Origin of the sequence: uncultured Endozoicomonas sp. (assembly GCF_947495845.1) — a bacterium.
GTDB lineage: Bacteria > Pseudomonadota > Gammaproteobacteria > Pseudomonadales > Endozoicomonadaceae > Endozoicomonas.
The window spans coordinates 57,672-115,334 of record NZ_CANMAO010000012.1; the positions used below are offsets into that span (position 1 = coordinate 57,672).

The 57,663-nt window shown below is 46.5% G+C and carries 51 protein-coding genes (1 of these 51 cut by a window edge); 30 read left to right on the plus strand and 21 right to left on the minus strand.

Going from position 1 to position 57,663, the window contains the following annotated elements:
* The 3 genes from Q1B11_RS10030 to Q1B11_RS10040 form a co-directional block, all read left to right on the plus strand.
* Positions 1-1,435 carry the 3' portion of a hypothetical protein gene (locus tag Q1B11_RS10030; RefSeq protein ID WP_299731570.1) on the plus strand. 1,067 nt of this gene lie to the left of the window's left edge, so 1,435 of the gene's 2,502 nt are visible here — the last part of the coding sequence; the start codon falls outside the window, past its left edge; it ends in the stop codon at positions 1,433-1,435.
* 55 nt (positions 1,436-1,490) lie between these two features.
* On the plus strand, positions 1,491-2,867 hold the full coding sequence (gene mnmE, locus Q1B11_RS10035; RefSeq protein WP_299731573.1) for a tRNA uridine-5-carboxymethylaminomethyl(34) synthesis GTPase MnmE: 1,377 nt from the start codon (positions 1,491-1,493) through the stop codon (positions 2,865-2,867).
* A 91-nt stretch (positions 2,868-2,958) separates the two neighbouring features.
* Complete coding sequence (locus Q1B11_RS10040; protein WP_299731576.1) at positions 2,959-4,665, plus strand: phospho-sugar mutase; 1,707 nt, start codon at positions 2,959-2,961, stop codon at positions 4,663-4,665.
* Here the strand turns inward: Q1B11_RS10040 and Q1B11_RS10045 are convergent.
* From Q1B11_RS10045 to Q1B11_RS10055, 3 genes are read right to left on the minus strand one after another with little or no spacing between them, the layout of a single operon-like run.
* Positions 4,589-5,806: an ABC transporter ATP-binding protein gene (locus Q1B11_RS10045; RefSeq protein ID WP_299731579.1), complete on the minus strand. Its 1,218-nt coding sequence runs from the start codon at positions 5,804-5,806 to the stop codon at positions 4,589-4,591. The genes Q1B11_RS10040 and Q1B11_RS10045 overlap by 77 nt on opposite strands.
* Positions 5,803-7,440, minus strand: a complete 1,638-nt coding sequence (locus tag Q1B11_RS10050; protein WP_299731582.1) for an iron ABC transporter permease — start codon at positions 7,438-7,440, stop codon at positions 5,803-5,805. The genes Q1B11_RS10045 and Q1B11_RS10050 overlap by 4 nt, the downstream gene beginning before the upstream one ends.
* Positions 7,441-7,458: 18 nt before the next feature.
* Positions 7,459-8,469: a Fe(3+) ABC transporter substrate-binding protein gene (locus tag Q1B11_RS10055; protein WP_299731585.1), complete on the minus strand. Its 1,011-nt coding sequence runs from the start codon at positions 8,467-8,469 to the stop codon at positions 7,459-7,461.
* 658 nt (positions 8,470-9,127) lie between these two features.
* Between Q1B11_RS10055 and msrB the strand changes: the two genes are divergently transcribed.
* Entirely contained in the window at positions 9,128-10,258 is a 1,131-nt protein-coding gene (gene msrB / locus Q1B11_RS10060) for a peptide-methionine (R)-S-oxide reductase MsrB (protein ID WP_299731588.1), read from the plus strand.
* A 198-nt stretch (positions 10,259-10,456) separates the two neighbouring features.
* A complete protein-coding gene (gene mnmG, locus Q1B11_RS10065; protein ID WP_299731591.1) occupies positions 10,457-12,337 on the plus strand; it encodes a tRNA uridine-5-carboxymethylaminomethyl(34) synthesis enzyme MnmG in 1,881 nt (626 codons plus the stop codon).
* 147 nt (positions 12,338-12,484) lie between these two features.
* On the opposite strand, the gene Q1B11_RS10070 is transcribed toward mnmG, so the two are convergent.
* From Q1B11_RS10070 to Q1B11_RS10080, 3 genes are all read right to left on the minus strand, one after another.
* Positions 12,485-13,078 (minus strand): YhgN family NAAT transporter, encoded by a 594-nt coding sequence (locus tag Q1B11_RS10070; protein ID WP_067582114.1) that lies wholly within the window; start codon positions 13,076-13,078, stop codon positions 12,485-12,487.
* 85 nt (positions 13,079-13,163) lie between these two features.
* Positions 13,164-13,502 carry a hypothetical protein gene (locus tag Q1B11_RS10075; RefSeq protein ID WP_299731594.1) on the minus strand — a complete coding sequence of 113 codons (339 nt, stop codon included), beginning with the start codon at positions 13,500-13,502 and terminating at the stop codon, positions 13,164-13,166.
* A gap of 124 nt (positions 13,503-13,626) precedes the next feature.
* Positions 13,627-14,160 carry a gamma carbonic anhydrase family protein gene (locus Q1B11_RS10080; protein ID WP_299731596.1) on the minus strand — a complete coding sequence of 178 codons (534 nt, stop codon included), beginning with the start codon at positions 14,158-14,160 and terminating at the stop codon, positions 13,627-13,629.
* Between the two features lie 111 nt (positions 14,161-14,271).
* Between Q1B11_RS10080 and prlC the strand changes: the two genes are divergently transcribed.
* A complete protein-coding gene (prlC, locus tag Q1B11_RS10085; RefSeq protein WP_299731599.1) occupies positions 14,272-16,317 on the plus strand; it encodes an oligopeptidase A in 2,046 nt (681 codons plus the stop codon).
* Between the two features lie 90 nt (positions 16,318-16,407).
* Positions 16,408-16,671 (plus strand): YheV family putative zinc ribbon protein, encoded by a 264-nt coding sequence (locus Q1B11_RS10090; protein ID WP_299731602.1) that lies wholly within the window; start codon positions 16,408-16,410, stop codon positions 16,669-16,671.
* A 17-nt stretch (positions 16,672-16,688) separates the two neighbouring features.
* Here the strand turns inward: Q1B11_RS10090 and Q1B11_RS10095 are convergent, their stop codons facing one another.
* Entirely contained in the window at positions 16,689-17,339 is a 651-nt protein-coding gene (locus tag Q1B11_RS10095; RefSeq protein WP_299731605.1) for a hypothetical protein, read from the minus strand.
* Between the two features lie 984 nt (positions 17,340-18,323).
* Here Q1B11_RS10095 and coxB point away from each other — a divergent pair.
* From coxB to Q1B11_RS10115, 4 genes are read left to right on the plus strand one after another with little or no spacing between them, the layout of a single operon-like run.
* On the plus strand, positions 18,324-19,511 hold the full coding sequence (gene coxB, locus Q1B11_RS10100; protein ID WP_299731608.1) for a cytochrome c oxidase subunit II: 1,188 nt from the start codon (positions 18,324-18,326) through the stop codon (positions 19,509-19,511).
* A gap of 11 nt (positions 19,512-19,522) precedes the next feature.
* Positions 19,523-21,112 carry a cytochrome c oxidase subunit I gene (ctaD, locus tag Q1B11_RS10105; protein WP_299731611.1) on the plus strand — a complete coding sequence of 530 codons (1,590 nt, stop codon included), beginning with the start codon at positions 19,523-19,525 and terminating at the stop codon, positions 21,110-21,112.
* A 16-nt stretch (positions 21,113-21,128) separates the two neighbouring features.
* Positions 21,129-21,704, plus strand: coding sequence for a cytochrome c oxidase assembly protein (locus Q1B11_RS10110; RefSeq protein ID WP_299731614.1), 576 nt, complete (start codon positions 21,129-21,131; stop codon positions 21,702-21,704).
* A gap of 42 nt (positions 21,705-21,746) precedes the next feature.
* Complete coding sequence (locus tag Q1B11_RS10115; RefSeq protein WP_067582126.1) at positions 21,747-22,640, plus strand: cytochrome c oxidase subunit 3; 894 nt, start codon at positions 21,747-21,749, stop codon at positions 22,638-22,640.
* On the opposite strand, the gene Q1B11_RS10120 is transcribed toward Q1B11_RS10115, so the two are convergent.
* Positions 22,641-22,856 (minus strand): DUF2909 domain-containing protein, encoded by a 216-nt coding sequence (locus tag Q1B11_RS10120; RefSeq protein WP_067515811.1) that lies wholly within the window; start codon positions 22,854-22,856, stop codon positions 22,641-22,643.
* Positions 22,857-23,014: 158 nt separating this feature from the next.
* On the opposite strand from Q1B11_RS10120, the gene Q1B11_RS10125 reads away from it, so the two are divergent.
* The 5 genes from Q1B11_RS10125 (at position 23,015) to Q1B11_RS10145 (ending at position 27,278) form a co-directional block, all read left to right on the plus strand.
* Positions 23,015-23,716 carry an SURF1 family protein gene (locus Q1B11_RS10125; protein ID WP_299731630.1) on the plus strand — a complete coding sequence of 234 codons (702 nt, stop codon included), beginning with the start codon at positions 23,015-23,017 and terminating at the stop codon, positions 23,714-23,716.
* A gap of 15 nt (positions 23,717-23,731) precedes the next feature.
* On the plus strand, positions 23,732-24,355 hold the full coding sequence (locus Q1B11_RS10130; protein WP_299731633.1) for a hypothetical protein: 624 nt from the start codon (positions 23,732-23,734) through the stop codon (positions 24,353-24,355).
* 87 nt (positions 24,356-24,442) lie between these two features.
* Entirely contained in the window at positions 24,443-25,534 is a 1,092-nt protein-coding gene (locus tag Q1B11_RS10135) for a COX15/CtaA family protein (protein ID WP_299731636.1), read from the plus strand.
* Positions 25,531-26,433 (plus strand): heme o synthase, encoded by a 903-nt coding sequence (cyoE, locus tag Q1B11_RS10140; RefSeq protein ID WP_299731639.1) that lies wholly within the window; start codon positions 25,531-25,533, stop codon positions 26,431-26,433. Before Q1B11_RS10135 ends, cyoE begins: the two co-directional genes overlap by 4 nt.
* Positions 26,434-26,651: 218 nt before the next feature.
* On the plus strand, positions 26,652-27,278 hold the full coding sequence (locus tag Q1B11_RS10145) for an SCO family protein (protein ID WP_299731642.1): 627 nt from the start codon (positions 26,652-26,654) through the stop codon (positions 27,276-27,278).
* A 40-nt stretch (positions 27,279-27,318) separates the two neighbouring features.
* Here Q1B11_RS10145 and Q1B11_RS10150 read toward each other — a convergent pair whose 3' ends face one another.
* The 4 genes from Q1B11_RS10150 to Q1B11_RS10165 all read right to left on the minus strand — a co-directional run bounded on the left by Q1B11_RS10150 (position 27,319) and on the right by Q1B11_RS10165 (position 30,971).
* Positions 27,319-28,767, minus strand: coding sequence for a hypothetical protein (locus Q1B11_RS10150; RefSeq protein WP_299731645.1), 1,449 nt, complete (start codon positions 28,765-28,767; stop codon positions 27,319-27,321).
* Between the two features lie 145 nt (positions 28,768-28,912).
* Entirely contained in the window at positions 28,913-29,695 is a 783-nt protein-coding gene (znuB, locus tag Q1B11_RS10155) for a zinc ABC transporter permease subunit ZnuB (RefSeq protein ID WP_299731648.1), read from the minus strand.
* On the minus strand, positions 29,688-30,467 hold the full coding sequence (znuC, locus tag Q1B11_RS10160; RefSeq protein ID WP_299731651.1) for a zinc ABC transporter ATP-binding protein ZnuC: 780 nt from the start codon (positions 30,465-30,467) through the stop codon (positions 29,688-29,690). Before znuC ends, znuB begins: the two co-directional genes overlap by 8 nt.
* Before the next feature lie 27 nt (positions 30,468-30,494).
* The gene (locus tag Q1B11_RS10165; protein WP_299731653.1) at positions 30,495-30,971 is read right to left on the minus strand and encodes a transcriptional repressor; all 477 of its coding nucleotides are present in this window, start codon (positions 30,969-30,971) and stop codon (positions 30,495-30,497) included.
* A gap of 235 nt (positions 30,972-31,206) precedes the next feature.
* Between Q1B11_RS10165 and Q1B11_RS10170 the strand changes: the two genes are divergently transcribed.
* Both Q1B11_RS10170 and Q1B11_RS10175 read left to right on the plus strand, forming a co-directional pair.
* Positions 31,207-31,821: a type I secretion C-terminal target domain-containing protein gene (locus tag Q1B11_RS10170; protein ID WP_299731656.1), complete on the plus strand. Its 615-nt coding sequence runs from the start codon at positions 31,207-31,209 to the stop codon at positions 31,819-31,821.
* On the plus strand, positions 31,766-33,670 hold the full coding sequence (locus Q1B11_RS10175; RefSeq protein ID WP_299731659.1) for a type I secretion C-terminal target domain-containing protein: 1,905 nt from the start codon (positions 31,766-31,768) through the stop codon (positions 33,668-33,670). The genes Q1B11_RS10170 and Q1B11_RS10175 overlap by 56 nt, the downstream gene beginning before the upstream one ends.
* Here Q1B11_RS10175 and Q1B11_RS10180 read toward each other — a convergent pair whose 3' ends face one another.
* Together Q1B11_RS10180 and Q1B11_RS10185 are read right to left on the minus strand one after the other, a co-directional pair.
* A complete protein-coding gene (locus Q1B11_RS10180) occupies positions 33,671-34,654 on the minus strand; it encodes a homoserine kinase (protein WP_299731662.1) in 984 nt (327 codons plus the stop codon).
* Between the two features lie 201 nt (positions 34,655-34,855).
* The gene (locus Q1B11_RS10185; RefSeq protein ID WP_299731665.1) at positions 34,856-35,269 is read right to left on the minus strand and encodes a DUF2782 domain-containing protein; all 414 of its coding nucleotides are present in this window, start codon (positions 35,267-35,269) and stop codon (positions 34,856-34,858) included.
* A 267-nt stretch (positions 35,270-35,536) separates the two neighbouring features.
* Between Q1B11_RS10185 and polA the strand changes: the two genes are divergently transcribed.
* From polA to Q1B11_RS10215, 6 genes are all read left to right on the plus strand, one after another.
* The gene (gene polA / locus Q1B11_RS10190) at positions 35,537-38,287 is read left to right on the plus strand and encodes a DNA polymerase I (RefSeq protein ID WP_299731668.1); all 2,751 of its coding nucleotides are present in this window, start codon (positions 35,537-35,539) and stop codon (positions 38,285-38,287) included.
* Positions 38,288-38,577: 290 nt separating this feature from the next.
* Positions 38,578-39,063, plus strand: coding sequence for a hypothetical protein (locus Q1B11_RS10195; protein WP_299731671.1), 486 nt, complete (start codon positions 38,578-38,580; stop codon positions 39,061-39,063).
* A gap of 335 nt (positions 39,064-39,398) precedes the next feature.
* Positions 39,399-39,635 (plus strand): 50S ribosomal protein L28, encoded by a 237-nt coding sequence (gene rpmB / locus Q1B11_RS10200; protein WP_299731674.1) that lies wholly within the window; start codon positions 39,399-39,401, stop codon positions 39,633-39,635.
* A 19-nt stretch (positions 39,636-39,654) separates the two neighbouring features.
* A complete protein-coding gene (rpmG, locus tag Q1B11_RS10205) occupies positions 39,655-39,822 on the plus strand; it encodes a 50S ribosomal protein L33 (protein WP_299731677.1) in 168 nt (55 codons plus the stop codon).
* A 234-nt stretch (positions 39,823-40,056) separates the two neighbouring features.
* Entirely contained in the window at positions 40,057-41,391 is a 1,335-nt protein-coding gene (yegQ, locus tag Q1B11_RS10210; protein ID WP_299731680.1) for a tRNA 5-hydroxyuridine modification protein YegQ, read from the plus strand.
* An 82-nt stretch (positions 41,392-41,473) separates the two neighbouring features.
* On the plus strand, positions 41,474-42,139 hold the full coding sequence (locus tag Q1B11_RS10215; RefSeq protein WP_067582167.1) for a hypothetical protein: 666 nt from the start codon (positions 41,474-41,476) through the stop codon (positions 42,137-42,139).
* Positions 42,140-42,152: 13 nt separating this feature from the next.
* Here Q1B11_RS10215 and Q1B11_RS10220 read toward each other — a convergent pair whose 3' ends face one another.
* A complete protein-coding gene (locus Q1B11_RS10220) occupies positions 42,153-42,575 on the minus strand; it encodes an H-NS family nucleoid-associated regulatory protein (RefSeq protein WP_299731685.1) in 423 nt (140 codons plus the stop codon).
* Between the two features lie 237 nt (positions 42,576-42,812).
* Between Q1B11_RS10220 and Q1B11_RS10225 the strand changes: the two genes are divergently transcribed.
* Positions 42,813-44,672 carry a Na/Pi symporter gene (locus Q1B11_RS10225; RefSeq protein WP_299731688.1) on the plus strand — a complete coding sequence of 620 codons (1,860 nt, stop codon included), beginning with the start codon at positions 42,813-42,815 and terminating at the stop codon, positions 44,670-44,672.
* Here the strand turns inward: Q1B11_RS10225 and ppx are convergent.
* On the minus strand, positions 44,667-46,172 hold the full coding sequence (gene ppx / locus Q1B11_RS10230; protein WP_299731691.1) for an exopolyphosphatase: 1,506 nt from the start codon (positions 46,170-46,172) through the stop codon (positions 44,667-44,669). The two genes, Q1B11_RS10225 and ppx, sit on opposite strands and share 6 nt — an antisense overlap.
* A gap of 634 nt (positions 46,173-46,806) precedes the next feature.
* Between ppx and trxA the strand changes: the two genes are divergently transcribed.
* The 5 genes from trxA (at position 46,807) to Q1B11_RS10255 (ending at position 52,165) form a co-directional block, all read left to right on the plus strand.
* On the plus strand, positions 46,807-47,130 hold the full coding sequence (gene trxA, locus Q1B11_RS10235) for a thioredoxin TrxA (RefSeq protein ID WP_067515786.1): 324 nt from the start codon (positions 46,807-46,809) through the stop codon (positions 47,128-47,130).
* A 343-nt stretch (positions 47,131-47,473) separates the two neighbouring features.
* On the plus strand, positions 47,474-48,733 hold the full coding sequence (gene rho, locus Q1B11_RS10240) for a transcription termination factor Rho (protein ID WP_067515785.1): 1,260 nt from the start codon (positions 47,474-47,476) through the stop codon (positions 48,731-48,733).
* 341 nt (positions 48,734-49,074) lie between these two features.
* On the plus strand, positions 49,075-50,541 hold the full coding sequence (gene ubiD, locus Q1B11_RS10245; protein ID WP_299731700.1) for a 4-hydroxy-3-polyprenylbenzoate decarboxylase: 1,467 nt from the start codon (positions 49,075-49,077) through the stop codon (positions 50,539-50,541).
* Positions 50,542-50,600: 59 nt separating this feature from the next.
* Positions 50,601-51,341, plus strand: coding sequence for an NAD(P)H-flavin reductase (locus Q1B11_RS10250; protein ID WP_299731703.1), 741 nt, complete (start codon positions 50,601-50,603; stop codon positions 51,339-51,341).
* Between the two features lie 176 nt (positions 51,342-51,517).
* Complete coding sequence (locus tag Q1B11_RS10255; protein WP_299731706.1) at positions 51,518-52,165, plus strand: TetR/AcrR family transcriptional regulator; 648 nt, start codon at positions 51,518-51,520, stop codon at positions 52,163-52,165.
* 83 nt (positions 52,166-52,248) lie between these two features.
* Here the strand turns inward: Q1B11_RS10255 and parC are convergent, their stop codons facing one another.
* The 5 genes from parC to Q1B11_RS10280 form a co-directional block, all read right to left on the minus strand.
* Entirely contained in the window at positions 52,249-54,504 is a 2,256-nt protein-coding gene (gene parC, locus Q1B11_RS10260) for a DNA topoisomerase IV subunit A (RefSeq protein WP_299731709.1), read from the minus strand.
* 70 nt (positions 54,505-54,574) lie between these two features.
* Positions 54,575-55,279: an endonuclease gene (locus tag Q1B11_RS10265; RefSeq protein WP_299731712.1), complete on the minus strand. Its 705-nt coding sequence runs from the start codon at positions 55,277-55,279 to the stop codon at positions 54,575-54,577.
* Positions 55,280-55,367: 88 nt separating this feature from the next.
* Positions 55,368-55,574 (minus strand): hypothetical protein, encoded by a 207-nt coding sequence (locus Q1B11_RS10270; protein ID WP_157673441.1) that lies wholly within the window; start codon positions 55,572-55,574, stop codon positions 55,368-55,370.
* Between the two features lie 105 nt (positions 55,575-55,679).
* Positions 55,680-56,963 carry a UbiH/UbiF/VisC/COQ6 family ubiquinone biosynthesis hydroxylase gene (locus Q1B11_RS10275; protein WP_299731718.1) on the minus strand — a complete coding sequence of 428 codons (1,284 nt, stop codon included), beginning with the start codon at positions 56,961-56,963 and terminating at the stop codon, positions 55,680-55,682.
* Positions 56,964-57,168: 205 nt separating this feature from the next.
* Positions 57,169-57,447, minus strand: a complete 279-nt coding sequence (locus Q1B11_RS10280) for a hypothetical protein (RefSeq protein ID WP_067515777.1) — start codon at positions 57,445-57,447, stop codon at positions 57,169-57,171.
* Positions 57,448-57,663 lie beyond the last annotated feature (216 nt).

The following is a 57,663-nucleotide window of genomic DNA, read 5'->3' on the forward strand; positions in this document are numbered from 1 at the left end:
GAAGTCTCATATTGATGGCAGTTCAATGGATTACCGGGTTGCGAAAAGTGAGACTCTTAGTGAGATTGCATTTAAGCTATCGTCACGATATTCAGAGTATGGTCATTGGAAAAATCTGATGGCACACCTTGTGGCACTGAATCCAGGTGAGTTTATTAATGATGATATCAATCGGTTAAAAGCAGATATCCAACTTCGGCTTCCATCAAAAGAGCAGCGACAAAAAGCTCTGGCAATGTCGCAGACTGTGTTAGGGCTGATATCAGATAGTCATTACAAAGTTCTTCCGGGGGATTCATTAAGTGCAATTGCCATTAAGTTGGCCAGAAAAAATGGCGGTTCTGCCGTTGAAATAATGAGGGGAATAGTAAAACTAAATCCAAATGCATTCGCAGGTAAAGATATCAACAGGCTTATGGCGGGTACGGTACTGACTCTGCCAGCCAATAAAAAACGGGTGGTTAAGGTAAAGAAGGAATCATTACCTCAACAACTAGGTATCGCACAAAACCGTTTGCCATCCCTGGTACCTGTGGCAAAAGATCAAGTTACATCGAAGCCCATCAGAACGAAGAGTATTTATCATCAGGTTGCTTACGGTGAGAGCGTTAGCAGGATCGCCATGAAACTGGCAAAAGAGCATCCGGAGTATGGAAGTTGGCAGGCGATAGCAAAACAGTTGGTCGCGATGAACCCTGAGGCGTTTATTAATAGCGATCCAAGTCTATTAATTGCGGGTGCCGTACTTTCTTTACCGGCCGCTGGAAATATTGAAATCGAAGCTGAGGTGATGGAACTACCCGGGTATACGAACAAAGCGCCTAAGCCATTGAATGTAGAAGCTAAGCGAGCCGTTAAAAAAATACTCTCAGCACCGGTCAACAAAAGTGCTGGTCGTCATAGAACTTACAGGGTCACCGATGGTGACAATCTAAGTTTGATTTCTTACAAGCTATTGGACAAGTATCCCCATATCAGCAGTTTGCGAGTGATGGCTGATGAATTAATTCGTATGAACCCTGGCGTACTATCAGAGCGTAATCAGAAATATATACCTGCAGGTACAGTGCTGATTCTTCCTGTCCCCAGCGACAAAGTACACGATCTGGATAAGGCTATGCATCAACTGGAAATCGATGCCAGGACGCGAAAGGCATCATCCAGGGAAAACCAAAGTATCAATAAAACTCAGGGGCACTGGACTGTCAGTGAGCAAGAGCTACTCAAAGAAGTGTTCTATGTCGTTCCTAAGGGGTACACCATCAGCATGGTCGCCATTCAACTGCATCAGGATTATCCACAGTATGAGAGCTGGCCGGAATTAATGAATGACCTTTATGATCTGAACCCAGGCGCATTTTTGAATAACGACATTAATCAGCTAAGAAGCAATGCCGAATTGAAGTTACCAATCGGTGCGGTTTCTGTGTACTAGATCGCCAATCCTTCATAGACTATGCCATCAACTACGCAGTAACTGATGGCTTGATATGTCTGATCTCAGCAATTTACACCAGGATACAATTGTTGCCCAGGCCACTGCGCCGGGGCGCGGTGGTGTTGGCATTATTAGGGTATCCGGACCGGATGCTTTACGAGTTGCCAGAGAAGTGCTGAAACTGGAACCAAAACCCCGCTTTGCTCACTACTGTCCATTTCATGATAAAGATGATGTGATTCTGGATGAAGGCATTGCCCTTTACTTCCCAAACCCGAACTCCTTTACCGGCGAAGATGTGCTTGAGCTTCAAGGGCATGGCGGTCCGGTCATTCTGGATATGCTTCAAAAGCGGATCATGTCTCTGGGGATTCGGCAGGCCAATCCTGGTGAGTTCTCAGAAAGAGCATTCCTGAACGACAAGCTTGATCTTGCTCAGGCAGAAGCCATTGCTGACCTGATCGAGAGCACGTCCGAGCAAGCTGCCCGTTCGGCGTTGCGCTCTTTGCAGGGTGTGTTTTCAAATCGAGTTAATGGGCTGGTTGAATCGTTGATTGAATTGAGAATCTATGTCGAAGCCGCTATTGATTTTCCGGAAGAAGAAATTGATTTCCTCAACGATGGTAAAGTCACCGGTGAGTTGCAAAGCATTACTCAGCAGCTTCAAGATGTGATTCGTGAAGCGAGTCAAGGCGCCATTCTGCGTGACGGAATGACGGTCGTTATTGCTGGTCGCCCAAACGCCGGTAAATCCAGTTTGATGAACGTGCTCGCCGGTCGGGAAACAGCCATCGTTACCGACATCGCCGGAACCACCCGGGATGTTTTGAAAGAACAAATCCATATCGATGGCATGCCGCTGCATGTGATTGATACCGCCGGGCTCCGTGAAACCGATGATCTGGTGGAACAGATTGGAGTGGAGCGAGCATTCAAAGCCATAGAAGAAGCGGACCGTGTATTACTGATGGTGGATGGTTCTTCAACCAGCGCAACAGATGCTCACGACATCTGGCCGGAGTTTGCAGATCGCCTGCCTATTCAGGAAAAGCTCACCGTTATACGCAATAAAATTGATCTCACCGGAGAGCAGCCCGGATTAGCGAAAGAGAATGGTGTCCCGGTATTGAGAATCTGCGCAAATAATCATCAGGGGGTTGATGCTCTGCGCGAGCACCTGAAAGCCTGCATGGGGTTTGAAGGCGCAATGGAAAGTAATTTCTCCGCGCGCCGCCGTCATTTGGAAGCACTGCGTAAGGCAGGCGAGTACATCGAGAATGGTAGACAACAGCTGGAGCATATGGGCGCCGGCGAATTATTGGCTGAGGATCTGCGACTTGCACAAAAAGTGCTTGGTGAAATCACCGGTACTTTTACCAGCGATGATTTGCTTGGCAGAATTTTCTCGTCTTTCTGTATTGGGAAGTGACGTTCAACAAACCTGTTAAAATACAGGTGTCGACTGTTTAGTCTTTTTTCTGCTTATCACTCATCACTACGATTGTCATAGGAGCTCCTTCATGAACGAATACGTATCGAAGTGGTTGTCACGGGACCCTGATCCGGCCACCCGTAAAGAGCTTCAAACGCTGATAGATTCGAATAATGAAAAGGAGCTAAGCAGTCGATTTACCGGGCGGCTTGAGTTTGGCACAGCAGGCCTGCGAGGCGTTGTTGGCGCAGGTTCAAACCGGATGAACCGTTTGGTTATTCAGGAGACCGCTACAGGTTTGGGGCGTTACCTGCTTGATCAAATAGAAAATACATCTAAAAAAGGTGTGATTATCGGCTACGACGGTCGTCCGGATTCACGACAGTTTGCCCATGATACCGCGGGCGTGCTCACCGCTTTGGGCATCAAGGTTTATCTCACAGAAAAAGTAGCAGCAACACCATTGGTGGCTTTTGGTATTAACCATCTGAAAACGGCTGCCGGTGTTGTCGTCACCGCCAGTCATAATCCACCTCAATACAATGGTTTTAAGGTTTATTGGAGTAACGGTGCTCAGATTATTCCGCCTCATGATTCAGGTATTGCCAGGGAAATAGATAAGGCCGCTGAAGCAGAGCTTAACTTGAAAGATCTGAATCAAGCGGAACAAGAAGGCCTGCTGGTATGGCTTGGAAAGGATTATTACGAAACGTATCGCAAAACGATCGGGCAAAGCCCGCTACTGAATAATCGCACTAAGCCAAATGACATTAGCCTTGCCTACACCGCCATGCACGGCGTAGGTGCTGAGATGGCTGAAGACCTATTGCAAGACAATGGGTTTAATCAAGTATTCAGTGTAGCCGCGCAGAGAGAGCCTGACGGCACATTCCCAACCGTTAACTTTCCCAACCCGGAAGAACCTGGCGCAATGGATATGGTGATGGCAGAAGCCAAAGCCCATAACGCTGTGCTGGCCTGTGCCAATGATCCGGACGCTGATCGTTTTGCGGTGGCCGTTCGCAAACCGGACGACAGTTATCAAATGCTAACCGGTGATCAGGTAGGTGCTCTGTTTGGCGATTACCTGCTGCGATTGGCTGGAGCTAAAAATAAGCTGGTTGGTTGCACCATTGTTTCTTCCAGCTTATTGGGAAAAATTGCCAGCAGCATGGGCGCTGAATACTTCCAGACATTGACGGGCTTTAAATGGCTGACGAATGTGGCGATGTCCATGGAAACCAGTGAACGACAGTTTCTGTTTGCCTATGAAGAAGCCCTTGGCTACACCATTGGCAGTCAGGTGTGGGATAAAGACGGTCTTTCTGCCCTTGTTGCTTTTGCGCAATTAACTGCTGAGTTAAATAGCCAGGGGAAAACCGTTTGGGATCAATTGGAAACCCTATACAGAAAACACGGTCTGCACCTGAACGCTCAGCGCAGCATTGCTCTTGATCCAGCCGCGCCACCGATTGGTGACACATTACGATCTGCACAGCCTGAAATGATTGCCGGACAAAAGGTGATGATTATTGAGGATTTCAAATCTTCAAGAAGAAAGCACGCCGATGGTCGTGAAGAAGTGATTCAGTTACCCGTGAGTGATGTGCTGATTTATCACCTTGAATCCGGCAACCGAGTGGTGGTCAGGCCATCCGGTACCGAGCCAAAATTGAAATGTTATTACGAAGTGGTTGAACCCTTTGACGCGGACGATGCTATGGAGCAGGTTCAACAACGGGCAGATGCGCACATGCATCATTTGATTGAAGCCCATCAGGCGTCGCTGGTGTAGTGATTGTGAGCGCCTGACCATCCGCATCAAACAACACCAGCTCGTGAGGAATAATATTCACATGAGCTGGCGCCCCTTCACTGAACACCATGGAACCTTCAGCACCCAGTGATGAATGTTCTGCCACCAGCTGATATTTACCCTGACAGCAATCCAACTGAATCTCACTGCGTATGGTTTTTCCCATGAATTGCTGGCGGGAGACAGTTGCCTGTGGATAACTTTTGTCTGTGTTGTGCACAGGTTTAATTTCAACCATCTGTGGCCTGACAAATAACTCCAGGCTGGCCGGTGAATTCGTTGATAGTGGTCGTGTAGATTTCAACAGACCAATGGGTGTTTCGACGTGATACTCATCTTTTATCGACACGGGTAACACATTACCTGCGCCCATAAAGTCAGCAATAAATCGGTTATCCGGATGATGATAAACGTCGGATGCCGTTCCATACTGCATAATTCTTCCCTGCCCCATCACTGCGACTTTGTCCGCAAAGGCAAAACCCTCTTCTCGGCTGTGGGTAACAAACAGGCCAGCGACTTTCTGCTGTTTTAAAATATCTCGAATCTCACGAATCAGGTGCTGGCGAACCTGGCTGTCGATATTAGAAAAAGGCTCATCTAATAACAGAATGGAGGGTTTGTTGGCCAGCGCCCGGGCAATAGCTACACGCTGTTGCTGACCACCGGACAACTCATGGGGGTAACGCTTTTCAAGATTGAACAGATTAACCAGTTCAAGCATTTCCCGAACGCGGTGTTTTACCGTTGTCGAATCGGATTTGCTGAGGCCAAAAGCAATGTTTTCAAAAACAGTCAGATGAGGAAACAGGGCATAATCCTGAAAAATCATGCCAATGCCCCGCTGTTCCGGAGGCGTCACTTTTCGGGCTGAACTGACTTCATGGTCATGAATATTGATGGTGCCGGCAACAGGTTGAATAATGCCGGCAATGGCTTTCAATAAAGTGGACTTACCGCAGCCGCTTCTGCCCAGCAAGCAGACAATTTCACCATCTTCAATGGCTACGTTTAAATCTGACAACACCAGATCGCTGCTTCTTAATGCGTCTTTTGGCTTCTTGCGCTGACTGTTATAAGAGCAGGCAAGGTCAGTGATTTCTAAAGCGTTCAAACTCATGACTGCTCTTGCCTTTCCAGTGATCGATTGAGCATTATCAGGGGCACTAATCCTACCAGAACCAACACTAGTGCGGCAGGTGCCGCATACTCAAGTTGTTCATCTGATACGTATTGGAATACCCACGTAGCCAGTGTTTCAAAATTAAAAGGTCTCAACAAAAGGGTTGCCGGCAGCTCTTTCATACTTTCGATAAAGACCAGCAACAAACCCGCCAGCAAGCCTTTTCTAATCAGCGGAATATGAATGCGCTTAACCATGCCCTGTGGATGACAGCCAAGAGTTCGGCTGGCCATATCCAGAGAAGGAGACACTCGGCCAAGGCTGGATTCCACACTACCGACAGCAACAGCGGAAAAGCGAACCACATAGGCAAAAATAATAGTGAGCGCCGAGCCGCTGAAGATTAAGCCAACCGGTGATAGCCCCCACTGAATCAGTAATTCATTAATCCAATTATCTGTCAGCGCCAGAGGAATCAGCACACCAATAGCCAGCACATTGCCCGGTAATGCATAACCTGTGGATACCAGACGCCCTGGGATTTTTGCAAATGTATCGTTCTTCAGGCGCTGATAAATACACAAAAATAACGCAACAAAACAAGCGACAGCGGCTGCAGAACCAGAAACCATAAGACTATTAAGACCGTACTGAAAAAGCTCGGCGTTCCAGGATGACTCGAAATAGCGAATCAGGTAGTTCACCAGAATCAGGGATGGCAATAGAAAACCAAGAATAACCAGCATCCAGCACCAGCCCAGAGCCAGCCATTTGGTTTTGCCGGTTAATGCAATGTGTTCTTTTTGCTCTTGTCCGGTATTTTTCTGATACAGCTGTAAACGGCGACGGCTGTATTTTTCTGTACTGATCAGCAACATCACCACCAATAACATCATGGCAGAAATTTTCGCGGCAGCATTCAGGCTGCCATACCCAAGCCAAGTGTCGTATACCGCGGTTGTGAGGGTGGGAACGGAGAAATAACTGACAGTGGCGAAATCACCTAAGGCTTCCATCCCCATCAACGCAAGACCAGTAATAATGGCTGGTCTTGCCATCGGCAGTGAAACACGAAAGAAACTGTTTAGCGGAGAGCACCCAAGCAGTCGACTGGCCAACACCTGACTTTGTGATTGCTCCAGAAAAGCGGTTCTCGCCAATAAATAAAGGTAGGGATAGAGCACCAGGGCAAGAATAACAATGGCGCCACCAAGGCTGCGGATTTCAGGAAAATAATAGTCGGCAGCGGATTCCCAGCCTGTGATCGTTCGTAACAACTGTTGAACCGGGCCAGCAAACTCCAGTAAGTCCGTATAAATAAAAGCAATAACATAAGAGGGCATCGCCAGCGGCAAAATCAAGAGCCACTGCAACTGTGCTTTACCCGGTAGATTGGTATTTGCCATAACCCAGGCCGCGGGAATGGCAAGAATGGCGCCAAGGATGCTGACACCAAGAATCAGCAGAATGCTGTTAATAATGTAGGTGGGGAGTACCGTGTTCCAGAGGTGGTCAAAAAGCTCACCGGATGGCGCAAGCGCTTCCACCACCAAAGCGACGACAGGCGAAAACAACAAAAGGGCTAGCAGCCAACTGCCAGCCCTCCAGTAGAAAGGTAACTGATGATTCATATAATCAAAAATCAGCCATTATAGATCGAACTTCACCTCATCCAGAAGACGCTGAGCCGTGGTACGGTTGGCGGCAATGTCTGCAATCGGTAATGGATCCGCTTTGAATTCTCCCCAGGACGCAACGGTTTCAGATACGGCGACTTTTGGATTTACCGGGTATTCCATATTGTCTTTCGCGTAGATGGATTGAGCTTCTTCGCTGGACAGATATTCCATCAGCTTCTGTGCATTTGCTTTGTTCGGCGCATATTTGGCCATTACCATGCCACTGATATTGATGTGCGAACCATCGGTTTTCTGATTAGGGAAGTTCAGATAAACGGCATCTGCCCAGGCTTTCTGATCATCTCGCTGCATCATCTTGCCAAAGTAATAGCTGTTCCCCAGGGACACATCACAAACCCCTTCTTTGATCGCTTTTACCTGAGCACGATCATTACCCTGTGGGCGACGAGCCAAGTTGGCTTTTACACCTTCCAGCCACTGCTTGGTTTCAGCTTCGCCTTTATGAGCAACCATGGAAGCGACAAGACCAAGGTTGTATGGATGCTTACCGCTGCGGGTACAGATTTTGCCTTTATATTGAGCACTGGCCAGATCTTCATAATTGATATCAACCGGCTGATCACTGCGCTTGGAGCTGTAGATATTGCGTACGCGCTTGGTGAGTGAGTACCACTGGTGATCCGGGTCTCTCAGGTTAGCTGGAATATTCTCATCAATAACGTTGCTCTCAACGGGCTGAACCAACTTGCGGTCTACCAGATCAAACAGGCTGATCATGTCGGAAGTCAAAACCACATCGGCGGGGCTGAACTTTCCTTCTCTCTGGATGCGCTCTTCCAGACCTTTCTTTGCAAACACCACGTTCACCTTAACGTCGTTCTCTTCTTCGAACTTTTTCAGCATCGGCTCGATGAGGAAAGGCTGACGGTAGGAGTAAACGTTAACCTCTTCTGCCGCCTGAGCAATCAGAGGCGAGCAAGAGAGAGCAACGGCGGAGGCAATAGAGAGAAGCTTTTTCATGTGCACCTGCAAACAATAATTATTATCGTTTGCGGATTGTACTTAAATTTTCTTATCTAACAACCCCCTGTCTTTTATTCCTGTGGATAGTATTCAGTTCACAGGAAAGACTACTTCCTTTGAAAGACTTGAGTTTATTGGTCTCCAGCATACTTAAAATAGTGAATCTGGAAATGTGGACATCAACACATACAAACTATTAACAAGGTATGGAGGAAGTTCTTAATAAGTTGAGGCTGTGGATAAGACCTGATTTATCCACAGCCTGCCTACATGATAAGTAGAGCTTCTTACCATGAAAAGAACAGGGTTGTTCAATATGTATTTAATTGTTTTTAAAGGTTTTTTTGAGGTTTTGCACAGATTTTATCAACACTAATAATTATATCTAATATAAAAAACACTAGAAAACAGCTATCGCTGTTATTACTGTAATTCAGGCCGAAACTTGAAGGGGACTGTATTCGAAATGCAGATGTTCATTGGAAGGTTTCAGGCGGGGTAAAGGGATTCAGGAAAAAGCACACCCTCTGTTACACCATTAAAACCCTGAAAGGTTGGTGTAAAAATTATGTGATTTTCGTAGGAACGCTTGTAACGTTTAAAGAATCAATCCGTTTAATAGCAAAGATAACTTAAGCGTTAATGCGGGGTGCTTATGAAAACAAGTTCAAAACTGGTGGCCAGACTGGCAGCTCTCTTGCTGTTGGCAACATCCATCTTCAGTTATGCGGATAACGCTTCAGAAACCAAAGCGGCTACGACAGAAATCGCCACTCTGGCCGGTGGCTGCTTCTGGTGTACTGAGTCGGATCTGGAGAAACTGAATGGCGTTATTGATGTGGTCTCGGGTTACTCTGGTGGGCAGCTGGAAAACCCGTCTTATGATCAGGTGTCTTCAGGAAAGTCAGGACATATTGAAGTTATCAATGTCGTTTATGATCCAGCTGTTGTGAGCTATGAGCAGGTACTGGATCAGTTCTTTCGACATATTGACCCAACGGATGATAAAGGCTCTTTTGTTGACCGGGGGCCACAGTATCGACCGGCCATCTTCTTTCGGAGTGAAGAACAGAAGCTGGTAGCGCAAAGCTTTATGGAAGAGATTGAAGCGTTGGGCGTCTTTAAAAAGCCGTTGAAGACTGAGTTGATTCCATTCAAAAAATTCTGGCCTGCAGAGGATTACCATCAGGATTATTACCAGCGAAATAAAGTTCGCTATACCTATTACCGCTACGCCTCTGGCCGGGATAAATATCTGGATGGAATTTTCGGCTCTGATCGAAAAGAAAATTCGGTAACGCTGAGGGAGATGATCGATGCCCGCAGTAAACAAGCGACTGAAAAGACCTATACCAAACCCTCTGACGAAGTGATCCGCAAACAACTCACAGAGCAGCAATACTATGTCACTCAGGAAGACGGCACCGAGAAGGCCTTTCAGAATGAATACTGGGACAACAAGGCTGAAGGTATTTATGTGGATATCGTAACGGGAGAACCTCTGTTTTCGTCTACGGATAAATACAAATCCGGTACAGGATGGCCAAGTTTTTCTAAACCGATCAACGATGCCTTTGTGACCGAGCAGACCGACTTCAAACTGATTTTCCCGAGAACGGAAGTTCGCAGTAAATACGGGGACTCTCATCTTGGTCATGTATTTGATGATGGCCCAGACCCAACCGGGCTGCGCTATTGTATGAACTCCGCTGCCATGCGTTTTGTACCCAAGGCGGATATGGAAAAAGAGGGATATGGCGCGTATCTCTACTTGTTCGAGCAGTAAATACAAAACAAAAATTTACCAACGATCGTATCAATACGGTGGTCAGTACTTGCACTACCGATAGAGGGCGGTTCTATGAGGGGACTGTCCGAGTCGTTATTCTAATCAACCGTAGTGATCACAGGGTCACAGAGTGATTTTTCCTGTGTATAATTGCCAGCCTTTACCCTTTTAACTCACAGGTGACCGACGTTGGCAGTGGATTTCCCAAATCAATTTGATGTGATTGTTATCGGTGGTGGTCATGCCGGTACTGAAGCCGCGTTGGCTTCAGCGCGTATGGGCGTGAAAACGCTATTACTGACCCATAACATCGAAACTCTGGGGATGATGTCCTGTAATCCGGCCATTGGCGGGATTGGTAAAAGTCATCTGGTGAAAGAGGTGGATGCTCTGGGCGGGGCTATGGCGATAGCCACAGATCTCGCAGGTATCCAGTTCAGAATTCTTAATGCCCGTAAAGGGCCGGCGGTTCGTGCAACCCGGGCTCAGGCTGATCGTGCGCTGTATAAAGCGGCCATACGCAACATTCTGGAAAATCAGGAAAATCTCTGGATTTTCCAACAGTCTGCAGATGATCTGGTGATGGATGACAACACTAACGAGGTTCGTGGTGTTGTCACCAACATGGGGGTGCGTTTCCTGGCGCCTAACGTGGTACTGACAGCAGGCACTTTCCTTGGCGGCCGTATCCATATTGGCTTAGAAAACCACAGCGGTGGCCGCGCCGGCGATCCACCTTCCATTGCCCTGGCTAACCGGTTAAGAGAATTGCCGCTGGATGTTCAGCGTCTCAAAACGGGAACCCCTGCGCGCATAGATGCCCGAAGCGTGGATTTCTCGGTAATGGAAGAACAGGCAGGCGATACGCCATTGCCGGTGATGTCTTACATGGGATCTGTTGAACAGCATCCTGAGCAGGTGTCCTGCTATATCACCCACACCAATGAGCAAACCCATGACATTATTCGTGGCGGGCTTGATCGTTCGCCAATGTTTACCGGTGTTATCGAAGGGGTTGGACCACGTTACTGCCCATCCATTGAAGACAAAATTACCCGGTTTGCGGATAAGAACTCCCATCAGGTGTTTCTGGAGCCAGAAGGGTTATCCACAAACGAACTCTACCCAAATGGCATCTCCACCAGTTTGCCATTTGATGTGCAGATCAATTTAATTCAATCCATTCGTGGTTTGGAAAATGCGCACATTACACGACCAGGTTATGCCATTGAGTATGATTATTTTGACCCTCGTGGTTTGAAATACTCGCTGGAAACGAAAAGCATTGGCGGTTTGTTCTTTGCTGGTCAGATAAACGGAACCACCGGTTACGAAGAAGCGGCAGCTCAAGGTTTGCTGGCCGGAATGAACGCAGCACTGCGCGCTCAGGAAAAAGAAGCCTGGTGCCCTCGCCGTGACGAAGCGTACATTGGCGTGCTGGTGGATGATCTGATCACCAACGGCACCAGCGAACCCTATCGTATGTTTACCAGTCGTGCGGAGTATCGTCTGATCCTTCGTGAAGACAATGCCGACCTTCGTCTCACCGAAAAAGGCCGTGAATTTGGTCTGGTTGATGATAAGCGTTGGGCAGCATTCACTGAAAAGAAAGAGCGCATTGAGAAGGAATCTGAGCGTCTCAGAGCCTCTTTTGTCCACCCGGGTAGCGAAGCAGCCAAAAAACTGGAAAACAAGCTCAGTAAGCCAATAAGCCGTGAATACAGCCTGTTGGAACTGCTTCGTCGGCCAGAACTGACTTATGAAGATGTTTCCGGACTTGTGGGTGAAGCAGAGAGCCATGAGCAAGTAGCGGAGCAAGTGGAAATCCAGACCAAGTATCAGGGCTATATTGATCGCCAGACGGAAGAAATAGACAGAATGCGACGTTATGAAAATACCCGCATTCCTGACGCCATGGATTACACAAAGATCGAAGGGCTTTCTAACGAGCTGAAGCAGAAGCTGAGTGAAACACGACCAGAGACGTTAGGTCGAGCTTCTCGAATTCAGGGAATGACACCTGCGGCCGTTTCGTTGTTGCTGGTTTACATGAAGAAACGTTCAATGGCGGCGTGATTTTTGTTAATGGGTAGGGAGATGTTTTTTGCTCCCTACTCTTACGAGAAGTTCTCAGATTTATATTTATATTTTTATTGTTGTCTTTTAAATGCTATTTCTGGATTTAAATACCAAAACGCAATCAAATTAATGGCCTTTCTTTATTTAATGAGTAAGATATTTCGCAATACCATCCATAAACATTTGAACAGAAAGCATAACTAGAACCATTCCCATTAACCGTTCAATAGCGAAAATCCCTCTGCCGCCAAGAAGCTTCATGAGTTTTCCGGAACACATTAAAATCGCCGCACTTATGGCCCAAGCGATAAATACAGCCAGAGAAAGATCAAGCTGGTGCCCGGGATTTTGGCTCGAAACCAACATCAGTGCCGCCAGAATGGAGGGGCCTGCAATCAGGGGAATCGCCAGAGGCACGATAAAGGGCTCACCTTCAGGGGTGCTTCCCATAATCCCACCACCACGACTGGACGGAAAAATCATTCGAATAGCGATGATGAATAGAATAATAGCCCCGGCAATACTGACGGATTCCTGCTTGAGGTTCAGGGACAGTAATAGATATTTACCGGCGAAGAGGAACAAAAGCAGGATCAGCAAAGCAATCAAGAGTTCTCTGATCAGTACTTTGAAGCGCCTTTCTTCTGGCACACTTTTTAGAATGGAAATAAAGACCGGCATATTTCCAAGTGGATCCATGATCAGGAAAAGCAAAATAACAGTTGAATAAATATCCATGATGTGGCGGCTGGTTCATGTTGAATAAGAAAGGCTTATAACATACAACCAGCACCCAAAGAAGGGTGCTGGTTGTATGTTGGCGTTAAATAACGTTCTTGCCAACGAGTATGGACGCCAGTTTATTAATCTGTACCGGATCCTGACTTTTTTGCAGGGGACTTTGCTCTGATGAACCAAAATCACCGGTAGACTCAAAGTCCAAACTAACAGGTGAGCTGGCCTCGAGAATGGATTTTGCGGCGATCTTAGCAAGCCTGGCATCATTAATGTCTTCGTATAGAGCCATTTCACTCTTATCTCTGACTTCATCAGCGTGCTCATGCTGCTGCGCTAATGGATTGTCTTCAGCACTATCAATCCCATGAGACTGCTGTTTTATAGCAGTACTAAAACCCGATAAGCTAACTCCTGGTGCAGACATATCAAACTCCCTTTCTAAAACGGTTCCATAACATAAACCGTAGTCAGTCATAGAACGAAGTTCACTGAGACTTAAGTAGCGTCTATGTATAAGTTATTGAATCTCAATGTTTTATTTCTAGTTTTTAATCAATAAAAGAGTCTTTAAGTTTCACATAATTAGCAGCACTGTACTGAAAGAAAGTCTTCTCTTTTTCTGAAATAGGGCGAGACTTGGCAGCAGGATTGCCTTTATAGACAAAACCGCTTTCAAGGCGCTTTCCCGGCGGAACCAGGCTACCTGCTCCGACAATCACCTCTTCCTCTATCACGGCGCCATCTAAAATTATCGACCCAATGCCAATCAGGCAGCGATCGTGAATGGTGCAGCCATGCAAAACGGCTTTATGACCCACTGTCACATCATTTCCAATGGTCAGCGGGTAGCCTTCCGGGTTGTAATCACTGGAGTGGGTGATATGAAGCACGGAGCCATCCTGGATACTGGTACGGGCACCAATGGTAATTGAGTGCATATCGCCGCGAATAACGGCTGTTGGCCACACGGAGCTATCATCCCCGATGGATACATCACCAATAACTTCAGCGCTGTTATCGATATAGACCCGCTTACCAATAACTGGCATTTTATGATTATAAGAACGTATGGCCTGGCTCATTAATAGGGTCTCAAAAGAAGTAAATACGGTATTTGCTTGAATTCCCTGATCGGGAACCCATTTATAGCAACTATACAGATACAAAAATTACCATCTTACAGAGAGTTGTCTATGAAAAATCCATTATTGGAATCCAGTGAACTTCCCCTTTTCTCCAAACTTCTTCCTGAGCATGTAAAGCCAGCCATCGAAAGCATTATTCATGACAACGAAAAAGCGATTTCAATGCTTCTGGCATCAGAAACCAATAAAGGTTGGGCAACGCTTCAGGAACCCATTGACCAACTGGACGACCGCCTTGGTCAGGCATGGTCTCCAGTCGGGCATATGAACGCAGTGGTAAACAGTGAAGCTCTGCGGGAAGCGTACAACAGTTGTCTTCCGCTGCTGTCTGAGTATTCGACCCGTTTAGGACAAAACCGTCAGTTATTTGAAGCCTATCAATCGCTGAAAGACTCCGCTGAATTCAACTCTCTGGATAAAGCGCAACAGAAAATCATCAATGATAATCTACGAGATTTCAGGCTGGCTGGAGTCGCTCTTGACGACGATAAAAAACAGCGTTTTGGCGACATTAAGAAACAATTATCAGAACTAACCAGCAAGTTCTCCGATAATGTGCTGGATGCCACGATGGCCTGGAGCAAGCTGATTACCGATGAATCAGAGCTGGCTGGCCTGCCAGAGTCGGCTTTAGCCGGTGCAAAACAACTGGCGCAGGCAAAAGAAAAAGAAGGCTGGATGCTGACGCTGGACTTCCCCAGTTATTTCCCGGTGATGACATACTGCGATAACCGTGAATTGCGCAAAGAGGTGTACACCGCATTTTCCACGCGCGCTTCAGATCAAGGGCCGAGTGCTGGTCAGTTTGATAATACTGACAATATCAAACAAATTCTGAAGCTTCGTTATGAGCTGGCCAACCTATTAGGTTTTAGTGGTTACGCTGAATATTCTCTGGCCACAAAAATGGCGGAGTCTCCAGAAAAGGTCATCGAATTTCTGGAAGACCTTGCAGCGAAAAGCAAACCTCAGGCAGAGAAAGAGCTGGCTGAATTGAAAGCCTATGCCAAAGCCGAGTTCGGTGCTGACGATCTGCAAGCCTGGGATATTGGTTACTACGGTGAAAAACTGCGTCAGCAACGTTATGCCATTTCTCAGGAAGAACTTCGCCCATGGTTCCCAGCTGAAAAATCCATTTCTGGCATGTTTGCCGTGGTGAATCGACTCTACGGTATTGAGTTCGAAAGTGTTGAAGGTGTGGATACCTGGCACAAAGATGTTCGTTTCTTCAATATCACCCGTGATGGCGAAATTATCGGACGTTTCTATCTCGATCTCTATGCAAGAGAGCACAAGCGTGGCGGTGCATGGATGGATGTTTGTCGTTCCCGCTGGCAGCGTGATGGCAAGGTTCAATTGCCCGTTGCTTACCTGACCTGTAACTTTACCCCGCCGGTTGGCGATAACCCAGCACTGCTGACCCACGATGAAGTCGTGACCCTTTTCCACGAGTTTGGTCATGGTTTGCACCATATGCTGACAAAAGTGGATTACCCTTCCGCTTCTGGCATCAGTGGCGTCGCGTGGGATGCGGTTGAACTACCAAGCCAGTTTATGGAGAACTGGTGTTGGGAAAAAGAAGGTCTCGCCTTAATTTCTGGTCACTTTGAAACCGGTGAACCATTACCAGAAGACAAGCTGCAAAAACTGTTAGCCGCGAAAAACTTCCAGTCTGCCATGATGATGGTGCGCCAGCTGGAGTTCTCTCTGTTCGATTTCAAACTGCACAAAGAATACCGTGATGATCTGAATGTTCAGACCGTTCTGGATGATGTTCGTCAACAGGTAGCGGTCGTCATGCCGCCGGCGTTTAATCGTTTTCAGAACAGCTTCAGTCATATCTTTGCCGGTGGTTACGCCGCGGGTTATTACAGCTATAAGTGGGCTGAAGTGTTGTCTGCGGATGCTTTCTCCAAGTTTGAAGAAGAAGGTATTTTTAACCGCCAGACCGGGGAATCCTTCCTCCATGAAGTCCTTGAGAAAGGTGGGTCTGCTGAACCTATGGAGTTGTTTGTGAACTTCCGGGGCCGCGAGCCGCAGATTGATGCCCTGCTTCGGCACTCTGGCATTGAGAGCAGCATTGAGACAGCCTGAATGATCGCTTAGACTGCAGCAATGTTTACACAGTAACTACTCTATTTAAGTAGCTGCTGTGTAAAGCTGGAGCCTCAGATAGGAAGTACAATGATGAAAACAAAACGATTTATTGCGGGCGCAGTTTGTCCTTCCTGTGGTGCCATGGACTCTATACGGATGTTTCGAAGTGAAACTCAACGGGACTATCGTGAATGTGTTGAGTGTGATTACAGCGACGTGATGGACGTGTCGCCTGCTTTGGAAGGTGACCTACCAGAAGCGCGAATCACTCGGGAAGAGAAAGCTCTGGAAGAGCACACAGATGTTATTCGATTTGTTGATGCCTCTTCACCATCAGGCTCTAAGCATTAATGTCAGAACGCTGCAGCTCAGGCTGCAGAGGTAAATTTCAGTTCAATACCCAAATTGTTGGATAGGCAGTTCCAGCGCGACCATATCCGGATCCACTCCTCAGAACTGCGGTTGTGAATAAACTCCATAAACTTTTCCTGATGGTAAATGGACTGAGACTTCATCATCTGTTCAACGGTTTTATCCACAATGATGTCCAGCTCATTTGCGAAGTTTTCACCGAGAATGGAATGAATAATCAGGTTTGCCCAGGTCATGTTCATAGGAATAAGAGTTGAACCTGTTTTCATCAGGTACTGATCATTTACCTCTTCAATGAGGCGGTGCGCAAAATAGGCTTTATCGAGAAGTAAATCCAGACCATTGATTGGATCCCCCTGAATGGCTGGAGCCAGGAAGTTTTCTTCAGCAATATCCAGAAAAGGGCAAATGAAATGGCCGATTCCCGCTTCTTTTGACGATGACTCGAGTGCTTCCAGAAAATCAGGAACATGATCGATGTAGTCTATCGTGAAGAGTAGAAGCGTCTCACAGGCGTTTTGATCGGGGAGTTCAATCGTATGGTGGAGTTGTTCTATCTGATCATCGATCAGTTTACAAAGATGCTTATTCTGGGACTCAAGTAGCTTAGCCTGACTGATTAAGTCGCGGATTGCCTGAACATCCATAGTTGCCTCCTGCCTTCCACTAGCCTGTCATAGAATCACAACTGACAACATCGCTGTTATTAATAGATGCCTACAAAAACACAGTCGATGCATTAAGACAAGATATGCAAAATATTACTTTTGCATATATAGATAAATTTTTATAAGTAAAAAAGATTAAAAGAATATGCTGCAAAAATAGGGATTTTTCTGATTTCACTACGTGTTGTGCAGTCAAAAATATGGCACACAAGATGAGCTGTGCCAGCTTACAAATTTGTAATTATGAGATATAAATCACAGGGTGATATTTACTGTCCATTATTGATGAATACTTGTATGAAAGTAGAAAAATCTCAAGATATGCCGGATTACTCGCCTGATATCATCTCCATAAAACGAAAATTATAAATAATAAATTTGTCGTGTAATTACCTGTGTTTTTCTAGGTTTTATCTATGAATTAGTTTATATGAAGTAGACGACAGAATAATATTTTATGGATTGAAGATTTCATTTTTTTTCGCCATGTTGTTTAATGGTTTTCGGGAACTATACTCTATGTGCGATTATTGTCAGGCTTAGAGTGTTCTGCTTGGGATGTAGAGCTGTGATTATTTTATGGTAATCACAGTATGAGGTGTTGGATTTGCAGTTATGTGTTAAAGCAGTTTGACGTGTTTCTACTGGTTGCATATCTGCTCTTGATTAGATGTATTGGTGTTTTTCAAGTCAGATAAATCAAGACAGTACTTTCCAAACCTGTAAATGATGATATGACTATTACAAGTGAGTCATGTTTCAGTCCATTTACAGATTTCAGGGAGAATTGTCTTTAAAATTAGGCCATTGGACAGGTCAGTATCGTGATGTCAGTAATCGTTACTCATTGAAATGAGTCGTTGATTACCGTCACACCTCTGAAGTACAGCAGCACAATAAGTCTGCACAATAATAATAAGAAGTCTCCGCTGCGATCGGCGGATAGTCAGGGGATGTAAGGGAATGAGGCAGCAGGCGAGATCTCTTTTTCTTCTTCTTGCGGGTTCGACTGCATCAGGCAGCAGTCTTGCCGAGTGGGAAGTCAATATGACCGAGGGTGTAACGGCGGTAAGCCGGAACATCTACGGTCTACACATGACCATATTAATGATCTGCGTCGTCATTGGCGTGATTGTTTTTGGAGTTATGTTCTATTCCATTTTTAAGCACCGGAAGTCAAAAGGTGCGGTTCCGCAGCAATTTCACGAAAGTACGTTGGTGGAAATTGCGTGGACGTCCATTCCATTTTTGATTCTGGTGTTGATGGCGATTCCAGCCACCAAAACGCTGGTGGATATCTACAACACTGACGAAGCCGACATTGATATAAAAATAACGGGTTATCAGTGGAAGTGGCAGTATGAATACGTGGGTGAAGACGTTTCTTTCTTCAGTAATCTGAGCACGCCCCGTGAAGAAGTGACCAACGTACGCACCAAAAATCCGAATTACCTATTAGAAGTGGATGAACCACTGGTTATTCCTGTGGGTAAAAAAGTTCGCTTTCTGGTAACGGCTGCGGATGTTATCCACTCCTGGTGGGTGCCAGCACTGGCCGTTAAGCGTGATGCTATTCCCGGATTTATCAACGAAGCCTGGACTAACATCGACGTTCCCGGAACTTACCGTGGGCAGTGTGCTGAGCTGTGTGGCAAAGATCACGGCTATATGCCCATTGTCGTAGAAGCCAAATCAGAAGCTGATTACGAAGCATGGCTGGTAGCGAAAAAAGAAGAAGCCGAAAAAGAACGTGAGTTGACTGACAAAGTCTGGTCAATGGAAGAACTCATGGCTCGCGGCGAACAAACCTACAACAAAGTTTGTGCAGTTTGCCATCAGGTGAACGGTACCGGAATGCCGCCACTCTTCCCTGCTCTCAAAGGCAGTGCAATGGCGACCGAAGCCAGTCAGATTGCAGCCCATGTTGATATCGTGGTGAACGGTAAGAAAGGCACTGCCATGCAGTCGTTTGCCAACCAGTTGAGCGAGGTGGATATTGCCGCCGTGGTGACTTATGAGCGTAATGCCTGGGGCAATAATACCGGTGAAATGGTGACGCCAAAAGAAGTCATGGAGTACAAAAAAACTGGTAAATATGTAGAAGAAACGGCCAAGCAGGCCATGCCCGCTAAACAACAGGCAAGCCTGTAAGGAGCACTGAAATGACCTCAGCAACAGACACTCATGGTGGTCACGACGATCACGCTCACGGGCCAGCCAAAGGCTTGATGCGTTGGGTATTGACCACCAACCATAAAGACATTGGCTCCATGTACCTCTGGTTCAGTTTCATTATGTTTCTGACCGGTGGCGCCATGGCAATGATTATCCGGGCGGAATTGTTTCAGCCCGGCCTTCACATTGTTGAACCTGCCTTCTTTAACCAGATGACCACCATGCACGGTTTGATCATGGTGTTTGGTGCGGTAATGCCAGCCTTTGTGGGTTTGGCGAACTGGATGATTCCCATGCAAATCGGCGCGCCAGATATGGCGATGCCGCGGATGAATAACTGGAGTTTCTGGATTCTGCCTTTCGCGGCAGTGATGCTGATCAGCACACTGTTTATGGAAGGGGGCGGGCCGAACTTTGGTTGGACATTCTACGCACCTTTATCCACAGATTACTCGCCACCATCGACGACTTTCTTCATTTTTGCCATTCACATGCTGGGAATCTCTTCCATCATGGGGGCGATCAATATTATCGCCACCATCCTGAACCTTCGGGCTCCGGGTATGACCATGATGAAGATGCCGCTGTTTGTGTGGACATGGCTGATCACCGCTTATTTGCTGATTGCAGTTATGCCAGTACTGGCGGGCGCAGTGACCATGATGTTGCTGGATATTCACTTCGGAACCAGCTTCTTTAACGCTGGTGGTGGTGGTGACCCGGTACTATTCCAGCACATTTTCTGGTTCTTCGGGCATCCGGAAGTGTACATCATGATTCTTCCGTCCTTCGGTATTGTCTCGGCCATTATCCCTGCCTTTGCTCGTAAAGGGCTGTTTGGCTATACCTCCATGGTCTATGCAACGGCAAGTATTGCTTTCCTGTCGTTTATTGTCTGGGCTCACCACATGTTCACCGTGGGTATTCCACTGATCGGCGAACTGTTCTTTATGTACGCCACCATGTTGATTGCTGTGCCCACCGGGGTGAAGGTGTTTAACTGGGTCACCACTATGTTCCGTGGTTCCATGACCTTTGAAACCCCCATGTTGTTTTCCATCGCGTTCGTGGTGCTGTTCACCATTGGCGGTTTCTCAGGGCTGATGCTCTCTATTGCTCCGGCAGACTTCCAATACCACGATACTTACTTTGTGGTGGCACACTTCCATTATGTGTTGGTACCCGGTGCGATCTTCGCGATCTTTGCTGCCTGTTACTACTGGCTGCCCAAGTGGACTGGCCATATGTACGACGAAACCCTGGCAAAGACTCATTTCTGGCTGTCGTTTATCGGGATGAATCTGACCTTCTTCCCAATGCACTTTGTTGGGTTAGCTGGCATGCCACGACGGATTCCGGATTATGCCCTGCAGTTTGCTAACTTTAACGAGATCTCCAGTGTCGGTGGTTTCCTGTTTGGCACCACACAATTCCTGTTTCTGTTCATTATTATCAAGTGCATCAGAGGTGGCGAAAAAGCGCCAGCGAAGCCTTGGGAAGGTGCTGAAGGGTTGGAGTGGAGTGTTCCTTCTCCTGCGCCCTATCACACGTTCACTACTCCGCCAGATGTGAAATAAACAGGAGTAGTCGTTGATGTCACAGTCAGATAAGGGCGAAAGCGATCAGAAAACGTTATCGGTGGCGCAATCAGCCCGCCGAACCGTGATTCGCTCCATTCTGGTGGCCATTGGCATGTTCGGTTTCGGGTTTGCCATGGTGCCGCTCTATAACGTGTTTTGTCAGGTGACTGGTCTCAACGGGAAAACCGATCCAGACCCTTATCTGTATAAAGCGGCTGAAGCCAAAGCAGACACCAGTCGTGACATTAAAGTGCAATTTGTGGCTACACGAAATGCGGGTATGAGCTGGAGTTTTACTCCCAGCACACCACAGGTAACAGTCCATCCGGGTGAACCCGGTGTGCTTAACTTTGTGGTGAAGAACCCGACGGATAAACCGATGGTTGGGCAGGCGATTCCCAGTGTGACACCTTTTGAAGCCACTAATTTTCTTCACAAAGTTGAGTGTTTCTGCTTCACAACCCAGACGCTGCAACCTGGGGAGGAAAGAATAATGCCGCTTCGAATTATCGTGGATCAGGAACTGCCCAAGCACATTAAAAAACTAACGTTGTCGTACACACTGTTTGATGTGACGCATTTGCAATAATCGGGAGAAAAGGCGTACTCCCTGCCCTTTCAGGAGATAACTATGGCTACCGAAGAAGGTACCTATTACGTTCCGGCCCAGAGCAAGTGGCCGATTATTGCCTCCATCGGCCTGTTTCTGACGTTGGCTGGCGCTGGCATGATGATGAACGATATGTCCGCTGGTGTGAAAGATTCCTCTGCCCATTATGTCTTTTACGCAGGTGGGTTACTGATGGCCTGGATGCTGTTTGGCTGGTTTAGCAATGTCATCAGCGAATCGCGGGCAGGTCTGTACAGTGCACAAATGGATCGAACTTTCCGGTGGGGAATGTTCTGGTTTATTTTCTCTGAAGTGATGTTCTTCGCGGCATTGTTCGGCACTCTGTTTTATGTGCGTACCTTTGCTGTGCCCTGGCTGGCTGGTGAAGGCGATGGCGCCATGACACACCAATTTCTATGGCCCGATTTTGTAGCGGACTGGCCGCTGATGGTGAACCCGGATAACGATCTGTTTGTTGGCGCTGCTAACGTGGTTGATCCGTTCCATCTACCACTGATCAACACGTTGCTGCTGGTGGCTTCCAGTATCACGCTGACGTTTTCACACCATGCGTTGAGAGCCAATGATCGTTATAAAACGAAGCTTTGGCTTATTATCACATTGGTGTTGGGTGCTGCGTTTCTGTTCTTTCAGGTTGAAGAATACATCGAAGCTTATAACCAGCTCGGTTTGACACTAAGCGCTGGAATTTACGGTTCAACCTTCTTCCTGCTGACTGGCTTCCATGGTGCCCATGTAACTCTTGGTGCCATTATGTTAGCGGTGATGTTGTACCGGGTTTACCAAGGGCATTTCGAAGCGGAGAACCATTTCGCCTTCGAAGCATCCAGCTGGTACTGGCACTTCGTCGACGTGGTTTGGGTTGGGCTGTTTATTTTTGTTTATATATTCTAATTACTGATAAAGCCAGGGCGCCTGGCTGTGGATATCTCCATGGAACCAGGCGACCACAATAGCCACCATGATCAGCACCGTAAGGCTGATACGAACTTTCAAAGAGTTTAACAAACGAGGAGAGTTTTTCTTTTCAGTCAACAGAAAGTAAAAGCCGGTACCGAGGCTGGCGACAACGGCAAGAAACAGAACAATAACAATGAGTTTTATCCACATGCTTTTTAGCTCACAGGTTATCCACAAGAGTCTGAAGCATAACCAACATCTCTAAAAGCACTGCAAATACAGGGTTTTTGGTGAGATGAAGGATAAGAAGCTCAGTTTTTTCCACACAATAGCATAGAAAGACTGTTCACTTGATGTTTGGATTCAGATTGAAGTTGACCCTATTAGTGATTGCCCTCCTGCCGGTACTTTTGTACCTCGGATTCTGGCAGCTGTCGCGGTATGAGCAGAAGCTTCAGCTTGAGCAAATCTATGAATCCCGTCAGCGTCTTAAGCCTGTAACGCTAACTCAGGCAAGGCAGCATGACGATCCCTTGTATCTCCCCATTGTCGTGAATGGTCATTACGACGTAGAGCGATATTTTTTACTGGATAATCAAGTTTATCAACAGCAAGCGGGTTATGACCTGTTTATGCCTTTCCAGACAGACAATGGGCAGTGGCTGTTGATCAACCGTGGCTGGCTACCCGCCGGTGATCGAAACAGGTTACCGAATATAGAAACAAATAGCCGGCATCTGACGTTAAAAGGCGTTGCCTACAAACCATTGGGTGATGCTTTTCTTTTGGGTGAAGACGTATGGAACGATGGTTGGCCAAAAAGAATCCAGTCCATTAATCTGGCAAAGATGTCTCAAACCATTAATGAGACGACGCCCGATTTTTTTATGGTGCTTGAAAGTGGAGAAATGGGTAGCAAACAGGTAAGACCATTAACAATGAACATGACCTCTGAAAAACACAGAGGTTATGCCTTCCAATGGTTTGCCATGGCGCTGGTGTTATTTAGCCTTTATGGGCATCAAATGATTCGAGCCGGGAAAAAAAAGAATAAGAACAACGACGTATAAGGCAGTGAGGTAGTTATGGCGCAATTATTACCAGAAGTATCACCAAAAGCATCACCAGACAAACGCCCAAATAAGCGAGGCCGTCTGCAACTGGCACTTGTTTTCCTTATTCCAACCACCGCCATGGTGCTAGCCTGGATTATGTATTTCACCGGTGTTTGGGTACCAGACGGGCGCACAAATAAAGGTGAACTGCTGCTACCGCCAGCACAGCTTGCGGATATACCTCTGCGAGATGGCGGTCAGGTATTTATACCCGATGAAACCGACGGTTTATGGCGCGTTATGGTGTTTGGTAGTACTGAATGCACAGAGTCTCAGTGTCAGGAAAGCCTGTATAAAACACGACAGGTGCACATAGCTTTGAACAAAGAAGCTGAGCGGGTCGCGCGGTTCTTTATCTCTCCAGAAACGCCGAAGCCTTCAGTGGAGCTTGAAAGCGAACACCCAGGTATTTACTGGCTAGCAGCGGATAAAAGCACTATTGAGACAGTACTTGGTACCAGTCAGTGGCCGTCTAACCAGGTGTTTATTATCGATCCCCTGGGGAATGTCATCATGAGTTATCAGCCAGAGCAGCCGGGAGGTGACTTGTTGAATGACCTTAAAAAGCTGTTGAGAGCTTCCAGCATTGGTTAATGGATATTAAATGAATAAAGCAAACCCTGATTTTTCTATTCCGGTATTTATCGGATAAAAAAAGGGTTGTTAACGGGTAGTTCTGTTATGACGAGCGATGCGAAAAAGAAAGGATTTTACCTGGCGCTGATTGCCACCCTATTCGCCAGTATTGTGGTTGGGTTGGGCGCTTATACCCGGTTGGTTCATGCAGGGCTGGGTTGTCCGGATTGGCCAGGTTGCTATGGTTTTCTCACTGTGCCAGACGAAGCTCATGAAATTGCTCATGCAGAATCTCTCTATCCGGAAGCACCGGTGGAAGTGGACAAAGGCTGGGCAGAGATGATTCATCGCTATGTTGCCGGAACGCTTATGCTGCTGGTGTTGGCTATTGTGATACAGGCAATTCGACATCGCCGTGAGCCAGATCAACCCATCAAGCTCCCCATCTTTATTCTGTTGCTGATCACTCTCCAGGCAGCTTTTGGTATGTGGACAGTGACGCTTAAATTATGGCCTCAGGTGGTAACCGCTCATTTATTGGGCGGTTTTGCGACGTTCAGTTTGTTGTTTCTGTTAACACTGCGATTGTCGGGTTGGCTTAAAGGGCGTTCAGTGGCAAGTTCAGCGTTAAGAAATGTCGGGGTTTTAAAAGGCCTTGGTGTCTTAAGTCTTCTAGTGGTGATTGGGCAAGTGAGCCTTGGCGGTTGGGTCAGCTCTAACTATGCGGCTCTGGCCTGTCCGGATCTTCCCATGTGTCAGGGACAATGGTTACCGCCTATGAATTTTTCAGAAGGGTTTGATGTTGGGCAGGATATTGGGCCAAATTATCTCGGAGGCCAGCTCCATGCTGAAGCACGAACGGCGATTCATTTTGCTCATCGCATTGGGGCGTTACTGACAACCCTGTTGGTGATTTCTCTGGTACTCATTTCCTTTAGAAAAGCAGCTACGCTGGATACCGAATCTCAATCATCCGGTAACCAGTTACGAATAATTTCCTGGTGCGTACTGTTGTTGTTGATAGCACAGGTATCCCTCGGATTAAGCAATATTATCTGGAGCCTGCCATTAAATGTGGCGGTAGCTCATAACCTCGGCGGTGCATTATTGCTGCTGTCTCTGGTAGCGTATAACTACTTTCTGTTTGGTGGTGACCAATCATCGAACAAGTTAGCAACATGGAGGGCTGAAGCATGAGTCAAAGTCAGGCAATGGAAGCACGAAGTGCCAGCTGGCGGGATTATCTGGAACTGACCAAGCCCAAAGTGGTTGCACTGATGATTTTGACATCAGTGATTGGTATGTATCTGGCGACACCGGGTTGGGTATCTCTGGATATTCTGTTCTTTGGTAATTTAGGCATTGCCCTTTGTGCCGGTGCTGCAGCGGTGATCAACCATGTGGTTGATCGACAGATTGATACCAAAATGGCTCGAACCCATAAACGACCGGTTGCCACAGGCCGGGTTGAACCACTTCAGGCAGTTTTGTTTGCATTAATGATTGGTTCTGTTGGGATGGCGATATTGCTGGTCATGGTGAACCCATTAACAGCGTGGCTGACACTGGCTTCTCTGATGGGTTATGCAGTGATTTACACTTTGATCCTGAAGCGTGCCACGCCCCAAAACATTGTTATTGGTGGGTTAGCGGGTGCCGCCCCGCCCCTGCTTGGCTGGACGGCAGTGACCGGGCAATTAGAAGGTCACGGTCTTTTATTAGTGCTGATTATTTTCGCCTGGACGCCGCCGCATTTCTGGGCGCTGGCCATTCACCGAAAGGAAGAATATGCCAAAGCGGATGTGCCCATGCTGCCGGTCACTCACGGTGAGGCTTATACCAAACTGCATATTCTGCTTTATACCGTCATTATGTTTCTGGTGACCATGTTGCCGTTTTTAACGGGTATGAGCGGTGTTTTCTATTTGTTGGGTGCATCCATTTTGGGCGCAAGGTTCTTGTATTGGTCAATCGTTTTAATGCGTGACAGTCGACCAAACGCTGCGATTAAAACGTTCCGCTTCTCAATCACCTATCTGATGCTGTTATTTGTGGTGTTGTTGGTGGATCATTACTCGTTCTATCTATGGGTATAATACCAATTCTGCTTTTAAATTATGGGCTGCGCAGCCATTTTGGCCGACTGGGTCTACGTTGAAGTTCCTCGCCATAGCTACGGCTATGACTCGTCTCTTCGCCTTTATGCCCTCGGGTATTGCCCAGTCGCCCAAAATAACTTGCTCACTCCATGATTTAAAAGCGACATTGGTATAATTTCGGAACAAAAATAATGGATGCAGCAAGGAGTCAGTCGGTGAGAAAAACGGTTTTTGTGTTGTTGTCAGTGATCGCCGTGGTGCTCGGGCTGACGTTTAACAAGTTTCTGAATAAGCCAGCGTTAACCAAAGAGCAGCTGCAACAGATGGGCGTGGTTGTGTTCGACACACCGAGAAGTTTTACGATGGGTGAACTGGTAGACCACAACGGCCAACCATTTACCCCTGAGCGCTTTAAAGATCGCTGGACCTTGGTGTATTACGGATTTACGTTTTGCCCGGATATTTGCCCCGCTACGTTAAGCCAGTTGAACAAGGTGGATAAACTCTTAAAAGAGCAGTCGCCAGAGCTGGCGAAAAAGATGCAGTATGTGATGGTAACGGTGGATCCGAGACGAGACACTCCTGAGAAGCTAAAAGGTTATGTCCCGCACTTTAATAACGATTTTATTGGCGTTACGGGTGAAATAACTCAGATTTATAATCTGGCCACACAGATGAACGTGCCGTTTACGCCGGTGGTTGATCCTGAAGATGAGTTTTATTTAGTGGATCATGGGGCTAATTTGGCAATAGTTAACCCACAAGGAGATTACTCAGGCTTTATAAGACCGGCTATGAATAATGAATCGATGGTGCTAGCTTTTAAAGGTTTAGTTGAATAAAAAAGGAGGATTATCCTCCTTTTTATAGATTTAGATATATTCAGGTAAGACTTTTTATTGATAGTGTACTGTTAAACAGTTTGTCTCTAGGTATATCTAATCCAACTTGTTGTATCATCTGATAAAGAGCATCCCTCTCTTGATCTGATCGTGCTACGTTCCTTGCAGTTCTTGCCCAAAGTAAAAATCGAATTTTGTTAATTTTATCAATATCTCGAGTGATAAGTGGGATCAAAAGATCAAGGCTGTAGTCTTCTTCGGTGAAGTATTTAACTTGAACACCATATTCAGAACCTAATGTAAGCACTGTTTGGAAGGTTTCTAGAAATGATTTTTGTTGAGAAGGTGTAATTCTATTTGAGTTGTTATATTTGCTGACCGAAATTTTCTGCATTTTTTCGAGATCTCCATCAGCCTCCTTTCTTATAGTATCAATAGTGTCATTAACAGTACGTTCAATAGCTTCTTTTACAATCATACCAGCTAGTAAGTTATTTCCATCAATATAAGTAGAAGCAAATTGGAAAGTGAAATTAGAGTTTTTATTTTTGCTATCACTGCTTGATATTGTTGCGATTGAAAGGTTGCCAGTTTTTTGAAAGTTCTCATAAAACTCATTCCATGGAGATGTTCTTTTTCTATCAACGTTGTTCCAAGCTTTTTGCATGTTATTTAACAGCAACCCTAAAAGCTCTGGGCTGTTTTGCTTCATTTTACCTATGATTGACTTTCTGACACCAGAAAACAATATCTCATTATATCTATCTGTTATATATTGAGTTTTACCTTTATTAGTTCTTGGGTATCTTTGTTTTATAACTTTGCCATCTTTATCTTTATCATCAAGCATTCCCATTTCATCTTCGATGATAGACATATTATCTTCAACAGTAGAATTGTTGTAATAAGCAGCATCAACGCCTTTATCTCCAGTTTTTGATTCTTCTTTAAATTCTATTGGAGTATTGGATTTGTTTAATTCTTTACTTCTGCTTAATAGCTGATCAGCAAGGCTAAGATTTGATGTTGCTTTGCTAGAAGGTTTCATTGTTGGTAAACCTGCTGGCGGTGGCGTGGTTAAAAGTGGTGGCGGTGGAGGAACTGAGCCACTGGTAGGCGGAGGTGGAGGTGTAGGCACTCCAGCAGGAAGAGGAGGTGCAGGAGGGATTGAAGAATTTAAAGGTTGTGCTGTTAGAGGATTTTTCTTTGCTTCCTCTTCTGCAGCTTTAGAGGCGATTTTTAACGCAGCGGCTTTTTGCTGTCTTGCTTCTCTTCTTCCAATCGACCTTTTACTCAAGTTGGCAGCAACTGTAACCACTTGATCTTTCGGAACATCTTGAATTTGTGCTTTTGGGTCAGAAGGGGTGATTGCTTTTCCATCACGGGTTCCTGATGCAGGTTTTTTCACCATTGTGTTTGGCGAATTTTTAACTTCAGTATTTACTGTAGCTTTCATCGATTTATCTAATGCTCCTCTACAACCTGGCATGACTAAACTCCATTTAATCGACAATTAAATAATTCTTGATGGTTTTTGGTATTTACACAATTCAACCAAAGTTGAATGGATGATATGGGAAGTATAGATGCAAGGATTTGATTTTAATGAAGCCAGAATAATTCTGGCTTAAATATTATCTGGATCTAATGGTGTTTGATAAGAGAAATAATATAAAACTACTGGTAACCACAGATGGGCCCGCCGGGCTATCTAAGTACCAAGACGCTGATAATCCTCCAGAAACACTGACAATACCGATGATGGCTGATATAAACATCATCTGTTCTGGCGTTTTTGCCAGGCGCTGGGCAGTGGCAGCAGGAATAATCATCAAGGCCGTGATCAGCAATACACCGACAATCTTCATGGCTACTGCAATCACCAGAGCCATCAGCATGGTTAACACCAGCTTTAGCCGTTTGACGTGAACGCCTTCTACCTGTGCTAACTCAGCATGAACGGAAAGCGATAGAAGCGGTTTCCAAAACCAACCTAAAATCAGCAATATCAGGCTGCCACCGCCAAAAATCCAGAGCAGATCTTCAGCATTCACGGCTAATAGATCTCCGAACAGGTAAGACATCATATCCACCCGTACGTTTTCTGAGAAACTGACGGCGACAAGGCCGATAGATAGGGTGCTGTGAGCGAGAATGCCCAAAAGAGTATCTGAGGCAATCCGTTGTTTTTCCTGCAAACCTGCCAGAATGATTGCCAGAAAAAGGGAGCTGATAATAACGGCCAGGTTCATGTTCACATCGAGCATTAGCCCAATGGAGACACCTAACAGTGCAGAATGGGAAAGCGTATCACCGAAGTAAGCCATCTTGCGCCAGACGACAAAGCAACCCAGAGGCGCAGCAAGAATTGCCACCCCATAGCCTGCCAGAAGTGCGTACAGCAGAATGTCAGACATTGTTATTTCCTTTTGGATGGCTATGCCCGCAGCTGGTTATCTGGCCGTTGATGTCATGTTGGTGATCGTGATGGTGTTCGTAGACGGCGAGCTCATCCGGCACGATGCCAAATAAACGTTGATAGGCCGGGTGTTCCCTGACTTGTTGCGGGTGCCCGGAACAGCAAACATGCTGGTTTACGCACACAACTCTGTCGGTTGAGGCCATGACCAGATGCAGGTCATGGGAGACCATGAAGACCGCACAACGTTTCTGCTCTCGAGGTTCTTCGCGAATATCATTAATCAGCTTGTAAAGCTCTCGCTGGCCAGTGATATCAACGCCCTGCACCGGTTCATCTAACACCAGTAGATGAGGCTTATGAAGCAAAGCCCGAGCCAGAAGTACTCTCTGCATCTCACCACCGGATAAGGATTGCATCGGTGAATTAAGAAGGTGCACTACACCTGTTTTAGCCAGCGCATCTTTGATCGCTGTGAGACGGCAACCGGTTAGCCGTAGAAAGCGATCGACGGTTAAGGGCATCATTTGATTGATGTGAAGCTTTTGTGGCATATAGCCAATGCGAAGCCCTTTCTGCAGAGTTCTCTGGCCTGCTGATGGTTCTTGAAGGCCTAGGGCAATGCGAACCAACGTGGTTTTTCCTGCGCCATTGGGGCCTATAAGCGTCACGATTTCTCCAGGGTGTACCCGGAGGCTGACGCCAGTTAGTACGTCCTTACTCTGGTATTTCATCCAGATGTCTTTCAGGTCAATGAGTGGCTGCGTCATTGTTGTGTTCGTTAGCCCTTGATCCGTTTATCGACACTCGGCGCAAAGGCCAGAAAGCTCGATATTGGAGTAATTAATAGAAAAGTGGCACTGCTCAGCATGGGCTGCAAGTGATTGCTTTATATCAGGAATATCCAGCTCGATTGTTGTCTGGCAATTGCTGCAAACCAGAAAGCAGCTGTCATGCGCTTTATCAGGTATATGACAGCCAATATAAGCATTAGATGATGACAGCTTGTGAACCAGCCCTTGCTCTACCAGAAAGCTTAAAGCTCTGTAGACAGTAGGCGGTTGAGCTGGTTTTGAATTGCCTTGCTTCAGATTGGCCATTACCTCATAGGCCCCGATTGGACGATGGCTTTGCCAAACCAGCTCCAGCACCCTTTCCCTAAGGGCTGTTAGTCTGGATCCACGAGCAGTACATACTTTTTGTGCATTTTCCAGCGCTTCTTTTATGCAAAGGTTGTGGTCGTGGGAAGTATCCGTGGGGTGTGCTTTTGTCATAAAGATATGAGGATGTTTAAAATATGAAGTGTTACACAATAACATTGATTATGTAAATTAAAATCACTATCTAATTTAAAAATTAACAGATTGATTTTTTTATGATTTTTGAAACAAAAGGTAGATGAAGTTAGATTTAAATTGAAACGGCAAAGATGATTTTGTTGTTTATAATTTTAGCTAATTATTAACTAATTAATATGAATTTGATTCTTTTATTACATGGAGTTTTAAAATGAATCCTGGCTTCAACATTGATGATTATCTTGGTGCTTCTGATGATCTTCCTAGTGATTCTGATGGTACTATCGGAGGTTCGACTTCTGAGCAAAATGGAAGTACAGAAGCAATCACTCATGAGATTACAAACCCACGCACTATAAAAAGCATATCATTTGATTCTGATAATGGTAGAGACGATGTTCTTGATGTCAGTGCATTATTGTCAGGCTCAAGTGTTGATGAAACTAATGTCGACCAGTATGTCAAAGTTACCCCAATGGGCGCATTTGTGGACACGAGTGGTTCAGGGGAGTTTTCACAATTGAATCAAGTGGCCAGGTTTACTGCCTCCAGTGGGATTAACACAACCATGGCCGTGCAAGTATCTAACACGTCTATCCACAACCTTGCGATAGAGTTCAGCTTCGACAATTCCATTCAGAGTATGTTCTCAGCTTTTGGAGGCGGTGCAAGTGAAGAGCCAGACTATAACTATGTTACGGGTACTTCAGGAGTCGATAATCTTCAGGGAACAGCAGCGGCCGATGCACTTTATGGGCTAGCAGGAGGTGATGTTATTACCGGGGGGGGCTGGCGAGGATCTTTACAATGGCGGCCCAGGCAATGATCGCTATGTGATTACGGATATAGATGACACGAAAGTTATCAATTTTGTTTCTTCCTCAGAGCAGAAAGACGTTGTTGATCTCAGCCAAATCCTACCTGTTGGTGCTAACGGCGCAAATATAGCGAATTACATTAGTGTTTCTATAAGCGGAGTCACGCTCGATACATTAGGGGTGGGAAACTTCTTTGGCCAAGATCCGTTGATGCGCTTTGCTCCAGGCAGTGTGTTGGATGAGGACATATCTATACAGATTGGTGCGGATAATGTCATTGATATGGGCTTTGATTTTGATATTGGGCTTGATCTTAGTTTCTTTGATGATCCTTCCTTTAATGACTTTGACATCTCAATGCTGGGCTCACTTTCTTTTCGTGCTGGGAGTGAACCCGGAGAAGGTGCTTTTTTGCAAAGCTCATTTGGTGAGAAAATTAAGTTTGACCTGTCTGACTACGATTATTCAACCATGTTTGGCGGAGATGGTGATGAGTTTTTTGATGGATCGACAGTGACCGATCCATTTGAAGAGTTAGAGCTCTTTGGTCGTTACGGAAATGATACGCTTCAGGCAAATGACAATGACTCATACCTTGATGGTGGCTTTGGTAATGATTTATTGGTTGGTGGATTAGGCCGTGATTTATTTATTGGTGGGGACGGATTGGATGAATTTCGTTTCATTATGGATGAAGCAGGATTCTCATTTGAAAATGTAGATATGTTGTATGATTTTTCTAGCCAGGAAGGAAATAGGGATGTTATTGACCTGTCATCAATACTGAGCGGAACCAGCGCGGATGAAAGTAATATAAACGACTTTGCTTCAACAGAAAACGAAGACGATGCGCTTGACCTTAGCTCTCTGTTGCCAGACTCCGTTGATCAGGCTCAGCTGGACCAGTATGTTCGAGTAACCGATCAGGCTGTGTATGTAAATGACAGTGGCGATGGTCAGTTTGATAGTGATGATATAACAGCAACGTTTGGTGCAGCATCGGATTTGGACGACTCTGTCCGTTTGGTTGTAGGAGCGACAGAGATTGAGGCTGAGAAATCCTATTTGGCGGAAACCACGAATAATCGTTTGATTCTGAATGGGGCCAATCAATATGAATTTCATAAGCGTGATTTTGAGTTTGCCTCTTTTGATAACTCGGTAGAATTCAAAGCGGTCTATATCAAATCACTGCCAGCAACGGGAACTTTGGAGTATCTGGGAGAGGCCGTCACTGTCGATCAGAGAATCAGTTCAGAACTGATTGATCAGCTGGTTTACACCGCAGATGAAACAGATGGAGATACCGATGGCAGTTTTGCATTTACGGTCTCTGATGGGACTGCTGAAAGTCAGCAGGCCAGTTTTTCATTAGATTTACGGGAATCAGGCGCTTCAGAAACGGAGGGTACTGAAAACGCAGAGGTTATTCAGGGTGCTGAAGGTGCTGATAGCATCAGCGCTGGTGCCGGCGACGATACGATCTATGGTGGTGGGGACGATATTCTCGTCGGTGAAGGTGGTCGAGACACCTTTGTGTGGCGGTATGATGATATCGGCTCTTCAATAGATACTGCGGAAGATGTTGTTGAAGGCTTTCAGACCGGAGCAGATGGCGACGTTCTTGACCTGGCAGACCTTCTCCAAGAGGAAACGGGGGCGGTGGATGAGCTACTGACCCTGAATTTCCAGAATGGCGATACGGTTATTGATGTAAACCTATCTGCTGTTGATGGTGTCAGGCAATCGATCACGTTGCGTGATGTTGATCTTTCTGGTTACGGCGGAGGGAGTAGTGATATTGAGATTCTCAACAACTTGATAAATGATGGAAATCTCAATGTAGACTCACCTTGATTATTTGAGGGCATGCTGATTGCTTCTCAGGATCAACATGTTCTTGAACTCGTCAGGGTCCAGAAACGCTCGAATCAAACTTTCTTGATGTTCGTCATCCATCTGACTCTCAGGGTGGATGAAAGTAATTAATCGTGAAACCCAAAATCGAAATGCGGCCAACCTGAGCATGACTGGCCAGGCTGTTTTTTCTTCGTGAGTCAGAGGTCGAATCTTAGTATAGGCTTCGATTAGCGAATTTTGCTTTTGGCTGTTCAGCTCTAAACCTTCTTCAAGACACCAGTCGTTTACAGTCACCGCAAGGTCGTAAATCAACCAGTCAGAGCATGCTTGATAAAAGTCGATAACAGCAGAAATTTTCCCACCATCAAATAGCACGTTGTTATGGAACAAGTCGCCATGAATCAGGCCTGTTGGGAGGTCACTGAATGTCTGTAAGGATGTAGAGATGTTATTCCATTGTTGTGCCATGAACAGAGAATCATCTTGGCTCAGTAGAGGAGCCAGTCGTTCTTTCTGAACGTTAAGCCATGCAATACCACGGTGATTTTCCTGATGCAGTGTTGAGTTCATTCCAGCCAGGTGAATTCTACCCAGCATTTCGCCTATTTGTTCACATTGATCCAGAGAGAGGTTTTTGTGATCAGGGTGCTCTCCTGGAAAACATTGCACGATCAGTGTCGGTTTATCTTTCACAGATTGAAGCGCGTGACCTTTTTTATCTCGTACCGGGTTGGGTACAGGCAGACCGTGTGTTTTCAGTTCGTCGGTATAATCAATAAAAAAGGGCAATGCACTGGCGGGCTGATATTCAAACAGGGTTAAAACATAGCGCTGAGGAACACCATTCTTTTCAACATCGAGAAAGTAGTTCGTGTTCTCAACACCACTTTCAATGCCTTTAAATGAAATGAGATGACCAAGGTCATAACCGGACAGTATCTGTTCGATCTCAGCGTGTGTTATGTGGGTATAGACAGACATGCAGTCCCTGTTTGAATCATTGTTGTTGGGTTTAACAATAGGAGGCTGACCGATAATAGATTGCCCTACTGCGGTGGTAGTAAGTTGGTCTAAAAATTCTGCTTTGTTCAGCAAATAGCACCACTATTCACTTCACAAAACAGAGTTTTTATCCTCAACTTTCTACCATCCTCGCTACGGGCGCTATTATAGGTCAGCCTCCTAGCGCCATTCTAAAATAGTCCACGAGGGAACCAGCATTGTTCTTTTTGTTGGGTCGATCGGATTACCTTCGTCATCTGCAGCAATCAGGTAATAGGGTTTTCCAACCTTCGGAATAATGTGGATGGCATACAGTTGGCCACCAACCCGGTATTCTTTATATGTTCTGTGATCACCTGCTCGTATCACAACGGTTGTATCGTCACGTTTTTCAAGCTCTGCCGGGCGCAGGTGTTTTGGAATCTGTTGAATAGCATCATCAACGAGTACAGTTTTCCCAGATTTGGGTGACGTACTCTGTGATATGTCTGGCAGTCCCGTATTGTCAGGATTCTTTGCTGCGCAACCCATAAGAAGGAATAACGGCAAAAATATCAGACCCAGCTGGGTTCTTCTGATTAAAGGGAACATCATTCGCCTCTTTGCAATTACCCAAACATGCTGAGCACATAGAGGCACTCATGTCTGAATAAAACGCTGCACTACAACCACGGCGACACAGCTTTGCTATGCTACCACCTCGGCATTGCCCAACAGATTCCGGTTGCTGGGTACTTAATTGCCATGGAAACCATTACACTCTTAAGCTTTAAAAATCAGTATTACACATATTCTTTGAGCCATTGCTCAGATCGCATTCTATACCCAGTTACCCAGAATCGTAAGTGAGTCAACCATCTAATGTCAGAGACAATGCCAGAAAAAGCCACCACACCACCACTCATTCTTGTCGATGGCTCATCTTACCTGTACCGCGCCTTTCATGCTTCAGAGCGGGCAAATCTGAGAACCAAAGATGGTCGACCCACCGGAGCGATCCGAGTGATGACCAACATGCTGCGCAGTTTGATGCGCCAGTATCAGGATAGTCATGTTGCAGTCATTTTTGATGCCAAAGGTAAAAACTTTCGCCATGAAATGTACAGCGAGTATAAGGCAACCCGTAAACCCATGCCCGACGACTTGCGTTCGCAGATTGAACCCATTCACCAGATTGTTCGCAGTCTTGGCTTACCGCTGCTAATGATAGACGGTGTTGAGGCGGACGATGTGATTGGCACTCTGGCTCGACAGGCCACTGAAAACAAAGTCGACACGATTATTTCCACCGGCGATAAAGATATTGCCCAGCTGGTCACCGAGCATGTCTCTCTGATTGATACCATGAACGATGTGTTTACTGATGAACGTGGCGTCGAAAGTAAATTTGGTATTCCGGCTCACCTGATAATTGATTACCTGGCGCTGATGGGGGATAGCAGCGACAACATTCCGGGCATGCCCGGTGTTGGTCAGAAAACCGCTATTGCGTTATTGAATGGCATTGGCAGCATTGATGAAATCGCCGAACGGCTGGACGACGTGGCTGCTTTAGGCTTCCGCGGTAGCAAAAACTTTGCTGAAAAGTTTATTGAGCACAAAGATATTGTGCTGCTGTCCCGTGAACTTGCCACCATCAAAACCGACGTTGAGCTGCCACTGTCTATTGATGATCTGATAATGGCGCCTATGGATAAAGAGGCATTGTTGTCTTTATTCCAGGAGTATGAATTCAAAACATTGGTCGCCGATCTCGAAAAAGACAGTTCAGAGACGAAGGCAGCTGAAAAAGAGCCAGCACCTACCGGCGAATACCACATCATTACCGACAAAACAGAGTTTCAGACGTGGCTCAAAAAGTTGGAAGCGGCTGAGCTGATCGCCTTTGATACAGAAACCACCAGTTTGGATTACATGGTTGCCGAACTGGTTGGCGTATCTTTTGCGGTAGAACCTGGAAAGGCTGCTTATGTTCCGGTCGCCCATGATTATCTGGGTGTGCCTGAACAGTTGGATCGAGACTGGGTGCTTGAGCAACTGAAGCCCTTGCTTGAGAGCGCAGGCAAGCAGAAAGTCGGTCAGAATCTCAAGTACGATGAAAGCGTGCTTGCCCGTTATGGTATCCAAATGAAAGGCATTGCCTTTGATACCATGCTGGAATCCTATGTGCTGAACTCCGTCGGCACTCGTCACAATATGGATGCCTTGGCTGACTACTATCTCGATTATAAAACCATCAAGTATGAAGATATTGCTGGTAAAGGTGCTAAACAACTGACGTTTAATCAGATTGAGCTGGAAAAAGCAGCTCCGTACGCTGCTGAAGATGCGGATATTACCTTGCGACTTCATCAAGCGATTTGGGAGCAACTGAAAACCGAGCCTTCTCTGGAAACGGTTTTCAAGACCATAGAAATGCCATTGGTGGATATTCTTTCCCGCATTGAGCGCCAAGGTGCGCTGGTGGATGCTTCTTTATTAAACCAGCAGAGTCTTGAGATTGGACAACGTTTAAAAGAGCTGGAAAAAGCAGCCCACGATGAGGCGGGTCAGGAGTTTAATCTTTCTTCACCTAAGCAGCTTCAGGAATTGCTGTTCGAAAAACTGCAGCTGCCGGTTATTAAGAAAACACCGAAAGGCCAGCCATCGACCGCTGAAGAGGTGCTTCAGGAACTGGCTCTGGATTACCCGCTGCCAAAACTGATCTTGGAACACCGTGGCTTGAGCAAGTTGAAGTCCACTTACACGGATAAGCTGCCAAAAATGATTAATGCAGGCAGTGGTCGTATTCATACATCCTATCATCAGGCAGTAACCGCCACTGGTCGTTTATCTTCTTCAGACCCGAATTTGCAGAACATTCCAATTCGTACCCCTGAAGGTCGTAGAGTACGTCAGGCATTTATTGCTCCGGAAGGTTATAAATTGGTGGCTGCTGACTATTCTCAAATTGAACTGAGAATCATGGCGCATTTATCGGGTGACAAAGGCTTACTGGATGCTTTCTCACAGGGGCTGGATATTCATAAGGCAACTGCCGCAGAAGTGTTTGGTGTTGCTCTGGATGATGTCACTACGGATCAGCGACGAAGCGCTAAGGCCATTAACTTTGGTTTGATCTATGGGATGTCTTCTTTCGGTTTGGCCAAACAATTAGGCGTCTCCAGAAAATCTGCTCAGGAATACATTGATCTGTATTTCGAGCGATACCCTGGTGTTCTGCGCTATATGGAAGAGACCAAAACATTTGCCCGGGAAAACGGTTATGTAGAAACCATCTTTGGTCGTCGTTTATATCTGCCTGAAATTAATGCACGAAATGGTATGCGCAGACAGGGCGCTGAAAGAACCGCAATTAACGCACCCATGCAGGGTACGGCGGCAGATATTATCAAGCGCGCGATGATTTGTGTTGACCAGTGGCTGGCATCTTCCGGGCTGGATGCCAGGGTAATCATGCAAGTGCACGATGAACTGGTGTTGGAAGTGGAAGAAGAGCAATTGAACACTGTTGTTGAGGGAATCAAGGCACAAATGGCCAGTGCGGCAGAGTTAAGTGTCCCGTTGCTGGTAGAGGTCGGGGTCGGTGATAACTGGGATGAGGCGCACTGATTTACAGTGTGCTTAACCTGTTTTGAAAATAGTTTTGTAAAGAATTATTAAAGACGGGAACTTTTGTGCCGAACCCTATGTCATATATAGTGAGTCTCTTACGAGTTGCTCCTTGTGTGTTAGTGTTGGTAGTTGTTGTTGAAGGTAATATGTAATCCCCTGCATTTACCTTTTAAAGCCAGTATCTTTTGATACTGGCTTTTTTCTTTTTTGCTCTAAAGCACTTTTATTCCCTGCTCTGGAACTAGCTATACTCTCTCTTCTTCCAGTTTCACACCTGAACGAATCTCATGACAGATGTTAACTTAAAATGCTATGTGCGTAGCTTACAGTTGGGTGATTACACGGCTTACTATCTATCCAGTCATGATCGTTGCACTGCATTTCAACGTAGTGTCAAAGAGTCTGAAGGCTTTTTTGGTACTTATCATGGTGGAAAGCTTCTTGAGGAATGTTCACGCTCTCTGAGTGGAGAAAGATGTGTGTCCATTCCGCCGTTTGACCCTGAGAATTACGTGGGAGAAAAAGCACGGAAGATACCCGGAGCCAATAGTTATTCAGGGCCGTGTCAGCCCCCAGAGCTTGTTTTGAAAATAGAGAAGGAGCTTAATGATAGTCTGGAAGCACTGAAATCCTGTGCAGCAGAAGCTTTAGACGTTCGCAAGAGAGAGGAACGCGATCCTATGTTGAATAATCTCAATATAGATTCCGTACCGAAGGTAAAGAAAACACCCCCTGTGAAACCTCCACGCACGAAACTAAATCTGAATCGTTAGTGACATAAGAAAAAACTTAAAGGTTCTTAACAAAGCGTTGATGTTTTTTTTCAGCAGGAAAAAGATGATTGATGAATAGAGCCTAATCCCCTGAAACTACTGAAGTTATGAGGTATTAAGCATAATCCGCACATCCCGTTGAATTTGCAAGTGTTCAATAACTCTGGTATAAAGCCCGATCTTTGTATAAGGGTAGCTGCTGACGAGTCATAGAAGGTCTCTTGACTCTGTAATCATGGGCAGTACTGCCCGAAGCAGACACTGGAATTCAGTTAAGTTTTCCGGCCTCATGGCTGGTGATTTTAGATTAAGAGACGGTTTGAGAGGCCATCCACATGTCTAAGGTATGTCAGGTTACCGGCAAGCGTCCGGTTACCGGGAATAATGTTTCCCACGCTCAAAACAAAACACGTCGTCGCTTTGTGCCTAACCTGCACAGCAAGCGCTTCTGGGTTGCAAGTGAAAAGCGCTTCGTGCGTATGCGTGTTTCTGCAAAAGGTATGCGCATTATCGACAAGAAGGGCATCGATGCTGTTCTGGCTGAGCTGCGCGCTAGCGGCCAAAAAATTTAAGTTAGCAGGAGCATAAGCCATGGCTAAAGGTACTCGCGAGAAGATCAAACTTGTTTCCAGTGCTGGCACTGGTCACTATTACACCACCACTAAGAACAAGCGTAATACGCCTGACAAGTTGGTGTTCAGGAAATATGATCCAGTTGTGCGTAAGCACGTTGAGTACAAAGAATACAAGATCAAGTAAGTCTTGTTTTCTGTGCTCTGGCCCGCATCCATTTCGTTGATGCGGGCCGACACTTTTCTATGCATTGTTTCTATGTATTATTGCTCACCTCTGTTTCACTCCCTCCTGAACTGACTACGTTTTAAGCGAAATAATTCTTTATATTCACCTATCTACTGTGCGTTCTTACGGCTGTCCCATTCTCGTTGCACTGGTATAATGCGCGCCATTCCATAAGCGTAACTGTAGGTCAGAATGAAACCGGAACTCCTTTCGCCAGCGGGCACCCTGAAAAACATGCACTTCGCTTTTGCCTATGGTGCAGACGCTGTCTATGCTGGCCAGCCTCGCTATAGTCTGAGAGTCCGCAATAACGACTTCAAACTGGAAAATCTGCAGCGTGGTATAGATCAGGCGCACGCCCTTGGAAAGAAGCTCTATCTTGCCAGCAACATTGCTCCCCATAACACCAAGATAAAAACCTTCCTGCGTGATATGGAACCGGTTATTGCCATGGGGCCGGACGCACTGATTATGTCTGATCCTGGCTTGATCATGATGGTTCGAGAAACCTGGCCGGACATGCCGGTTCATCTGTCGGTTCAAGCCAATGCGGTGAACTTTGCCACGGTGAAATTCTGGGCCAAGCAAGGCGTTGAGCGGATTATTTTATCCCGAGAACTTTCTCTGGATGAAATACAGGAAATCCGTGAAGAGTGTCCGGAGACGGAAATCGAAGTATTTGTCCATGGCTCGCTGTGCATTGCTTATTCTGGTCGCTGCCTGCTGTCTGGTTACATCAACAAGCGGGATCCAAACCAGGGAACCTGCACCAATGCTTGTCGCTGGCAGTATCAGGCGCACGAAGCCAAAGAGACGGACAGTGGCGATATCATTCCCGTAGCTCAACCGGAGATCGTTCAACCGGAGATCGTTCAGCCAACACTGGGTGAAGGTGACACCAGTGGCGACATATTCCTGTTGCAGGAAAAAGGTCGTCCAGATCAATACATGCCCGCTTTTGAAGATGAGCACGGCACTTATATTATGAATTCGAAAGATCTGCGAGCAGTGCAACACGTACGACGGTTAACAGAGATGGGTATCCACTCTCTCAAAATCGAAGGCCGCACTAAATCTTTCTACTATGTTGCCCGTACTGCTCAGGTTTATCGCAAAGCCATTGATGATGCCGTTAACGGTGTGCCGTTTGATATGGGCATGATGGATAATCTGGAAGCTTTGGCAAATCGTGGTTACACCGAGGGCTTTTACCGTCGTCATGTTCATGATGAATACCAGAACTACGAGACCGGTAATTCCCGTGGAAGCAAACAGCAGTTTGTGGGTGAAGTGGTTGAGTCGGATGATCAAACTCTGACCATTGACGTAAAGAACCGTTTCGAGACTGGTGATGTAGTAGAACTGATGACACCGGCCGGAAATATCGCTTTCAACCTTGAGCATATCGAAAATCGACGGGGTGAAAGCGTTGATGTTGCCCCTGGTTCCGGACATGTAGTGAAAATTCCAAAACCCGAAGGGGCTCAGTTAGGAGAGCATTGTCTTCTGGTTAGACACCTTCCTTAAATTGAAAATAATCTGAATTTGAGCGCTCTGTTGACAAACACCGGTTTCAAGATCAGAGCTGAATAGGTCGATAAGGTCTTTTATGGATCTTGCGACCTTTACCAACATATTCTCAGGCTCAGCTACCAAGCCGATGAACCAGCATCGGAAGCTGGTTTTGGATGCTTTATTTTTGCTGAGCCAACGATTTCGTAATCAAAGCATTGACCAAAGCCAATGGCACCAGAAACCGCAGTGGATTGCAGACTTCCCCGTAGCGCTTGAAAAATACGAGCAGGAAATTCTATCTCGATTAAATCAGCCAACTCTGACAGCACAACCCAAAGGGCTGCTCTTGTCGTTGTTGCAAACACAGAATAATCTGGCTCATTTAATTTGCCGTCTGGCGGAAAGGCTGACTTATCGACCAATCGAGCTGACCGAGTCACTGGAAGGCTCAATGGATGAACTGAGTCATTACCTTTATGAAACCATGCACTGCCTGAGGTTAAGAATAACCAAACAAGATCAAGTGGACTTGGCAGGTTTTAAGAAACAGCATATTCAGGCCATGGATGATATTCACCACGAAATAGGTGGTCGTCTGGATGCTCTGAAAGTTCTGATTTCACAAGTTAAAAGTGATGTTTTTCAAAGCGAAGGAAAGCTTGACCCTCTTGATTCCGCATTATTGTTGTTATCCTTGGAAGACTTGGATGATCTGACTTTTTGGGTGCGCTCTCTGATCATCCATATACAGCAATTGTAAACAACCCTACCAGTTACTCGACGATGCACTCTGCACGTTTCTTTTGATATTTTTCCAGATACTCTTGAAACTCTTTTGGTAGACGACCAGTAGAAGATCCTTCCCAGGATACAGTATCGCCTTTGGCGTTTTCGTATTGAAAGATGTATTTCTTAGATGTACGACGACGTTTACTGGAAATGGTTGTATCTGAAAGAACATCCAAATCGGAAAGCGTCAGCCCCAAGTCGGACATTTTTTTCTGAATAGCAGTGATGTCATCTTTTTTTCTTTGTCGCTCCAAATCCTCCTGTTCACGGGATTGTAGCTTTTCTGTGTACACCTCATTTAAACGAGCCAGAATCTTTTCAAGATCCTGAACGCTGGCTTCTTTAAACAGTGAACGAATTCGAGTCTTACTACTAAGTCGGTGATGTAACTCATCAAGTAACTTCACATTGAATCCTCAGTTGAAGAATGTGGGTGTGTTAAATCGGGGTTATCAGCTTTAAGCCGACGTTCCCCTGAAATCGTTTTGATAGCACTAAAAATAATCCATTTTGTTTAATTGGCAAGGATTGAGAGCCGATAACAACGGTTATAGCCGGCGCTCTGAGTATTTCAGCCGTTCTTCATTACACGTTTTTTCAGGCCATTTTCAGAATAATTTCAGAATAAATAGTTGAATAACGATATGCTTGGACGTTTATTTTTACCAACAGTTCTTCTCCTTCTGGCTTATGGTTTCTGGGTTAGTCCTGAGTTTCAGATAATCTCTGCTGGCATTGTGATTTTCCTGTTGGGAATGGTGTATCTGGAGCGCGGGTTTAAGGTGTTCACTGGTGGTTTTCTGGAATCATTACTGAAGAAAACCACCAACCGGCTGTGGAAAAGCCTGACATTTGGTATTACAACGACAGCCGTTCTGCAATCCAGTTCTTTAGTATCAGTCATTATTATTTCCTTTTTGAGTGCAGGCTTAATTGGTCTTGGCGCTGGTGTTGGCATTGTTTTTGGGGCGAACCTTGGCAGCACGGCAGGTGCCTGGCTAGTTGCTGTTTATGGGCTGAAACTGAACTTACTGACCTATGCCATGCCGATGCTGGTATTTGGTTTAATTCTCAGATCTCAAAAAGAGAAAAACCTCCATGGCATCGGCTTTGTGGCTCTGGGCATTGGGTTGCTGTTTTTTGGTATCCATTATATGAAGCTAGGGTTTGAAGCTTTTCAGGATGTGATGGATTTCAGTAACTATGCCCTGGAAGGATTTCAGGGGGTGATGGTTTATACCTTATTTGGGTTATTGGCCACGGTGATTATGCAGTCCACTAATGCAACGATGGTACTAACTTTTTCAGCATTAGCCGTAGGACAGTTGACCTACGATAATGCGTTAGCTCTGGCGATAGGCTCAAATATAGGTACAACAATTACTGCCGTTCTGGGCGCTATGGGTGCAAATGCCTCAGGCAAAAGGCTTGCTGTAGCGCATATTGTGTTTAATGTGATTACTGCGGTATTGGCGATAGCTTTGCTCTCACAATTGAAGACGGCGGTTGATGTCATCGCAGAGCTTGTCCAGATTGATGGTGATAACTACACCCTTAAACTCGCCTTGTTCCATAGCCTGTTTAATGTTGTGGGTATTTGCGTTCAGCTGCCTTTTATTAACATCCTGGTTCGTTGGTTGGAGACCTTATTTGTCGATCCGGCAGGGCAAGGCCATTTAAATCTGGCGAATACTGATAGCTCTAAAATCAATCGCGCCCGTTATTTAACACCCGCAACATTGAGTTACCCCGATACAGCGTTACGGGCTATGACCCGGGAATGTGCGCATCTTTATCGCAATACCTTTGAGCTAATCTGCTACGGAATCTATTTGACCGGCGACCGATTAAGGGCAACAGATAACCTGGAAGAAATGGTTGATAACTGGGTCAAAGAAGAGCAGCCGTGGACGATTAAAGAACTATACATACGGCATATTAAAGGTATTTATGCGGACATCATCCGCTATTCCGGAGAGATCGAAGGGAATATGCCGAGGCAACAGGTTCAGGAGTTATTTGCGCTAAAAGTTGCCTGTCGAGATTTCGTTCAGGCGATTAAGCATGTAAAGCATATCTACAAAAATATGGGGCAGTATCTGCATTCCGATAATGAGCAGATTCGTCATCAATACAACCAGTTACGCCTATGTCTTGCGTCTGTATTGAAATTAGTGGATTTACTGGGGGTTCGCCGTAACTATGATCACATCCGTCAGCATGCCGAGCAGTTGAAGCGTGAACTCAGGGAGCAGGATGAGCAAATGCATACGACGTTGAATGAATTGATCCGCTCCAGCCAGGTGGATTCGTTCATGGCCAGCTCTCTGCTTAATGACAGCGCCCACGTCCATGACGCCTGCACCAACCTGATTGATGGTGCAGTGATCATGCTGACTCGGGATCGTGAAGAATACCGGGAAATTGACCTGAACTTTGACTCCCGCTTTGGGGGAGAAAAAACCGGAACAGAAAGAAGCGGCCCGGAAAATACCGCTTTATGAAACCGTGAGTTTCCAACCCGCTCTGTAAAGGTAGTTTCGTTCGGATTCAAAGTTAGCAACGGTCAATGGGTGTTGTTCAATCCAGTCATCTGGAAAAAAGAGAGAAACGGTAGAGTCTGAGGCCTGAATAGAATACTCCGGTAGCGTATCGTCTCTTCCCAAACTCATGACATTGGCAATTCGCAGCAGAATCAACAAACGCATAAGTTTTTTCGCAGTTTCTTTTGGCCAGTTAGACATCAGCGACTTGGGGATAGAGCGTCTATGGCCGCAAACCAGTATGGCCAGTTGGCACTGCTCTTCTTTGTTAAAGCCCATTAGATCTGAGTGATCAATCAGGTATGCGCCGTGGCGATGGTATTGGGTGTGTGAAATATCCAGACCGATCTGACAAACCTTGGATGCCCAAATCAGTAACTCAAGATCGTCGTCGTTTAATCCCCAGTGATCAGCAACCATAGCAAAGCAAGTTTGTGCGTGCGCTTTGACTCTGGAAGCGTGCTGCGTATTGACATGATAGCGATTCATCAACGCTTTGATGGTTCGCTGTCGTACATCTTCGTGATGATCCCGGCCAAGCATATCGTGCAATACGCCTTCCCGGAGGGCGCCTTCTGAATAGCGCATACGCTCAATATTAAGCGCGTCGAACCCTGCCATGAGAATAGCCAATCCCGCTGGAAAAATTGCCTGACGATCGGGTTTCAGTCCGGGAAAGCGAACCCGTTTGAGGTGACTGAATTTCAGTACCTGCTTCTTCAGCTTCTCAAGGCTTTCACGGGTAATGACTTCGCTCTCACCCATGGCTTGCAAAATGCTGCTCACCGCACGAACTGAGCCGGAAGAGCCAATGGCGTCCACCCAGCCCATTTTGGAATACGCCTGCTCGATATTCAGGAGCTCCAGTCGGGCAGCATAGTATGCGGACTGAAAACGCTGAGAGTTGATCTCGCCTGAGCCGAAGAAGCGATCTGTAAAGACAACACAACCCATGTGCAGGCTTTCTAACAGCTTTGGTTCAAAACGCTCACCGATGATGAACTCTGTGCTGCCACCGCCTATATCCATGACCAGACGACGTTCGTTATCGTCCGCCTGGGTATGTGCAACACCCAGATAAATCAGCCGGGCTTCTTCTCTGCCGGCAATAATTTCAACAGGGTAGCCAAGAATTTCCTGGGCTTTCTGTACAAAAATATCGCTGTTGCTGGCCTTTCTTAGTGCATTGGTGCCAACAACGCGAATGGCTTGAAAAGTAAAGCCTGTGAGGTACTGGGCAAACTGCTCAAGGCACTTGAAGCCACGCTCCATTGCCTCAGAGGAAATTTCATTTTTGGCGTTAAGCCCCGCTGCCAGCTGCACTTTTTCTCCCAGTCTTTCAACGGGACGGATTTCGCCCTGATCAACCCGGGCAACGATAAGGTGGAAGCTGTTAGAACCCAGATCGATGGCTGCTACCAGAGGCGTTGAGCCTTGTTGTTCATGCTCTTGTTGCATCATGATACTTCTTGTCTCTGGTTAGGTTGTCTCTGGTTAAGTGCTCCGTAGCCGGTGGCTTCGAACGGTACAGAGTGGGTTGTGTCGACGTCATGGGAGCTGCATCTTTATCTGTAGCTGAGTAAAGCTAACGCCTTCATTTCATGAGAATTGTTGCCAATATTATCGGCCGGCAGTTGGGAATTAAAGACCACATTTCAAACTCATGTCAGTAAGGGCGTAATTCAGGCAAAAAAGAGGGGATTTTAAGCCTGTGTGGCTTAGCCCGAACATTTCATAAACATGCTCCCGCTCTCACTTGTCCTTTGCCGCACTAAGGGAGTTTTACTCAGTCGACCGTACTCCCCGGTACGGCGCTCCATCGCAAAATCCCTTAGTACGACAAATGCCAGCGCGAGATTCGGGGCGGTTTATGAAATATCCGGGTTAGGATTTTCTGCCGGTCTCAAAGCGGTTTTGTGTAGCGCTATTGAAAAAAACACACAAAACCCCATCATTAAGGCATAATATATCAGTCTTGGGGTGGCTATACCCAGCCTCAGGCTGGCATGCTTGCCAGTCTTCGCTTCATAGCTGGTTGACTATATTTTAAACACTATTAAGTACTTACAAGTACAATGGTTAGGAGATCCATTCCATGAGCGAAATTGTCAAAGTGACAGATGACTCCTTCGATGAAGTAGTTCTGAAGGCGGAAGGTCCGGTGCTGGTTGACTATTGGGCTGAGTGGTGTGGACCTTGCAAAATGATTGCACCGGTTCTGGATGAAATCGCTCAGGACTTCGATGGTAAACTGACCATCTGCAAACTGAATATCGATGAGAATGAGCTGACGCCACCGAAATACGGTGTTCGTGGTATTCCAACCTTGATGCTTTTCAAAGGCGGAAATGTTGAAGCCACTAAAGTGGGCGCGCTGTCCAAGTCTCAGCTGACTGCATTCCTCGACAGCAACCTCTGATTGCTGGCACTTGTGAGGCTACGGTCAAACCCATAGCCTCTTTTAATTGGTTTCAAATTGAACGTTTATTCTAAGTTTTTTAAATCAATTCAGTTGACGAATTCTTAATTCTTGATTATTTTGCAGAAAAGGATATAGACTGTTACTGTTATATTTAAAGAGCAAAGGGCTGTCAGGGATTAACTGACCAATCAGGAATCTGGCCCAGACAGGGCAGCCGTTATAAACACTCGCAGGGTCTTAATTTTAGCTGTCCCTTATCATAATAAGTCATACACTTTCTGACCTTCCTGCAAACAACGGCCAATTTCCATTCAATTTAACATTCGCAAAACTACTGGTTATGCATCTTACCGAACTGAAGAAAAAGTCTGTTCCTGAACTTCTGGCTATAGCGAATGAAATGGGTCTCGAAAACCTTGCCCGTTCCAGGAAGCAGGACGTAATTTTTACGATACTTAAACGCCATGCTCGCAGTGGTGAAGATATCTATGGCGATGGCGTTCTGGAAATTCTCCAGGATGGCTTTGGCTTCCTGCGCTCTGCGGATAGTTCCTATCTTGCTGGCCCAGACGATATTTACGTATCTCCCAGCCAAATTCGCCGATTCAATCTGCGAACAGGCGATACCATTTCAGGAAAAATTCGTCCGCCAAAAGAAGGTGAGCGTTATTTTGCCCTGTTGAAAGTTAATGAAATTAACTTTGACCAGCCTGAAAATGCCCGTAATAAAATCCTTTTTGAAAACCTTACGCCTCTGTTTCCACAAGATCGAATGATGATGGAAATGGGCAACGGTGCCACTGAAGATTTGACTGCCCGTATCATTGACCTTGTTGCACCTATTGGTAAAGGTCAGCGTGGCCTCATCGTTTCGCCGCCAAAAGCCGGTAAAACGTTAATGCTACAGAACATTGCAGCTAATATTGCCCGCAATAACCCAGAGTGCCACCTCATCGTTCTACTGATTGATGAACGCCCTGAGGAAGTGACAGAAATGTCCCGCTCCGTCCGTGGCGAAGTGGTGGCTTCTACCTTCGATGAGCCTCCATCACGTCACGTTCAGGTGGCAGAGATGGTGCTGGAGAAAGCCAAGCGATTGGTTGAGCACAAAAAAGACGTGGTTATCCTGCTGGATTCCATCACCCGTCTGGCTCGTGCTTACAACACCGTTATCCCATCTTCTGGCAAGGTTCTTACCGGTGGTGTGGATGCTCATGCGCTGGAACGTCCAAAGCGTTTCTTCGGTGCCGCACGTAACATTGAAGAAGGCGGCAGCCTGACCATTCTGGCTACTGCTCTGGTGGATACCGGCTCCAAAATGGACGAAGTTATCTTCGAAGAGTTCAAGGGTACCGGTAACATGGAACTGCACCTTGATCGTCGTGCTTCTGAGAAGCGTGTGTTCCCGGCCATCGGTATCAACAAGTCTGGTACTCGCCGTGAAGATCTGCTGACTTCAGAAGAAGAGCTGCAGCGTATGTGGATTCTTCGCAAAATTCTGCACCCAATGGATGAAATTCAAGCGATTGAATTCTTGTTGGATCGCATGAAGCATACGAAGACCAACGAAGAGTTCTTCCAGTCCATGAAGCGGAAGTAATTTCTGCCACTGCTCTAGGAGGCTGACCGAGAATAGGTTGCCCTACGCGGCAACTGCTCCTGCATTGCTCTAGCTCCTGCATCCATGCAGTCGTGCGGCGGCAGTAAATTGGTCTAAAAACTCTGTTTTGTTCAGCAAATAGCACCGCTATTCACTTCACAAATCAGAGTTTCTATCCTCAATTTTCTACCGTCCTCGCTACGGGCGCTATTCCCGGTCAGCCTCCTAAATTGCTGCGAACCACATTCTGGCAATCTTGAGTGGTAATTCCCTCCAAATTCCCTTTCAATGCCTCTCACTATTTTTCGTAAAGCCGTCCTGATAATAAAGAAGAAGTCACTATGAAATATAAGGATCTCCGGGATTTCATAAAGCAGCTGGAAAAGCAGGGTGAGCTCAAACGAATCACTCGGGAAGTGGATCCGGTTCTGGAAATGACAGAAATCTGCGATCGAACCCTGAAAAAAGGCGGCCCTGCTCTGCTGTTTGAAAACCCGAAAGGCTTTGACATGCCTGTGCTGGGCAACCTGTTTGGCACCCAGAAACGGGTAGCCATGGGCATGGGGCAAACCGATATCAGCGCCCTGCGCGAAGTCGGTGAGTTACTGGCTTACCTGAAAGAACCTGAGCCACCTAAAGGCTTTAGAGACGCCATGGAAAAGCTCCCCATCTTCAAGCAGGTGTTGAATATGGGACCAAAAGTTGTGAAATCCGCACCCTGTCAGGAAGTGATTTTGCAGGGCGATGAGGTGGATCTGACCAAGATTCCTATCCAAACATGTTGGCCGGGAGATGCAGCCCCTTTAATCACCTGGCCTCTGGTCATTACCAAAGGGCCGGAGAAAGACCGGCAGAATTTGGGGATTTATCGTCAGCAATTATTGGGCAAAAATAAATTAATCATGCGCTGGCTGTCCCATAGAGGCGGTGCGTTGGATTTCCGGGATTGGCAGCAAAAGCACCCTGGTGAACCTTTTCCTGTCTCTGTCGCTCTTGGTGCTGACCCTGCAACGATTCTGGGTGCAGTAACGCCGATACCAGACACACTCTCAGAATACGCCTTTGCAGGTCTTCTGCGAGGCAGTAAAACGGAACTGATCAAAAGCCGGATTAATGATCTTCAGGTACCAGCCAGTGCCGAGATTGTGCTGGAAGGTTTTATCTATCCCGGCGAGATGGCGGATGAAGGCCCTTACGGTGACCATACAGGTTACTACAACGAAGTAGAGTCATTCCCGGTGTTTACCGTGGAGTGCGTTACTCATCGCCGCGATCCGATCTATCACAGCACCTACACTGGTCGTCCGCCGGATGAGCCTGCCATTCTCGGGTTGGCGTTTAACGAAATCTTTGTCCCTATTCTGAAAAAGCAGTTCCCGGAAATTGTCGATTTTTATCTTCCTCCGGAAGGTTGCTCCTATCGCATGGCAGTGGTCACCATGCGCAAAGAATACCCCGGTCATGCCAAGCGGGTAATGTTGGGTGTCTGGTCATTCTTACGGCAGTTTATGTATACAAAGTTCGTGATTGTGACCGATGATGATGTCAACGCCCGAGACTGGAATGATGTAATATGGGCCATGACCACCCGAATGGATCCGAAACGGGACTCGGTATTTATAGAGAATACGCCCATCGACTATCTGGATTTTGCATCACCGGTTGCGGGGCTTGGTTCAAAAGTGGGGTTTGATGCCACCAATAAGTGGCAGGGCGAAACATCCCGGGAATGGGGGACGGCAATAGCCATGAGTGACTCTATTCGGCAGCGGATAGATGATATTTGGGATGAACTGGGTATTGATTAGCAGCATCCGCGTATTGTACGAGAGCGGACTGTTATCCAAATTTAGAGGTAGGGATATTCATGACAACTAATCAAGGCACTCAGAATAAAAGCACGTCACAGACGTTCCTGGTAACAGAGCTTCAGCTACTGACTGAAGACGTGTATCGCGTCATTCTGACAGCAGAAGCAGGTTTTGTCCCTGATTACAAAGCCGGCCAGTATCTTGAAATCGTAGTAGATGGCGATGCGATGGCTTTTTCGATTGCCAGTGCACCTGTGCCGCAACAGAAGACACTGGAGTTGCATATCCAGAAACTTCCCGGCAAACCCAATTCAGAAAAACTGTTCAGTGCGCTGGGAAGTGGCAACGTTCAGGTCATCATGGCAAAAGGTCAGTGTTGTCTGGACACAATACCAAACCGTCCTCTGGTTTTTATCGCTGCAGGCACTGGCTTTGCGCAAATGAAAAGCATGATTGAATTTGTGCTGTTATCCGGGCAAGAAAGAGATATTCATTTCTATTGGGGTGCCCGATCGCCAGAAGGCTTTTATATGCCTAGTCTGCCAGTACAGTGGTCTTCCAGTCGTGTGCACTACCACCCGGTGGTGAGCGATGCCAATGAAAAAGATAGTTGGAAGGGCCGCCAGGGTTTGCTGTTTGAAGCGGTAATAGACGACAAAGATCATTTGAATGGCAGTGAAGTATTCATCAGCGGCTCTCCTCAAATGGTTTATGCCACTTATGACGCTTTGGTGGAAGAAGGCTTTGATTCCTCAGCTTTCCACTCGGATGTCTTTGAATACGCACCAAGAGCTTAATCATTTCTGAGGCACAGCATTCTCCATTTTTCCTCCATTTTTCTTCTTAAGAAAATACGACAGAACTACAAAGTAGAATTCTGTCGTATTTATTCATTTGCTATTCTCATGGAAAAAGCCCGTCCCTTGTCTATATTCAGACCCGAGTGTGATCAATACAAGGTACGGTATTTAACATGCAACCAGCACCCCCAAAAAAAGATCAGGAAGGATTTAAAAATAGTCGGGTTAGACAAAAGAACATTCAGGTGATTCTTGAGGCGGCGGAAGAGGAATTTGTTGCCAGCGGTTATAAAGGGGCATCTATTCGGGATATTGCCCATCGGGCGGGTCTGCCAAAGGCCAATGTTCACTATTACTTTAACAGTAAGATTGAACTTTATAGTGCTGTTCTCAGTCACATAATGGAGCTCTGGCAGTCGGTGTTCAGTGGGCTGGACCCGGAAGATGAGCCCGGCACCGCCTTTCGAAAATTTATACATGCAAAAATGAAATATGTGGTTGCTCACTCCAAGGCATCCAGAATATTCAGTAGTGAAATACTTCATGGTGCTCAACATCTGAAAGAGCACATGCATCCATTCAATGATTGGATTCAGGAAAAGTCAGAAGTCATTCGGGGGTGGATTGCTCAGGGGAAAATGAAATCTGTTGATCCGGTTCATCTGCTATTTTCCATATGGGCGACAACTCAGTACTATGCGGATTACAGTGCGCAGGTTGCTTTCGTATTAGGAAAAGAAACATTAAGTGAGCAGGATATCGAGTCTTATACCGACAGTGTTTGTCAGATTATTCTTGTTGGTGTGGGTTTGGATATTTGAAAGGGTTATTGATCACGTTACCGCACACTAGTAAGTAAGCCTTGGAAGGCTTACTTAGCCGTGATTTTTGAAAGCACTGCAGGTTACCCTGCAGATACCACTTCAAGCTTGTCCACCTTCTGGAAGCCTCTGGGCAATTTGTTGCCCCGACGTCCTCTTTCTCCACTGTAATGTTCAAGATCTGAAGGTTTCAAGGTGACATGCCGCTTGCCAGCATAAAGCGTCAGGGCATCACCTTCATTGAGAAGGGTGATCTGACTCATCAGTTCAACACGCTCTGCCGCTCTTGCAGAAGGAATACTGATAATCTTGTTGCCTTTTCCGCGCCCAAGCTTCGGCAGATCCTTCAGTGGGAATAGCAGCATACGCCCTTCGTTAGTGATGGCTGCCAACAATGGGTCACTACCTTTGACTGATATCGGCTCAATCACCTGTGCGTTCTTCGGCAGGTTCAGCAGCACTTTACCGGCTTTGTTTTTACTGACCATGTCAGAGAACTGGGTGATAAACCCATAACCAGCGTCACTGGCGATCAAGTAACAATCATTGGCATCACCAATGCACGCACCTTCAAAGGTGGCTCCAGACGGAGGGTTAATCCGCCCTGTTAATGGCTCTCCTTGTCCTCGGGCGGAGGGGAGATTATGGGTCGGCAGCGAATAAGCGCGACCGGTCGAGTCAAGAAAGACAGTGGTCTGATTACTCTTTCCTTTCGCAGATAAACGATATCCGTCGCCAGATTTGTAGTTGAGCGACAACGGATCAACATCATGCCCTTTTGCACAACGTACCCAGCCTTTGTTGGAGAGCACAACCGTTACGGCTTCAGAAACCATTAGATCAGTCTGAGAGAGAGCCTGAGCTTCAGTGCGGACAACAATGGGTGAGCGCCGATCATCTCCGAATTCTTTAACGTCTGCTTTCAATTCTTTTTTGATAAGCGTCTTAAGACGTTTTTCAGAACTTAAGATTAGCTCAAGAGAATCACGTTCTTTTTCCAACTCGTCCTGCTCCCCTCGAATTTTAACTTCTTCTAGCTTGGCCAGATGACGCAGTTTCAAATCGAGAATGGCTTCGGCCTGAATATCAGAGAGCCCAAAGCGCTCCATCAGAACAGGCTTGGGTTTGTCTTCTGAGCGAATAATTTCAATGATTTCATCAATGTTCAGGAAGGCAATCATCAGACCTTCGAGGATGTGCAGACGACTGAGCACTTTATCCAGACGATGCTGCAAACGACGACGGACCGTTTCACTACGCCAGCTCAGCCATTCGCTCAGCATGTTGTCCAGAGATTTCACCTGTGGACGACCATCGACGCCAATCATGTTCATATTGACCCGGTAAGTCTTTTCCAGATCAGTGGTAGCGAACAGGTGATTCATCAAACTTTCGGTATCCACCCGGTTAGATTTTGGCACGATAACCAGGCGGGTTGGGTTTTCGTGGTCAGATTCGTCCCGGAGATCCGCCACCATGGGCAGTTTCTTGGCTTGCATTTGCGCGGCAATCTGCTCAAGCACTTTTGCACCGGACGCCTGATGGGGCAATGCAGTAACCACAATATCTCCGCCTTCGCTCTGGTAAACCGCGCGCATCCGCAGAGAACCTTTGCCATTCTCATACATTTTGATCAGGTCAGCGCGGGGGGTAATCAGCTCGGCTTCTGTTGGAAAATCCGGGCCTTGAATATGTTCACAGAGATCAGCGACAGTGGCTTTTGGGTGTTCGAGAAGGTGAATACAGGCGTTGGCCACTTCCCGAAGATTGTGTGGTGGAATGTCAGTAGCCATACCCACCGCAATCCCCGTCGTACCATTGAGTAGCAGGTTTGGCAGGCGTGCCGGCAGAATGGAGGGTTCATCCAGAGTACCGTCAAAGTTTGGAACCCAGTCTACAGTTCCCTGACCCAGCTCGCCGAGCAGTGTATCGGCATAACGAGTCAGGCGGGACTCGGTATAACGCATGGCTGCGAAGGATTTCGGATCGTCGGGAGAGCCCCAGTTGCCTTGGCCATCCACCAAAGGATAACGATAAGAAAAAGGCTGAGCCATCAGCACCATGGCTTCGTAACAGGCGCTGTCACCGTGAGGGTGAAACTTACCCAGCACGTCACCTACAGTACGGGCAGACTTTTTGAACTTGGCGGTATTTTTCAGGCCAAGCTCACTCATGGCATAAACAATACGGCGTTGAACCGGCTTAAGGCCGTCTCCAATATGTGGGAGCGCCCGGTCGAGAATGACGTACATTGAGTAATTCAGGTACGCATTCTCTGTATATGCTCTCAGGGACTGACGCTCAACCCCGTCGTCGCCAATTATGATCTGCTCCGTCATGCTCAAACCTGTATCCGGGAAATGCCAGTAAATAGGGCATGATAGCAAGTAACTGCAGAGCTCTGAAAGTTCAGCCGCCCCGGTTGTTTTCTACATAGGGATTTCCCCAGCCCTGAACATCGCTGATTTTACGATTTCTTTCGGATTCCCAGCTCGTAACCGGGTACATTCTGTTCCAGGCTTCAAACAGTTTTCGCTCTTTGTCGCTGAGCTTGAATTTGTACTGATCCGACATATAAAGGTAGGTACGTGCAATGCTACCCCGTTGCTTTTCCGGGGGCTGAGCCATGCGAGCTTTAAAGTCCACATGGAAATCACACTGGCCGTAGTAAGTGGGTGGGTTATTCAACATACCAAAACGATAGTTAGATCGGTCTCCATTCACCTCGCCCACAGCAGGCACAAGGTTATGCAGATCGGCTTCCATTGCCCGAAACGATCGGTCGTTTTTTGTGCAGTTTTTTCTTCCACCTTTTTGCCAACATTGACGCTGATGACCAAAAGCCCAGGCAGGCACCACATGCTCCCACTCTATCCGATTGGCTCGAGTGGGCTGTTTGCGAATTGAATAGCCGCAGGCTTCCAGATCGGGCACGAGCTTTTTGCCCTGTTTTTTGATGGGGCAGCCACAGTAAAAACTGGTTAAGTTCTTGTCGTATATTTTGGCTGCGACTCGTTTTGCGCTGGAAAAGCTGCTGGGCACACTGGCAAAAACCAGTGCAGGCAGGAATGCCAGAAAAATAATAGGTAATCGTCGTGTATTTAGAAAAAACATGGAAGGCACAGGCTTTATTTTTGAGACAGAGGAAGAGGCGACGAAGCGCTAAAGGCGCCGCCCTGAAGGAATAGAATACAAGTGTTGTTTAAAGGAGGGAATCAGAAATCGCAGCGCTGAACATACCGGCAACCATCATCATCAGGCCAATTCCGGCTCCGGATGTCAGTGATTCCCAGAGAGAAACCTGTTCAATGGTGAAATAATAAGCGGCACCTGCAAAAAACCATGCCCACCAGAAGCCCAGAGAGGCCATGGCTGTCAGCCGAAAGCCGGTTGAGATCATCGTTTTCATTGTTTGCTCCCAAGCTGCATTAATCACTTATTCATCTTATGCCTGGGAGCTACAAAACGGCATCAGTGTTTAACGCAGTTGGCTTCGGATATCGCTCATGGGTGTTTATGTGTTGTGTCTGCTCTCACTTGCCAGAGGCGGCTGCTTGCCTGATAAACCCATGGCATATTTCATCACTTGGTTCACCGCGGGTGATAATTTTCCAGCAATGGTCAAGCCCGCATTTCTGAGTAACTGTAATGGACGACTCTGGTTACTAAAGCTGTGATAAAAGCCATCCATAACATTCATCATGAGGGCATTCTCTTTTCTGCGAGCATTTTCATAACGCTGAAGAACAACCTGGCTGCCTAGATCTTCTTTGGCTTGCCAGGCATTGATCAGAATCTCAATGAGCCAGGCTGCATCTTGAAAGCCTAGGTTGACACCCTGCCCGGCCAGCGGATTGATGGTATGTGCTGCGTCGCCAGCCAAAACGACGCCATGCTGGTAATAACGATGAGCGTGTCGGCGGGCGATGGGAAAGGCACTGCGTTCGCAGACTTTACGTATTTCTGGAAGTTCTACCGGAAAAGTATCTGATAATGTTGTTAAAAAATCCTCATCCGAAAGGTTCAGCAATTCCTGAACTTTTTCCGGCTGGTGATACCAGACAATAGATGCATAGCTTTTGCCGTTTACATCGGGAAGTGGCAGAAAGGCTTCAGGCCCCGTTGGTGTGAAAGCCTGCCAGGTGATGTCCTGACAACCGCCCGAAATTTCCACCGTAGCAACGAAGCATTGCTGTTCATAATCCCGTTGCTCAACGCCCAGTCCGGCGGATTGTCGAACTTTGGAGTTAGCACCATCAGCGCCAATCAATAGATCACCAGAAAAGCGGCGGCCGTCAGACAATACAAGTTGCGGCTTTTCCTCAGAAAACTGCATGCTGTCTATGATGACAGGGCAGAATAATGAAATCTCTGAACAGGCTTTTGCTGCGTCCAATAGCCCCAGCTGAGTGACTCGGTTTTCAACAATGTACCCTAGCTGTTCATGCCCGATCTCTGCTGCATCAAACACGACCTGGTTCGCCCTTGAGGCGATTTCTTTTCCCCAGGGCGTGTGCAGTTTTTCCCATACGGCCATACGATGATAAGGCGTCATCCGCATGGTTTCCATATGTGCCCAGGCACCAAGGTTTTTTAGAATGTTTTCTGAGGCTGAGCTGAGTGCAGAAACTCTTAGCTCAGGTAGGCTATCTGCTGGTAAAGGCGCCGGTTCTGACTGATCAAAAAGAGCAACCCGAATGCCGTTGCTGCCTAGCCCGCAGGCGATAGCTGTGCCCACCATGCCAGCGCCGACAATCAGGACATCAAAGTGCGCTTCACAATTATTGATACTGGACATAGAGAGCCTGGAGCCCACTCCGTTTAGTGATGAGGTTGGAATTCGAATAGTCTGCGGGATCTTTTCACCGGGAAGGTAAATAGTCAAATACTGAATGGTTGGGGACTGTCTGGTAGAGGTTGTCGCAAAACGCTAAATATCTCGCTCATCTCGTTCCCATGCTCCGCATGGGAACCAGGGCTTTTGCGACAACCTCTGGTAGTGATTACGGAAGATCGTCTTCCTCATCATCAATATCGTCATCCCACTCTTCATCAAAGGCTTCGTCCAGCTCTTGGGTTTTACGATCGGAGATTTTCTTATTTCTGCGATCGCCCTTTCGGCGGGTTTTGCGCTTATCCAGAGGTATATTTTGCCCTTTTTCAGAACCTGAGCGGTCTATATAAGGCTTTTGAGGTTTTTCAAAACCATCACCTTTCTGAAGCTTATCTTCATTACTGTGATCGTGATCCAAATGTGGTCGTGATGATGGGTTGATTTTCATACCTGAAAACTCCAGTGAGCCTCCTGCTCAATGTACTCTCTACATCATTTATACAATGGAGTGCAGATAGATGAAAGCTCTGGAGCGTTCATGATTGAAGACAAGGTAATGGAAGATAGAGAGTTCTGCTCATCAAGTCACCAGCAATTCCCGCTCTTTCCTGAAGCCTCACAGCTGCAAGATGTACAGAGGAGGTAGAAAAACACAGCCCGCACA

Coding starts and splice junctions, on each gene's coding strand:
- prlC (WP_299731599.1), top strand. CDS start 14,272: ATGAAAAATCCATTATTGGAATCCAGTGAACTTCCCCTTTTCTCCAAA.
- Q1B11_RS10175 (WP_299731659.1), top strand. CDS start 31,766: ATGTTATTACCGGGGGGGGCTGGCGAGGATCTTTACAATGGCGGCCCA.
- Q1B11_RS10265 (WP_299731712.1), bottom strand. CDS start 55,279: ATGTTTTTTCTAAATACACGACGATTACCTATTATTTTTCTGGCATTC.
- Q1B11_RS10115 (WP_067582126.1), top strand. CDS start 21,747: ATGGCTACCGAAGAAGGTACCTATTACGTTCCGGCCCAGAGCAAGTGG.
- Q1B11_RS10270 (WP_157673441.1), bottom strand. CDS start 55,574: ATGAAAACGATGATCTCAACCGGCTTTCGGCTGACAGCCATGGCCTCT.
- coxB (WP_299731608.1), top strand. CDS start 18,324: ATGAGGCAGCAGGCGAGATCTCTTTTTCTTCTTCTTGCGGGTTCGACT.
- rpmG (WP_299731677.1), top strand. CDS start 39,655: ATGGCTAAAGGTACTCGCGAGAAGATCAAACTTGTTTCCAGTGCTGGC.
- trxA (WP_067515786.1), top strand. CDS start 46,807: ATGAGCGAAATTGTCAAAGTGACAGATGACTCCTTCGATGAAGTAGTT.
- Q1B11_RS10095 (WP_299731605.1), bottom strand. CDS start 17,339: ATGGATGTTCAGGCAATCCGCGACTTAATCAGTCAGGCTAAGCTACTT.
- Q1B11_RS10150 (WP_299731645.1), bottom strand. CDS start 28,767: ATGCCAGGTTGTAGAGGAGCATTAGATAAATCGATGAAAGCTACAGTA.
- Q1B11_RS10090 (WP_299731602.1), top strand. CDS start 16,408: ATGATGAAAACAAAACGATTTATTGCGGGCGCAGTTTGTCCTTCCTGT.
- Q1B11_RS10195 (WP_299731671.1), top strand. CDS start 38,578: ATGACAGATGTTAACTTAAAATGCTATGTGCGTAGCTTACAGTTGGGT.
- ppx (WP_299731691.1), bottom strand. CDS start 46,172: ATGATGCAACAAGAGCATGAACAACAAGGCTCAACGCCTCTGGTAGCA.
- mnmE (WP_299731573.1), top strand. CDS start 1,491: ATGTCTGATCTCAGCAATTTACACCAGGATACAATTGTTGCCCAGGCC.
- ctaD (WP_299731611.1), top strand. CDS start 19,523: ATGACCTCAGCAACAGACACTCATGGTGGTCACGACGATCACGCTCAC.
- Q1B11_RS10130 (WP_299731633.1), top strand. CDS start 23,732: ATGGCGCAATTATTACCAGAAGTATCACCAAAAGCATCACCAGACAAA.
- Q1B11_RS10275 (WP_299731718.1), bottom strand. CDS start 56,963: ATGTCCAGTATCAATAATTGTGAAGCGCACTTTGATGTCCTGATTGTC.
- polA (WP_299731668.1), top strand. CDS start 35,537: ATGTCAGAGACAATGCCAGAAAAAGCCACCACACCACCACTCATTCTT.
- Q1B11_RS10040 (WP_299731576.1), top strand. CDS start 2,959: ATGAACGAATACGTATCGAAGTGGTTGTCACGGGACCCTGATCCGGCC.
- Q1B11_RS10080 (WP_299731596.1), bottom strand. CDS start 14,160: ATGAGCCAGGCCATACGTTCTTATAATCATAAAATGCCAGTTATTGGT.
- rho (WP_067515785.1), top strand. CDS start 47,474: ATGCATCTTACCGAACTGAAGAAAAAGTCTGTTCCTGAACTTCTGGCT.
- yegQ (WP_299731680.1), top strand. CDS start 40,057: ATGAAACCGGAACTCCTTTCGCCAGCGGGCACCCTGAAAAACATGCAC.
- znuC (WP_299731651.1), bottom strand. CDS start 30,467: ATGACGCAGCCACTCATTGACCTGAAAGACATCTGGATGAAATACCAG.
- ubiD (WP_299731700.1), top strand. CDS start 49,075: ATGAAATATAAGGATCTCCGGGATTTCATAAAGCAGCTGGAAAAGCAG.
- Q1B11_RS10050 (WP_299731582.1), bottom strand. CDS start 7,440: ATGAATCATCAGTTACCTTTCTACTGGAGGGCTGGCAGTTGGCTGCTA.
- Q1B11_RS10225 (WP_299731688.1), top strand. CDS start 42,813: ATGCTTGGACGTTTATTTTTACCAACAGTTCTTCTCCTTCTGGCTTAT.
- Q1B11_RS10185 (WP_299731665.1), bottom strand. CDS start 35,269: ATGATGTTCCCTTTAATCAGAAGAACCCAGCTGGGTCTGATATTTTTG.
- znuB (WP_299731648.1), bottom strand. CDS start 29,695: ATGTCTGACATTCTGCTGTACGCACTTCTGGCAGGCTATGGGGTGGCA.
- Q1B11_RS10250 (WP_299731703.1), top strand. CDS start 50,601: ATGACAACTAATCAAGGCACTCAGAATAAAAGCACGTCACAGACGTTC.
- Q1B11_RS10170 (WP_299731656.1), top strand. CDS start 31,207: ATGAATCCTGGCTTCAACATTGATGATTATCTTGGTGCTTCTGATGAT.
- Q1B11_RS10070 (WP_067582114.1), bottom strand. CDS start 13,078: ATGGATATTTATTCAACTGTTATTTTGCTTTTCCTGATCATGGATCCA.
- Q1B11_RS10165 (WP_299731653.1), bottom strand. CDS start 30,971: ATGACAAAAGCACACCCCACGGATACTTCCCACGACCACAACCTTTGC.
- Q1B11_RS10180 (WP_299731662.1), bottom strand. CDS start 34,654: ATGTCTGTCTATACCCACATAACACACGCTGAGATCGAACAGATACTG.
- parC (WP_299731709.1), bottom strand. CDS start 54,504: ATGACGGAGCAGATCATAATTGGCGACGACGGGGTTGAGCGTCAGTCC.
- rpmB (WP_299731674.1), top strand. CDS start 39,399: ATGTCTAAGGTATGTCAGGTTACCGGCAAGCGTCCGGTTACCGGGAAT.
- Q1B11_RS10135 (WP_299731636.1), top strand. CDS start 24,443: ATGACGAGCGATGCGAAAAAGAAAGGATTTTACCTGGCGCTGATTGCC.
- cyoE (WP_299731639.1), top strand. CDS start 25,531: ATGAGTCAAAGTCAGGCAATGGAAGCACGAAGTGCCAGCTGGCGGGAT.
- Q1B11_RS10075 (WP_299731594.1), bottom strand. CDS start 13,502: ATGTCTGCACCAGGAGTTAGCTTATCGGGTTTTAGTACTGCTATAAAA.
- Q1B11_RS10055 (WP_299731585.1), bottom strand. CDS start 8,469: ATGAAAAAGCTTCTCTCTATTGCCTCCGCCGTTGCTCTCTCTTGCTCG.
- Q1B11_RS10120 (WP_067515811.1), bottom strand. CDS start 22,856: ATGTGGATAAAACTCATTGTTATTGTTCTGTTTCTTGCCGTTGTCGCC.
- Q1B11_RS10110 (WP_299731614.1), top strand. CDS start 21,129: ATGTCACAGTCAGATAAGGGCGAAAGCGATCAGAAAACGTTATCGGTG.
- msrB (WP_299731588.1), top strand. CDS start 9,128: ATGAAAACAAGTTCAAAACTGGTGGCCAGACTGGCAGCTCTCTTGCTG.
- Q1B11_RS10255 (WP_299731706.1), top strand. CDS start 51,518: ATGCAACCAGCACCCCCAAAAAAAGATCAGGAAGGATTTAAAAATAGT.
- Q1B11_RS10215 (WP_067582167.1), top strand. CDS start 41,474: ATGGATCTTGCGACCTTTACCAACATATTCTCAGGCTCAGCTACCAAG.
- Q1B11_RS10280 (WP_067515777.1), bottom strand. CDS start 57,447: ATGAAAATCAACCCATCATCACGACCACATTTGGATCACGATCACAGT.
- Q1B11_RS10045 (WP_299731579.1), bottom strand. CDS start 5,806: ATGAGTTTGAACGCTTTAGAAATCACTGACCTTGCCTGCTCTTATAAC.